Annotated in this window: 56 protein-coding genes (2 of these 56 running past the window's edge); 10 read left to right on the top strand and 46 right to left on the bottom strand. The window is 70.1% G+C overall.

Annotated features, from left to right (window positions below):
* The 4 genes from ctaD to AB0P25_RS00280 all read right to left on the bottom strand — a co-directional run.
* On the bottom strand, positions 1-1,004 hold the 5' portion of the coding sequence (gene ctaD, locus AB0P25_RS00265; protein WP_064109295.1) for a cytochrome c oxidase subunit I. The gene continues 745 nt to the left of window position 1, outside the view; the window shows 1,004 of its 1,749 coding nt (coding positions 1-1,004); its start codon is at positions 1,002-1,004; the stop codon falls past the left edge of the window.
* Between the two features lie 9 nt (positions 1,005-1,013).
* Positions 1,014-1,913, bottom strand: coding sequence for a cytochrome c oxidase subunit II (coxB, locus tag AB0P25_RS00270; protein ID WP_363804705.1), 900 nt, complete (start codon positions 1,911-1,913; stop codon positions 1,014-1,016).
* Between the two features lie 145 nt (positions 1,914-2,058).
* Complete coding sequence (gene erpA, locus AB0P25_RS00275; RefSeq protein ID WP_064109297.1) at positions 2,059-2,415, bottom strand: iron-sulfur cluster insertion protein ErpA; 357 nt, start codon at positions 2,413-2,415, stop codon at positions 2,059-2,061.
* 94 nt (positions 2,416-2,509) lie between these two features.
* Positions 2,510-3,949 carry a dipeptidase gene (locus AB0P25_RS00280; protein ID WP_363804706.1) on the bottom strand — a complete coding sequence of 480 codons (1,440 nt, stop codon included), beginning with the start codon at positions 3,947-3,949 and terminating at the stop codon, positions 2,510-2,512.
* Positions 3,950-3,990: 41 nt separating this feature from the next.
* Here AB0P25_RS00280 and AB0P25_RS00285 point away from each other — a divergent pair, with 41 nt between their 5' ends.
* Positions 3,991-4,584, top strand: coding sequence for a DUF3043 domain-containing protein (locus AB0P25_RS00285; RefSeq protein WP_363804707.1), 594 nt, complete (start codon positions 3,991-3,993; stop codon positions 4,582-4,584).
* Position 4,585: 1 nt separating this feature from the next.
* Positions 4,586-5,563: a ribonuclease HI family protein gene (locus AB0P25_RS00290; protein ID WP_363804708.1), complete on the top strand. Its 978-nt coding sequence runs from the start codon at positions 4,586-4,588 to the stop codon at positions 5,561-5,563.
* On the opposite strand, the gene AB0P25_RS00295 is transcribed toward AB0P25_RS00290, so the two are convergent.
* From AB0P25_RS00295 to hisD, 3 genes are read right to left on the bottom strand one after another with little or no spacing between them, the layout of a single operon-like run.
* Positions 5,531-6,574 (bottom strand): quinone-dependent dihydroorotate dehydrogenase, encoded by a 1,044-nt coding sequence (locus AB0P25_RS00295; RefSeq protein WP_363804710.1) that lies wholly within the window; start codon positions 6,572-6,574, stop codon positions 5,531-5,533. The genes AB0P25_RS00290 and AB0P25_RS00295 overlap by 33 nt on opposite strands.
* A gap of 26 nt (positions 6,575-6,600) precedes the next feature.
* Positions 6,601-7,068 (bottom strand): transcriptional regulator NrdR, encoded by a 468-nt coding sequence (gene nrdR / locus AB0P25_RS00300; protein ID WP_363804711.1) that lies wholly within the window; start codon positions 7,066-7,068, stop codon positions 6,601-6,603.
* Between the two features lie 16 nt (positions 7,069-7,084).
* Positions 7,085-8,395: a histidinol dehydrogenase gene (hisD, locus tag AB0P25_RS00305; protein ID WP_363804712.1), complete on the bottom strand. Its 1,311-nt coding sequence runs from the start codon at positions 8,393-8,395 to the stop codon at positions 7,085-7,087.
* 59 nt (positions 8,396-8,454) lie between these two features.
* Between hisD and AB0P25_RS00310 the strand changes: the two genes are divergently transcribed.
* Positions 8,455-8,985, top strand: a complete 531-nt coding sequence (locus tag AB0P25_RS00310) for a flavin reductase family protein (RefSeq protein WP_363804713.1) — start codon at positions 8,455-8,457, stop codon at positions 8,983-8,985.
* Positions 8,986-9,010: 25 nt separating this feature from the next.
* Here AB0P25_RS00310 and dnaE read toward each other — a convergent pair whose 3' ends face one another.
* From dnaE to AB0P25_RS00415, 21 genes are all read right to left on the bottom strand, one after another.
* Positions 9,011-12,526, bottom strand: coding sequence for a DNA polymerase III subunit alpha (gene dnaE, locus AB0P25_RS00315; RefSeq protein WP_363804714.1), 3,516 nt, complete (start codon positions 12,524-12,526; stop codon positions 9,011-9,013).
* A 24-nt stretch (positions 12,527-12,550) separates the two neighbouring features.
* The gene (locus AB0P25_RS00320) at positions 12,551-13,471 is read right to left on the bottom strand and encodes an RluA family pseudouridine synthase (RefSeq protein WP_363804715.1); all 921 of its coding nucleotides are present in this window, start codon (positions 13,469-13,471) and stop codon (positions 12,551-12,553) included.
* On the bottom strand, positions 13,472-14,035 hold the full coding sequence (gene lspA / locus AB0P25_RS00325) for a signal peptidase II (RefSeq protein WP_363804716.1): 564 nt from the start codon (positions 14,033-14,035) through the stop codon (positions 13,472-13,474). It lies immediately after the preceding gene.
* Positions 14,036-14,066: 31 nt separating this feature from the next.
* Positions 14,067-14,891, bottom strand: coding sequence for a DivIVA domain-containing protein (locus AB0P25_RS00330; RefSeq protein WP_363804717.1), 825 nt, complete (start codon positions 14,889-14,891; stop codon positions 14,067-14,069).
* A 145-nt stretch (positions 14,892-15,036) separates the two neighbouring features.
* Entirely contained in the window at positions 15,037-15,333 is a 297-nt protein-coding gene (locus AB0P25_RS00335; protein ID WP_064109309.1) for a YggT family protein, read from the bottom strand.
* A gap of 83 nt (positions 15,334-15,416) precedes the next feature.
* Entirely contained in the window at positions 15,417-15,944 is a 528-nt protein-coding gene (sepF, locus tag AB0P25_RS00340) for a cell division protein SepF (RefSeq protein ID WP_363806202.1), read from the bottom strand.
* A gap of 38 nt (positions 15,945-15,982) precedes the next feature.
* On the bottom strand, positions 15,983-16,684 hold the full coding sequence (locus AB0P25_RS00345) for a YggS family pyridoxal phosphate-dependent enzyme (protein ID WP_363804718.1): 702 nt from the start codon (positions 16,682-16,684) through the stop codon (positions 15,983-15,985).
* Positions 16,650-17,828, bottom strand: a complete 1,179-nt coding sequence (ftsZ, locus tag AB0P25_RS00350) for a cell division protein FtsZ (protein ID WP_363804719.1) — start codon at positions 17,826-17,828, stop codon at positions 16,650-16,652. Before ftsZ ends, AB0P25_RS00345 begins: the two co-directional genes overlap by 35 nt.
* A 145-nt stretch (positions 17,829-17,973) precedes the next feature.
* Positions 17,974-18,960: an FtsQ-type POTRA domain-containing protein gene (locus AB0P25_RS00355; protein ID WP_363804720.1), complete on the bottom strand. Its 987-nt coding sequence runs from the start codon at positions 18,958-18,960 to the stop codon at positions 17,974-17,976.
* A gap of 7 nt (positions 18,961-18,967) precedes the next feature.
* A complete protein-coding gene (murC, locus tag AB0P25_RS00360; protein ID WP_363804721.1) occupies positions 18,968-20,413 on the bottom strand; it encodes a UDP-N-acetylmuramate--L-alanine ligase in 1,446 nt (481 codons plus the stop codon).
* A 67-nt stretch (positions 20,414-20,480) separates the two neighbouring features.
* Positions 20,481-21,551: a UDP-N-acetylglucosamine--N-acetylmuramyl-(pentapeptide) pyrophosphoryl-undecaprenol N-acetylglucosamine transferase gene (locus AB0P25_RS00365; RefSeq protein WP_363804723.1), complete on the bottom strand. Its 1,071-nt coding sequence runs from the start codon at positions 21,549-21,551 to the stop codon at positions 20,481-20,483.
* The gene (ftsW, locus tag AB0P25_RS00370; protein ID WP_363804724.1) at positions 21,548-22,807 is read right to left on the bottom strand and encodes a putative lipid II flippase FtsW; all 1,260 of its coding nucleotides are present in this window, start codon (positions 22,805-22,807) and stop codon (positions 21,548-21,550) included. The genes AB0P25_RS00365 and ftsW overlap by 4 nt, the downstream gene beginning before the upstream one ends.
* Complete coding sequence (gene murD, locus AB0P25_RS00375) at positions 22,764-24,317, bottom strand: UDP-N-acetylmuramoyl-L-alanine--D-glutamate ligase (protein ID WP_363804725.1); 1,554 nt, start codon at positions 24,315-24,317, stop codon at positions 22,764-22,766. The genes ftsW and murD overlap by 44 nt, the downstream gene beginning before the upstream one ends.
* Complete coding sequence (mraY, locus tag AB0P25_RS00380) at positions 24,314-25,429, bottom strand: phospho-N-acetylmuramoyl-pentapeptide-transferase (RefSeq protein WP_363804727.1); 1,116 nt, start codon at positions 25,427-25,429, stop codon at positions 24,314-24,316. Before mraY ends, murD begins: the two co-directional genes overlap by 4 nt.
* A complete protein-coding gene (murF, locus tag AB0P25_RS00385) occupies positions 25,426-26,850 on the bottom strand; it encodes a UDP-N-acetylmuramoyl-tripeptide--D-alanyl-D-alanine ligase (RefSeq protein WP_363806203.1) in 1,425 nt (474 codons plus the stop codon). The genes mraY and murF overlap by 4 nt, the downstream gene beginning before the upstream one ends.
* Positions 26,850-28,394: a UDP-N-acetylmuramoyl-L-alanyl-D-glutamate--2,6-diaminopimelate ligase gene (locus tag AB0P25_RS00390; RefSeq protein ID WP_363804729.1), complete on the bottom strand. Its 1,545-nt coding sequence runs from the start codon at positions 28,392-28,394 to the stop codon at positions 26,850-26,852. The genes murF and AB0P25_RS00390 overlap by 1 nt, the downstream gene beginning before the upstream one ends.
* Positions 28,395-28,422: 28 nt before the next feature.
* Complete coding sequence (locus AB0P25_RS00395) at positions 28,423-30,165, bottom strand: penicillin-binding protein 2 (protein WP_363804730.1); 1,743 nt, start codon at positions 30,163-30,165, stop codon at positions 28,423-28,425.
* A 19-nt stretch (positions 30,166-30,184) separates the two neighbouring features.
* Positions 30,185-30,853 carry a hypothetical protein gene (locus tag AB0P25_RS00400; RefSeq protein WP_363804731.1) on the bottom strand — a complete coding sequence of 223 codons (669 nt, stop codon included), beginning with the start codon at positions 30,851-30,853 and terminating at the stop codon, positions 30,185-30,187.
* Complete coding sequence (rsmH, locus tag AB0P25_RS00405) at positions 30,850-31,839, bottom strand: 16S rRNA (cytosine(1402)-N(4))-methyltransferase RsmH (protein WP_363804733.1); 990 nt, start codon at positions 31,837-31,839, stop codon at positions 30,850-30,852. Before rsmH ends, AB0P25_RS00400 begins: the two co-directional genes overlap by 4 nt.
* Positions 31,840-31,955: 116 nt before the next feature.
* Positions 31,956-32,387: a division/cell wall cluster transcriptional repressor MraZ gene (mraZ, locus tag AB0P25_RS00410; RefSeq protein ID WP_064109324.1), complete on the bottom strand. Its 432-nt coding sequence runs from the start codon at positions 32,385-32,387 to the stop codon at positions 31,956-31,958.
* A 240-nt stretch (positions 32,388-32,627) separates the two neighbouring features.
* Positions 32,628-33,008, bottom strand: coding sequence for a DUF3040 domain-containing protein (locus AB0P25_RS00415; protein ID WP_363804735.1), 381 nt, complete (start codon positions 33,006-33,008; stop codon positions 32,628-32,630).
* A 78-nt stretch (positions 33,009-33,086) separates the two neighbouring features.
* Here AB0P25_RS00415 and AB0P25_RS00420 point away from each other — a divergent pair, with 78 nt between their 5' ends.
* Positions 33,087-34,217, top strand: a complete 1,131-nt coding sequence (locus tag AB0P25_RS00420) for a polyprenyl synthetase family protein (protein WP_363804737.1) — start codon at positions 33,087-33,089, stop codon at positions 34,215-34,217.
* Between the two features lie 15 nt (positions 34,218-34,232).
* Here AB0P25_RS00420 and AB0P25_RS00425 read toward each other — a convergent pair whose 3' ends face one another.
* Complete coding sequence (locus tag AB0P25_RS00425; RefSeq protein ID WP_363804738.1) at positions 34,233-34,574, bottom strand: Rv2175c family DNA-binding protein; 342 nt, start codon at positions 34,572-34,574, stop codon at positions 34,233-34,235.
* A 151-nt stretch (positions 34,575-34,725) separates the two neighbouring features.
* On the opposite strand from AB0P25_RS00425, the gene AB0P25_RS00430 reads away from it, so the two are divergent.
* Positions 34,726-35,835 carry a LysM peptidoglycan-binding domain-containing protein gene (locus tag AB0P25_RS00430; protein WP_363804740.1) on the top strand — a complete coding sequence of 370 codons (1,110 nt, stop codon included), beginning with the start codon at positions 34,726-34,728 and terminating at the stop codon, positions 35,833-35,835.
* 100 nt (positions 35,836-35,935) lie between these two features.
* A complete protein-coding gene (gene pknB, locus AB0P25_RS00435) occupies positions 35,936-37,837 on the top strand; it encodes a Stk1 family PASTA domain-containing Ser/Thr kinase (protein ID WP_363804741.1) in 1,902 nt (633 codons plus the stop codon).
* 293 nt (positions 37,838-38,130) lie between these two features.
* On the opposite strand, the gene AB0P25_RS00440 is transcribed toward pknB, so the two are convergent.
* The 3 genes from AB0P25_RS00440 to AB0P25_RS00450 form a co-directional block, all read right to left on the bottom strand.
* Entirely contained in the window at positions 38,131-39,459 is a 1,329-nt protein-coding gene (locus AB0P25_RS00440; RefSeq protein ID WP_363806205.1) for a class II 3-deoxy-7-phosphoheptulonate synthase, read from the bottom strand.
* A gap of 108 nt (positions 39,460-39,567) precedes the next feature.
* A complete protein-coding gene (locus AB0P25_RS00445; RefSeq protein WP_363804742.1) occupies positions 39,568-40,257 on the bottom strand; it encodes a lysophospholipid acyltransferase family protein in 690 nt (229 codons plus the stop codon).
* A gap of 28 nt (positions 40,258-40,285) precedes the next feature.
* Complete coding sequence (locus AB0P25_RS00450) at positions 40,286-41,236, bottom strand: ROK family glucokinase (RefSeq protein WP_363804743.1); 951 nt, start codon at positions 41,234-41,236, stop codon at positions 40,286-40,288.
* Positions 41,237-41,375: 139 nt separating this feature from the next.
* Here AB0P25_RS00450 and AB0P25_RS00455 point away from each other — a divergent pair, with 139 nt between their 5' ends.
* Complete coding sequence (locus AB0P25_RS00455; RefSeq protein WP_363804744.1) at positions 41,376-43,205, top strand: AMP-dependent synthetase/ligase; 1,830 nt, start codon at positions 41,376-41,378, stop codon at positions 43,203-43,205.
* A gap of 35 nt (positions 43,206-43,240) precedes the next feature.
* On the opposite strand, the gene AB0P25_RS00460 is transcribed toward AB0P25_RS00455, so the two are convergent.
* Positions 43,241-43,966 carry a hypothetical protein gene (locus AB0P25_RS00460; RefSeq protein ID WP_363804745.1) on the bottom strand — a complete coding sequence of 242 codons (726 nt, stop codon included), beginning with the start codon at positions 43,964-43,966 and terminating at the stop codon, positions 43,241-43,243.
* A 54-nt stretch (positions 43,967-44,020) separates the two neighbouring features.
* On the opposite strand from AB0P25_RS00460, the gene AB0P25_RS00465 reads away from it, so the two are divergent.
* Positions 44,021-44,146 carry a hypothetical protein gene (locus AB0P25_RS00465; RefSeq protein WP_363804746.1) on the top strand — a complete coding sequence of 42 codons (126 nt, stop codon included), beginning with the start codon at positions 44,021-44,023 and terminating at the stop codon, positions 44,144-44,146.
* Positions 44,147-44,305: 159 nt separating this feature from the next.
* On the opposite strand, the gene AB0P25_RS00470 is transcribed toward AB0P25_RS00465, so the two are convergent.
* The 6 genes from AB0P25_RS00470 to AB0P25_RS00495 form a co-directional block, all read right to left on the bottom strand.
* Positions 44,306-45,151 (bottom strand): NAD(P)-dependent oxidoreductase, encoded by an 846-nt coding sequence (locus tag AB0P25_RS00470; RefSeq protein WP_363804747.1) that lies wholly within the window; start codon positions 45,149-45,151, stop codon positions 44,306-44,308.
* A 9-nt stretch (positions 45,152-45,160) separates the two neighbouring features.
* Entirely contained in the window at positions 45,161-45,565 is a 405-nt protein-coding gene (locus tag AB0P25_RS00475) for a hypothetical protein (RefSeq protein WP_363804748.1), read from the bottom strand.
* Positions 45,562-45,771, bottom strand: coding sequence for a ribonuclease PH (locus AB0P25_RS00480; RefSeq protein ID WP_363804750.1), 210 nt, complete (start codon positions 45,769-45,771; stop codon positions 45,562-45,564). Before AB0P25_RS00480 ends, AB0P25_RS00475 begins: the two co-directional genes overlap by 4 nt.
* Before the next feature lie 50 nt (positions 45,772-45,821).
* Positions 45,822-46,313, bottom strand: a complete 492-nt coding sequence (gene def / locus AB0P25_RS00485) for a peptide deformylase (protein ID WP_363804751.1) — start codon at positions 46,311-46,313, stop codon at positions 45,822-45,824.
* A gap of 32 nt (positions 46,314-46,345) precedes the next feature.
* Complete coding sequence (locus AB0P25_RS00490; protein WP_363804753.1) at positions 46,346-47,677, bottom strand: MinD/ParA family protein; 1,332 nt, start codon at positions 47,675-47,677, stop codon at positions 46,346-46,348.
* Between the two features lie 65 nt (positions 47,678-47,742).
* The gene (locus tag AB0P25_RS00495; protein WP_363804754.1) at positions 47,743-51,147 is read right to left on the bottom strand and encodes a pyruvate carboxylase; all 3,405 of its coding nucleotides are present in this window, start codon (positions 51,145-51,147) and stop codon (positions 47,743-47,745) included.
* A gap of 79 nt (positions 51,148-51,226) precedes the next feature.
* Between AB0P25_RS00495 and AB0P25_RS00500 the strand changes: the two genes are divergently transcribed.
* Positions 51,227-52,036, top strand: a complete 810-nt coding sequence (locus AB0P25_RS00500) for a ParA family protein (protein WP_363804755.1) — start codon at positions 51,227-51,229, stop codon at positions 52,034-52,036.
* A 127-nt stretch (positions 52,037-52,163) separates the two neighbouring features.
* Here AB0P25_RS00500 and AB0P25_RS00505 read toward each other — a convergent pair whose 3' ends face one another.
* The 7 genes from AB0P25_RS00505 to AB0P25_RS00535 form a co-directional block, all read right to left on the bottom strand.
* Positions 52,164-52,715 carry a MerR family transcriptional regulator gene (locus AB0P25_RS00505; RefSeq protein ID WP_064109338.1) on the bottom strand — a complete coding sequence of 184 codons (552 nt, stop codon included), beginning with the start codon at positions 52,713-52,715 and terminating at the stop codon, positions 52,164-52,166.
* Positions 52,716-52,848: 133 nt separating this feature from the next.
* A complete protein-coding gene (locus tag AB0P25_RS00510) occupies positions 52,849-53,541 on the bottom strand; it encodes a MerR family transcriptional regulator (protein WP_363804759.1) in 693 nt (230 codons plus the stop codon).
* The gene (locus AB0P25_RS00515; protein ID WP_363804761.1) at positions 53,541-54,047 is read right to left on the bottom strand and encodes an FHA domain-containing protein; all 507 of its coding nucleotides are present in this window, start codon (positions 54,045-54,047) and stop codon (positions 53,541-53,543) included. The genes AB0P25_RS00510 and AB0P25_RS00515 overlap by 1 nt, the downstream gene beginning before the upstream one ends.
* On the bottom strand, positions 54,040-54,672 hold the full coding sequence (locus AB0P25_RS00520; protein WP_363804763.1) for a CDP-alcohol phosphatidyltransferase family protein: 633 nt from the start codon (positions 54,670-54,672) through the stop codon (positions 54,040-54,042). Before AB0P25_RS00520 ends, AB0P25_RS00515 begins: the two co-directional genes overlap by 8 nt.
* A 9-nt stretch (positions 54,673-54,681) precedes the next feature.
* On the bottom strand, positions 54,682-55,530 hold the full coding sequence (locus AB0P25_RS00525) for a DUF72 domain-containing protein (protein ID WP_363804765.1): 849 nt from the start codon (positions 55,528-55,530) through the stop codon (positions 54,682-54,684).
* Positions 55,530-55,901 (bottom strand): S4 domain-containing protein, encoded by a 372-nt coding sequence (locus AB0P25_RS00530; protein ID WP_363804767.1) that lies wholly within the window; start codon positions 55,899-55,901, stop codon positions 55,530-55,532. The genes AB0P25_RS00525 and AB0P25_RS00530 overlap by 1 nt, the downstream gene beginning before the upstream one ends.
* Positions 55,901-56,368 carry a hypothetical protein gene (locus AB0P25_RS00535; protein ID WP_363804769.1) on the bottom strand — a complete coding sequence of 156 codons (468 nt, stop codon included), beginning with the start codon at positions 56,366-56,368 and terminating at the stop codon, positions 55,901-55,903. The genes AB0P25_RS00530 and AB0P25_RS00535 overlap by 1 nt, the downstream gene beginning before the upstream one ends.
* 32 nt (positions 56,369-56,400) lie before the next feature.
* Between AB0P25_RS00535 and AB0P25_RS00540 the strand changes: the two genes are divergently transcribed.
* Positions 56,401-56,524: the 5' portion of a hypothetical protein gene (locus AB0P25_RS00540; RefSeq protein ID WP_363804772.1), read on the top strand. The gene runs 383 nt beyond the window's last position; 124 of the gene's 507 nt are visible here — the first part of the coding sequence; the start codon lies at positions 56,401-56,403; its stop codon lies off the right edge, out of view.

Consider the following 56,524-nt stretch of genomic DNA (forward strand, 5'->3'; position numbering starts at 1 on the left):
ATCAGCGAGAACCACGGCAGCAGCACCGAACCGGTCACGTACATGTGGTGCGCCCACACGGTGACGGACAGGGCCGCGATCGCGATCGTCGCGTAGATCAGGGTCTTGTATCCGAAGATCGGCTTGCGGCTGAACACCGGGAAGATCTCGGAAACGATGCCGAAGAACGGCAGCGCGATGATGTACACCTCGGGATGGCCGAAGAACCAGAACAGGTGCTGCCAGAGCAGAGCTCCGCCGTTGGCCGCGTCGTAGATGTGCGCGTCGAACACGCGGTCGGCGGCCAGGGCGAACAGCGCCGCGGCGAGGACCGGGAAGGCCATCAGCACGAGGATCGAGGTCACCAGGGTGTTCCAGGTGAAGATCGGCATGCGGAACATGGTCATGCCCGGGGCGCGCATCGTGATGATCGTCGTGATGAAGTTCACGGCGCCGAGGATGGTGCCGAAGCCGGAGAGGCCGAGGCCCAGGACCCAGAGGTTTCCACCTATGCCCGGTGAGAACGTCGTACTCGAGAGCGGCGCGTAGGCGAACCATCCGAACGAAGCCGCGCCCTGCGGGGTGAGGAAGCCGGCGACCGCGATCAGCGAGCCGAACGAGTAGAACCAGTACGCCAGCGCGTTCAGTCGCGGGAAGGCGACGTCGGGCGCACCGATCTGCAGCGGCATGAGCACGTTCGCGAAGCCCGCGAACAGCGGGGTCGCGAACATGAGCAGCATGATCGTGCCGTGCATTGTGAAGAGCTGGTTGTACTGCTCCTTGGTCTGCACGACCTGCAGGCCCGGCTCGAACAGCTGAGCGCGGATGATCAGCGCCATCACGCCGCCGATGAGGAAGTACACGAACGACGAGATCAGGTACATGTACCCGATCGTCTTGTGGTCGGTCGACGTGATGTAGTTCACGAGGATGTTGCCCTTGCGCGCCACGCCGTTGGCGGACACGAACGAGGGCGTGGGCTTCGGGGCGGTGGTCGCCCCCGGTGCCGGTGCTGTCGTCGTCATCAGTGCGTCCTACTCGTTGCCGCCCTGGGGACCCGAAGGGGTGCCCCTGCCCGGCAGGTTCTGGTTGCGGTCGTACTCCGGGCCCAGCTGGCCCGTGTAGCCCTGGTCCTTCAGCTTCTGGATGTGCGCGTCGTAGTCGGACTGCGACACGATCTTGACGTTGAAGAGCATCGCGGAGTGGTACTCGCCGCAGAGCTCGGCGCACTTGCCGACGAAGGTCCCGGTGCGGTCCGTCGTCTCGAAGTACATGTAGTTGGTCTTGCCCGGGATGACGTCCTTCTTGTAGAGCATCGCCGGCACCCAGAACGAGTGGATCACATCGCGCGAATCGAGCTGGATAGTGATCTTCTTGTTCTCGGGCAGGTACAGCGTCGGAACCTCGCCCTCCTGGACGGATCCGGGGGTGGCGCTGTTGTCGTCCGGCTGGACCTGGATGCCGGGGTCGTAGACGTTATCGGTGACGTAGTTGAAGTCCCACGCCCACTGCTTGGCGTAGACCTGGATCTTGACGTCCGGGTTCGCGTAGGGCTGCTCGATGGCGGCCTGGTCGCGCGCGGTGAAGGCGAAAAAGCCGAGCACCAGGATGAGCGGCACGATCGTGTAGAAGATCTCGATCGGCATGTTGTAGCGCAGCTGCACCGGGAGGCCGGTCTGGCCCTTGCGGCGGCGGTAGACGATGACCGCCCAAAGGATCAGGCCCCACACGACGATGCCGACGATGAGGAGGACGATCCAGCTGGTCACCCACAGGCCGCTGATGCGCTCGGTGTGGTTCGTGACGGGCGGCTCACCCTCGACGAAGCCCGGGAGGAATCCGTGCAGCTGGGCCTGAGTGCAGCCCGCGAGCGCTACGACGAGAGTCGCGGCGATCGGGATGGCAGCCCATCGGAGACGGCGATTGTGACGCACCGGTGACCTTTCGAGTGACTACTGGGACAGTTCACATGCAACTGTATGTGGCTGTGTCTACCCTACTCCGACTGACACCCTGATCCGAACAAAAGGGCCGCCCCGAGAGGGGCGGCCCGATGTCTTTTCCTGTGCTATGGAGCGCTCAGTGGAAGGAGTCTCCGCACGCGCAGGAGCCGGTGGCGTTGGGGTTGTCGATGGTGAAACCCTGCTTCTGGATGGTGTCCTCGAAGTCGATCGTCGCACCGTCGAGGTACGGGACGCTCATCTTGTCGACGATGACCTCCACACCGTCGAAGTCGACGGTCGCGTCCCCGTCGAGCATGCGCTCGTCGAAGTACAGCTGGTAGATCAGACCCGAGCATCCACCGGGCTGGACGGCGACGCGCAGACGCAGGTCGTCGCGGCCCTCCTGCTCGAGCAGGCTCTTGACCTTGGAGGCCGCGGTGTCGGTCAGGCCGACGCCGTGGGCCTTGGTCGCGGTCAGCGTTGTGTCGGTCATGGGGCTCCTTCGGAAGGATGTTTCTGACTCCGGAACGAAATCTGGGTCGATTGTACGACTTCCCGGTGCCAATTCGCTTGGAGTCACAGTTCGTTCAGGATGCCTCGCGACCGTTCAGCCGCGCAAGCAGGAGCGCTTCGGTGAGGATCGCCCGCTTGAACACGCCGAGGTGCAGCGACTCGTTCGGGCTGTGCGCCCGCGTGTCGGGGTCCTCCACTCCGGTGACCAGGATCTGCGCCTCCGGGAACTCGCGGACGAGGTCGGCGATGAACGGGATGGACCCGCCGATGCCCGTCTCGACCGCCTCCTTCCCCCACGCGTCCGTCATTGCGCGCTTCGCCTCGGTCGCCGCCCAGCCGTCCGTGTCCACGAGGAACGGGTCGCCCAGGTCGACGTCCTCGATCGTGATGTGCGCGCCGAACGGCGCGTGCGCCCGCAGGTGCCGCTCCAGCGCCTCGTACGCCTCGCTGGCCGGCTGCCCGGGCGCGACGCGCGAGCTGACACGCACCGCGACGCTCGGCAGCAGCGTGTTGGACGCGTTCGCGACCGACGGCGCGTCGATGCCGGTGATCGTGATGGTGGGCTGCGACCACATCCGGGACAGGACGGGCCCGGTGCCGATGCTGGTCACGCCGTCGAGCAGGGCGGCGTCCTTCGCCAGTTCCTCCTCGCTGAACGCGGGCGGCTCGGCGGCGTCGGTGTACGAGGTGAGGCCTTCGACGGCCACCGAGCCCTTCTCGTCGTGCAGGGTCGCGAGCAGCTTCACCATGGCGAGCATCGCGTCGGGGGCGGCGCCGCCGTACATGCCGGAGTGTGAGGCGTGCTCCAGCGTCGCGACCGTGAGCTTGAAGGTGACGTTGCCGCGCAGCGAGACGGTGAGCGCCGGGGTGTTCACGTCGACGTTGTCCGAGTCGGCGACGACGATCACGTCGGCGGCCAGCGCCTCCTTGTTCTGCTCCAGGAAGTGCGCGAACGAGCGGGAGCCGAACTCCTCCTCCCCCTCGATGAACACGGCGAGCCCGAGCTCGAGGTCGTCGCCGAAGGCGTCGCGCAGCGCGCGGACGGACGCGACGTGGGTCAGCACGCCCGCCTTGTCGTCGGCGGCGCCCCGGGCGTAGAGGCGGTCTCCGCGCACGGTCGGCTCGAACGGCGGCGTCTCCCAGAGCGCTTCGTCGCCCTCCGGCTGCACGTCGTGGTGCGCATACAGCAGCACGGTCGGCCGACCGTTGCGCGCGGCTCGGGTGGCGAGAACGGCGGGCTGCCCGAGCGTTCCGCCGTCCGCGGTCGGCGCCTGCTTGATCTCGACCGCATCGAACATCCCGGTGTCGCTCAGGAGGGCGGCCACCGCCTCGGCGCTGCGGCGGACGTTGGCGGGGTCGAAGGCCGACCACGACACCGACGGGATGCGCACGAGCTGCGAGAGGTCGGCGACGGCGGAGGGCATGCCGCGGTCGACCGCGGTGCGCACCGTCTGCTCGGCGGGGTCGGACGAGCCGGAGGTTGCCGGATCGGGGGTCTGCTGGCTGTCTGTCATGCGGATAATGTTAAGCGGACCCCAGAATCGAAGGCGCGAAGTTGGCAAAGCGACAGAACCCGGCCGAGGCGGAGACGCCCGCGGTCGAGACCCCCGAAGAGACGGCCGCCCGGCTGAAGCAGGGCAAGGGCGCTCCCACGCCCTCCCGCCGCGAGCAGGAGGCCGCCCGCAAGCGCCCGCTCGTGCCGACCGACCGCAAGGAGGCGGCCCGTCAGGCCCGCGCCAAGCAGGCGGAGGCTCGTGAGCGGGCCCGCGTCGGCATGGCCGCAGGCGACGACCGCTACCTGACCGCCCGCGACCGTGGCCCGCAGCGGCGCTACGTGCGCGACTACGTGGACGCGCGGTTCTCGATCGGCGAATTCCTCATCCCGGTCATGCTCATCGTCATCGTGCTGACGTTCCTGCCGTCGCCGGTCCTGCAGGTCTACGGCCTGTTCGCGCTGTGGGGCTTCTTCCTCATCGCGGTGATCGACTGCTTCGTGCTCGGGTTCCTGATCCAGCGGCGCGTCGGCGACAAGTTCGGCAAGACGAAGGTGGAGCGCGGCCTGCGCTGGTACGGCGCCATGCGCGCCCTGCAGCTGCGGATCATGCGTCTGCCCAAGCCGCAGGTCAAGCGCGGCCAGTACCCGAGCTGACGTGACGATCGTCGCAGCGGCCGACGGCTCCGCCCTCGGCAATCCCGGTCCTGCCGGGTGGGCCTGGTACGTCGACGACGACCACTGGTCGGCGGGCGGCTGGCCGCACGGAACGAACAACCAGGGCGAGCTCATGGCCGTCATCGACCTCCTGGAGTCGACGGCGCACCTGGAGGGCAACGATCTCCACATCTTCTGCGACAGCCAGTACGTCATCAACGCGGTGACGAAGTGGATGCCGGGCTGGAAGCGGAAGGGCTGGCGCAAGGCCGACGGCGCTCCTGTGCTCAACCGCGAGCTTCTGGAGCGCCTGGACCGCGGACTCCAGGGGCGTCAGTACCGTTTCGAGTGGGTCAAGGGGCACGCCGGGCACGATCTGAACGAGGCGGCGGACCAACGCGCTCGCGCGGTCGCGACGGCGTACCAGAAGGGCGACCCGATCCCGATCGGCCCGGGATGGGCGGGGACCGCGCCGGCGGTCGAGCCGGAGGCGGTCGAGCCGGAGGCGGTCGAGCCGGACGCGGTGGAGGTGGCACCGCTGGAGTCTGTTTCCGCCGCTCCCGCCGCTCCCGCATCCGCCGCTCCTGCCGCCGACGCCGCGCTCGAGTTCGACCTGTTCGACGGGCTCGACGCCGCGGAGACGGACGAGCAGGTCGTCGCCCGGCTGGAGCGCGAGCTGCTGGAGCCGGCGGTGCGGACCGACGCGTCCCGCCTGGCCGAGCTGCTGCATCCGTCGTTCGAGGAGATCGGCCGCTCCGGCCGTCTCTGGGGTCGCGACGCGATCGTCTCGGAGCTCGCCGACGAGGACGCGCCGGCAGCGGACCTCGAAGTGCTCGGCGTCGACCGGGTCTCCGGCGACGCGCTGCTGCTCACCGCCCGGACGACGGATGCGCGCGGGGCGACCCTGCGCAGCTCGCTCTGGGTGCGGAGCTCGGGGCGCTGGCGCCTACGCTTCCACCAGGGCACGCCGGAGGCGTAGCAGCCCGCGGTTGATCTCGCGCGCCCAGAGCGGGCCGCGGTAGAGGAACGCCGTGTAGCCCTGCACCAGCGTGGCGCCGGCATCCAGCCGCTCCTGCACGTCCTCCGCGGTCTCGACACCGCCCACCGAGATGACGCACAGCTGGGCGGGGACGACCGCACGGATGAGGCGCAGCACCTCCAGGGAGCGGGCGGCGAGCGGTGCACCGCTCAAGCCCCCCGCGCCGGCCGCCTCGACGACCGCCGGATCGGTGGCGAGGCCGTCGCGCGAGATCGTGGTGTTGGTCGCGATGATGCCGGCGAGGCCCAGCTCGACGGCGAGGCGCGCGATGCGCTCCACCTGCTCGTCGGTGAGGTCCGGCGCGATTTTGACCAGCAGCGGGGTCTCCCCCGCGACCTCCTTGACCGCGGTGAGCAGCGGCGACAGGAGTTCGAGCTCCTGCAGGCCGCGGAGCCCCGGGGTGTTCGGCGAGCTGACGTTGACGACGAGGTAGTCGGCGACGGGCGCGAGCGCGCGAGCGCTGGTCAGATAGTCGGCGGTGGCGTCCTCGACCGCGACGACGCGCGACTTGCCGATGTTGACCCCGAGCACCGGGCGGGTGCGGGCACGTCGGACACCCAGCAGCCTGTTGGCGGCCGCGCCGGCGCCATGGTTGTTGAAGCCCATCCGGTTGATGACCGCGCGGTCCGGGATGAGGCGGAACAGCCGCGGCTTGTCGTTGCCGGGCTGCGGGCGCGCGGTGATCGTGCCGACCTCCACGTGGCCGAAGCCGAGCACGCCGAGACCCAGCACGCCCTCGCCGTCCTTGTCGAAGCCGGCGGCGACGCCGAACGGCGAGTCGAACCGCTGGCCCAGGGCCTCCACGGCGAGGGACGGGTCCGGGGCGGTGAAGCGCCGGGCCAGTCCGCCGAGACCGACGGCCGGGAGGGCGCGGATCACCACGAACGCGAGGTGATGGGCCCGCTCGGGGTCGAGGCGGGAGAGGACGAGGTCGAAGAGTGCGCGATACATGCCGATAGCAGAATATCGCCTGGAGCTCACTCGGCGCCGACAGGCTCCTGGTGCGCCACGCGCAGCGAGCGGATGGCCTCCTCGAAGTCGTCGAGGGAGTCGAAGGCCTGGTAGACGCTCGCGAAGCGCAGGTATGCGACCTCGTCGAGCTCGCGGAGCTCCGGCAGGATGGCGAGCCCGATGTCGTTGGCCTCGATCTGCGAGGCTCCCGTCGACCGGATGGTCTCCTCGACCTTGCCCGCCAGCACGGCGAGGTCGGAGTCGGTGACCGGACGCCCCTGGCACGCCTTGCGCACGCCCAGCACGATCTTCTCGCGGCTGAACGGCTCCGCCACGCCGCTGCGCTTGATCACGCTGAGACTCGCGGTCTCGGTGGTCGAGAAGCGACGGCCGCACTCCGGGCACTGCCGGCGACGGCGGATGGAGAGCCCGTCGTCACTCGTCCGCGAGTCGATGACACGGGAGTCCGGGTGGCGGCAGAAGGGGCAGAACATGGAGGAATTCTATCGCTCACCGGGTGCGGAACCGCTGAGTGACCGCTTCGCCGTGGGCAGGAAGGTCCTCCGCGGTCGAGAGCGCCACGATGCGGTCGGCGACCTCGTGCAGCGCCTCGCGGTCGTAGCGGACCACCTGCTGCGGCCGCAGGAACGAGTACGCGCCCAGGCCCGGCGAGAACCGCGCCTGACCGCCGGTCGGCAGCACGTGGTTCGAGCCGGCCAGGTAGTCGCCGAGGCTGACCGGCGAGGTGGGGCCGAGGAAGATCGCGCCGGCGTTGCGGATGGACGCGAGCAGCGCATCCGGGTCGGTCGTCTGGAGCTCCAGGTGCTCGGGACCGTACGCGTTGCTGAACGCGGCGGCCGCGGCGAGGTCGTCGACGAGGACGATCGCGGACTGCGGGCCGCCGAGCGCCGTCCGGACGCGCTCGGCGTGCTTGGTCGCGTCGGCCAGTCGCCCGAGTTCGGCGACGACGCGGTCCGCGAACGCGGGGCTGTCCGTGACGAGGAGGGACGCGGCGGCCTCGTCGTGCTCGGCCTGGCTGACCAGGTCGGCGGCGACATAGGACGCGTCCGCCGTGTCGTCGGCGATCACCAGGATCTCGGTCGTGCCGGCCTCGGAGTCGATGCCGGTCTGACCGCGGACCACGCGCTTGGCGGCCGCGACGTAGATGTTGCCGGGGCCGGTGATGACCTGCACGGGGTCGAGGCCCAGCTCTTCGACGCCGTACGCCAGCGCGCCGATCGCGCCGGCGCCTCCCATCGCGTAGACCTCGTCGATGCCCAGCAGGCCCGCGGCCCCCAGGATGACCGGGTGGACCGCTCCCCCGAACTCCCGCTGCGGCGGGCTGACCAGGGCGACGGAGGCCACGCCGGCGACCTGCGCGGGCACGGCGTTCATCACGACGCTCGACGGGTAGACGGCCTTTCCGCCCGGCACATACAGCCCGGCACGCTCGACCGGCTCCCAGCGCTGCACGATGCTCGCGCCCGGGCGGATGACCGTCTCGGCGGGCGGCGGGACCTGGGCGGCGGTCGCCTCGCGGACGCGCGCGATCGCCTCCTCCAGGGCCTCGCGCACGTCGGCGGGCAGCGCCGCCACGGCGGCGTCGATCTCCGCCTGCGGGACACGGAGGGACGCCGGAGCGCCGCCGTCGAACCGCTCGGCCTGCTCGCGCAGGGCGGCGACACCGCGCTCGCGCACGTCGGCGATCAGGTCGGCCGCGACGGTCATCGCGACCTGCACGTCCACGACGGGACGGGGCACGAGGCGCTGGAACGCGGCACGAGTAGGCTGGACACCGCGGAGATCGATGGTCTGGATCATGGCCCATCAAGCCTACCCGCCCGGAATCTTCCAGCCCGACTGGAGCTTGTACCCACAGTATGAACAGCGCATCCCCCGACCCGACCGACGGCACGGTCACCGACGCCACCCCCGACCTCGCGGCCTTCCGTCAGACCTTCCGTCGGCACGCGGCCGGCGTCGCCATCGTCACCGCCCAGCGCGAGGACGGCACGCCCGTCGGGTTCACGGCCACCTCGCTGGCGTCGCTCGCGGCGGTCCCGCCGCTGGCGACCTTCAACATGGCGCTCTCGGCGTCGAGCTGGCCCGCCATCGCCGAGACGGACCGCGTGGTCATCCACACCCTCGGCGTGCGCAACCGGGAGGTCGCCCAGATCCTGTCCGGCGACAACCAGACCCGGTTCGTCGGCGACCACTGGTACCGCGGCCCGCACGGCCTCCCCGTGATCAAGGACACGACCGCGTGGATGGTTGGACGCATCCTGGAGCGCGTGCAAGTGCACAACAGCGCGGTCGTGGTGGTGCAGATCGAGCAGGGCGCCCTCGGAGAGGACGACGCCCCGCTCGTCTACCACGAGCGCACCTACTGGCGGCCCGGCACCCCGGTCTGAGCCGCGCCCGGGCCGGCGGACACGCTCAGACCAGGCAGTTCGGCCCGAGCAGCCCCTTCAGCTCGCCGTACAGGTCGGCGCTCACCTTCACCGGCTTCGGCACCTCGAAGACGCGCGCAACCTGACCCTTCACGAGCCGGAGGCGCACCTCGCTCTCGCCGGGATGCCGCGCCAGCACCTCGCTGAGCGACATCACGGTGTCGGTCGTCGCCCGCTGGTCCGGCATGGTGATCATCAGGGTCGCAGTGTCGTCGACCTGACCGAGATCGGGCGTCATCAGCGAGAACGCGTGGAGGTTCATCCCGTCGTCGCGCAGGCTCACCCGGCCGCGGACGACGACGATCGCGTCGCCCTGCAGGGCGTGCGAGTACTCCTGGTACGCCTTGCCCATGAACATCACGGTCAGCTCGCCGCCGAAGTCCTCGACCTGGATCATGCCGTACTGATTGCCCGACGCCTTCGCCACGCGGTGCTGCACGCTCGTCACGAGGCCCGCGATGGTGACCGTCTCGCCGTCCTGGATGTTCTCCGATCCGACGAGCTCGGCGATTCCGGTGCTCGCCAACTTCGCCAGCTGCAGCTCGAGTCCGGCGAGCGGATGGTCGGACACGTACAGGCCCAGCATCTCGCGCTCGAACGCCAGTTTGTCGCGCTTGGCCCACTCCGGCCGGCTCGGGATGTGGTGCTGGGTCTGCGCCACCTCGTCCTCGCCCCACAGGCTGTCGAAGTCGAACCCGACGTCGCCGTTCGCCTCGTTGCGCTTGATCTTGACGGCCGATTCCACGGCGTCCTCGTGCACCTCGACGAGAGCCCGCCGGGTGTGCCCGAGCGAGTCGAACGCGCCCGCCTTGATCAGCGATTCGACCGTCCGCTTGTTGGCGGCGTGGATGGGCACCTTGTTCAGGAAATCGTGGAACGACTCGAAACGGCCCTTGCTCTCGCGCGCCTCGCGCACACCCTCGACGACGTTGGCGCCGACGTTGCGCACGGCGCCCATGCCGAAGCGGATGTCCTCGCCGACCGCGGCGAAGTAGAGGTTCGACTCGTTGACGTCCGGCGGGAGCACCTTGATGCCCATGCGGCGGCACTCGTTGAGGTAGAGCGCCATCTTGTCCTTGGAGTCGCCGACGCTCGTGAGGAGCGCCGCCATGTACTCGGCCGGGTAGTGCGCCTTGAGGTACGCGGTCCAGTAGGAGATGACGCCGTAGGCCGCCGAGTGCGCTTTGTTGAACGCGTAGTCGGAGAACGGGAGCAGGATCTCCCACAGCTTGTTGACCGCGTCCATCGAGTAGCCGTTGGCCTGCATGCCCTGCGAGAAGCCCTCGAACTGCTTGTCCAGCTCGGACTTCTTCTTCTTGCCCATGGCGCGGCGCAGGATGTCTGCTTGGCCGAGCGAGAAGCCGGCGACCTTCTGGGCGATCGCCATCACCTGCTCCTGGTAGATGATGAGGCCGTAGCTGGTCGAGAGGATGTCCGCCAGCGGCTCTGCGAGCTCCGGATGGATGGGCGTGATCGCCTGCTGGCCGTTCTTGCGCAGCGCGTAGTTGGTGTGCGAGTTCGCGCCCATCGGACCCGGGCGGTACAGCGCGATCAGTGCGGAGATGTCCTCGAAGTTGTCCGGCTTCATGAGCCGCAGCAGGGAGCGCATCGGGCCGCCGTCGAGCTGGAACACGCCGAGGGTGTCGCCGCGCGACAGGAGTTCGTACGCGGGCCGGTCGTCGAGCTCGAGATCTTCGAGCACGAGCTCTTCACCGCGGTTGTCGCGGATGTTGTCGAGGGCGTCGTTGATGATGGTGAGGTTGCGGAGCCCCAGGAAGTCCATCTTGATCAGGCCCAGCGACTCGCACGCCGGATAGTCGAACTGCGTGACGATCTGGCCGTCCTGCTCCCGCTTCATGATCGGGATGACGTCGATCAGCGGGTCGGACGACATGATGACGCCGGCCGCGTGCACGCCCCACTGGCGCTTCAGGTTCTCGAGGCCGAGCGCCGTGTCGAACACGGTCTTGGCCTCGGGGTCGCTCTCGACGACCGCGCGGATGTCGACGGCCTCCTTGTAGCGCGGGTGCTCCTTGTCGAAGATGCCCGTCAGCGGGATGTCCTTGCCCATGACGGGCGGCGGCATCGCCTTGGTCAGCTTCTCGCCCATGGAGAAGGGGAAGCCGAGCACCCGGCCCGAGTCCTTCAGCGCCTGCTTGGCCTTGATGGTGCCGTAGGTGACGATCTGGGCGACGCGCTCCGAGCCGTACTTCTCGGTCACGTACTTGATGACCTCGCCACGGCGGCGGTCGTCGAAGTCGACGTCGAAGTCGGGCATGGAGACGCGGTCGGGGTTGAGGAAGCGCTCGAAGATGAGGCCGTGCTGCAGCGGGTCGAGGTCGGTGATCCGCATCGCGTACGCGGCCATCGAGCCGGCGCCGGAACCACGTCCGGGGCCGACGCGGATCCCGTTGCGCTTCGACCAGTTGATGAAGTCGGCGACGACGAGGAAGTAGCCCGGGAAGCCCATCTGCGAGATGACGCCGATCTCGTAGTCGGCCTGCTTGCGCACCTCGGGCGTGATGCCATTCGGGTAGCGGTGCTCGAGGCCCTTCTCGACCTCCTTGACGAACCAGGTCTGCTCGGTCTCGCCCTCGGGCACCGGGAACCGCGGCATGTAGTTCGCGGCGGTGTCGAACTGCACGTCGCAGCGCTCGGCGATGGCGAGCGTGTTGTCGCACGCCTCCGGGTAGTCGCGGAACAGCTGCCGCATCTGCTCGGGCGTCTTGAGGTAGAACTCGTCGGCGTCGAACTTGAACCGGTTGGGGTCGTCGAGGGTGGAGCCGGACTGGACGCACAGCAGCGCGGCGTGGCTCTTGGCGTCCTCCGCGTGCGTGTAGTGGAGGTCGTTGGTCGCGACGAGCGGCAGGCCGAGGTCTTTGGCGAGCCGGATGAGGTCGGACATGATGCGGCGCTCGATGCCGAGCCCGTGGTCCATGATCTCGGCGAAGAAGTTCTCCTTGCCGAAGATGTCCCTGAACTCCGCCGCGGCCTCGCGCGCCAGCTCGTACTGACCGAGGCGGAGGCGCGTCTGCACCTCGCCCGACGGGCATCCGGTGGTCGCGATGATGCCCTTGGAGTATTTGCTCAGCAGCTCGCGGTCCATGCGCGGCTTGAAGTAGTAGCCCTCCATCGACGCGTACGACGACAGTCGGAAGAGGTTGTGCATGCCCTCGGTGGTCGCCGCGAGCATGGTCATGTGCGTGTACGCGCCGGAACCCGAGACGTCGTCGCCGCCGCCGTCGCCCCAGCGGATGCGGGTCTTGTCGGTGCGGTGCGTTCCCGGCGTGAGGTAGGCCTCGGTGCCGATGATCGGCTTGATGCCGGCGTCGGTCGCGGTGCGCCAGAAGTCGAAGGCGCCGAACATGTTGCCGTGGTCAGTGACCGCGACGCCCGGCATCCCCTGCGCGACCGCCGACTCGATCAGCGGTTTGACGCGCGCCGCGCCGTCGAGCATGGAGTACTCGGAGTGGACGTGGAGGTGGACGAAGGAGTCGCTCATAGGTGAGTACAGCCTACGTCGGACCTACGACGCTCGGAGCACGTCCAGGGCGTGTTGCAGGTCGTCCGGATAGGTCGTCGTGAAGGTGACCCACTCCCCCGTCGCCGGGTGCTCGAACGCGAGCTGGACGGCGTGCAGCCACTGCCGGGTAAGACCCAGTCTCTCGCTGAGAACCGGGTCCGCCCCGTACATCGCGTCGCCGACGCAGGGGTGCCGCTGCGCCGCCATGTGGACGCGGATCTGGTGCGTGCGTCCCGTCTCCAGGTGGATCTCGAGCAGGCTCGCGGACGGGAACGCCTCGATGGTCTCGTAGTGCGTCACCGACGGCTTGCCGCCGGCCACGACGGCGAACTTCCAGTCCGACCTGGGATGCCGCCCGATCGGCGCGTCGATGGTGCCGGTCAGCGGGTCCGGGTGCCCCTGGACGACCGCGTGGTAGATCTTCTCGACCGTGCGGTCGTGGAAGGCGCGCTTCAGCGCGGTGTAGGCGCGCTCCGACTTCGCGACGACCATGAGGCCGCTGGTGCCCGCGTCCAGCCGGTGCACGATGCCCGCGCGCTCGGCGGCGCCCGAGGTCGAGATGCGGAAGCCGGCCGCCGCCAGCGCCCCGAGAACGGTCGGGCCCTCCCAGCCGACCGACGGATGCGCGGCGACCCCGACGGGCTTGTCGATCACCACGATGTCGTCGTCGTCGTGGACGATCGTCAGCTCCGGGACGGCGATCGGCACGATCTCGACGTCGGACTTCGGCTGCCACGACACCTCGAGCCAGGAGCCCGCGGTCAGACGGTCGGACTTGCCCGCCTCGCGGCCGTCGACGGTGACCCCGCCCGCCTCGGCGATCTCGGCGGCGAAACTCCGCGAGAAGCCGAGGAGCTTGGCCAGGCCCGCGTCGACGCGTGAGCCCTCCAGCCCGTCCGGGATGGGGAAGCTGCGCGATTCCATCTAGCCCTGCGGCTTGTCGTTCGGTGTGTCCGTCGTCGACGCCTCCCCGGCGTCCACGTCGTCGGCCTCGGCGGCCGCCTCGTCGTCCTCGTCGCGCGTGCGCCGGCCGTCCAGCCCGATCCCGCGGAGGGTCAGGATGAGGAACAGCACCATGCTCGACACGATCGCGACGTCGGCGAGGTTGAAGATCGCCGGCAGGAGCGGGATCTGCAGGAAGTCGACAACATGGCCGACGCCGAAGCCCGGCTCACGGAACAGCCGGTCGGTCAGATTGCCGAGCAGGCCGCCGAGCAGGAGCCCGAACAGGACAGCCCAGGCCGTCGACCGGATCCGCGGCGCGTACCAGATGACGAAGCCGAGCACACCGACCCCGACGATGGAGAAGATCCACGTGGACCCGCTGCCGATCGAGAAGGCCGCTCCCGCGTTCTTGACGAAGTGGAACTGGAGGAGCTGACCCAGGACCTCGACCTGCTGGCCCTCGAAGAGGTTCGACACGACCAGGACCTTGGCGATCTGGTCGATGAGGTACACGCAGAGCGCGACCACCGCCAGGACCGCCAAGGCCCTGATGCTGACCTTGGGCCGGGAGGGACTAGCCTCCAAAGCCGGGGAAGGTCGAGGTCTGGCCCGAGTTGCCGGAGTCGTCCGAGCCGCTGGCCGAGACCGGGGCCGGCACGCCGCCGCCGGCGCTCACGGGAGCAGCGGAGCGCGCGCCCGCGTTCTGGCCGCTGCCCTGGACGGGCGCGTCGAGGTCGCGGAGCTGGCTCTCGATGTACGACTTCAGGCCCTTGCGATAGTCGCGCTCGAACGAGCGGAGCTCGTCGATGCGGCGCTCGAGGCCGGTGCGCTCCTGGTCGAGTGCGCTGATCTGAGCGCGCTGCTTCGACTCCGCCTCGGCGACGATGCGGGCGGCGGTGGCGTGACCCTCGGCGATGAGCTGGTCGCGCTTCTCGACGCCCTCGCGCACGTGCTCCTCGTGCAGGCGGCGGGCCAGCTGGAGGAGGTTGTTGGTGGCGTTGGGGTCGTTCGCGTCGTCGGCCGGAGCCTGGTAGGCAGGGGCGGCCTGCTGCGACTGCTCCGCCTGCTGCTTGGCCTGTGCGGCCTCCTGCTGGGCCTGGGCGAGGCGCTGCTTCAGCTCCTCGTTCTCGCGCTGGAGGCGCTCGGCCTCGGCGTTGTCGGCCGGTGCGGACGCCGCGGCCGGGGCTGCGCCGCCCTGGCCCGCGCTGCGCTGCAGCTCGGCGATGCGCGAGTCGGCGGCGACGAGGCGCTGCTTCAGCTCCTCGTTCTCCTGGTTCAGGCGACGCAGCTCGACGACGACCTCGTCGAGGAAGTCGTCGACCTCGTCCTGGTCGTAGCCCTCGCGGAACTTCGTCGGCTGGAACCGCTTGTTGACTACATCTTCCGGAGTCAGCGCCATGGCAAGCCACCTTCGATCGTGAATTGGTACGGGATCGCGTTACCCAACGCTAGCAAAACGGGCGTCGGTCGCGCACTTCACCGCACGGTCTCAGCGCGGCTCGTCCACGATACAACGGGGCTCGCCGCGGAAACGGGAACGACGCTCAGCGGAATCCCAGCGTGACGTACAAGCCGATGATGACGACCAGCATGGTGAGGCTCCAGCCGAAGTCGATCGCGATCGGGCCCATGGACAGGCGCGGGATGATGCGCCGGAAGAAGCGGATGGGCGGGTCGGTCACCACGTACGTCGACTCGGCGAGCACCAGGCCGAAGCCGCGTGGACGCCACTGCCGGGCGAACACGCGCACGAGGTCCAGGACGAAGCGCGCCCACAGGACGAAGAAGTAGATGAGCAGCGCGTAATAGAGGACAGTCGCGATGAGCGAGACGACGAACACCCTCCCAGTATGGACGAAAGCGCACCGGCTCCCCTGGGAGGTAGCCGGTGCGCTTTCGAGCGTCGTGCGTGCCGCGTCGACCGTCAGGCCTGGGCGAAGAAGGAGGCGTCGACCTCGGCGTCCTGCCCGCCGTGCTCGCCGGAGACGACGACGTGGCTGGGCGAGAGGAGGAAGACCTTGGGGGTGACCCGCTCGATCTTGCCGTAGAGGCCCTGCGAGAGGCCGCTGGCGAAGTCGATGAGGCGGCGGGCGTCGCCCTCGCTCATCTGCGAGAGGTTGATGATGACCGGGATCCCCTCCCGGAACGACTCGGCGATCGCCTGGGCGTCGCGGTACTGGCGGGGGTGGACCGTGAGGATCTCGTTCATTTCCTGTACCGATGCATTCCGTGCGGTTTTCGACGTGCGCAGCGGCGTGACCGGAGCGCGGCCGGCCGCGGGAGCGACCGGAGCGGGGTGTGGGACGGCCTGGACCGGCGACGCGGCCGGCGTGCGCTCGGGGGCTTCGCGGCGGGGCTGGTGCTGAGCCTGCTCCTGCGGCTGGTCCTCGAACTCCAGCTCCTCGTCGGCGAGGCCCAGGTAGACCATCGTCTTCTTCAGCGGGTTGGCCATGGCTTCCTCCGTAGGCACGTCGAACTCTTGCTTCGAGATTAACGAAGCTGCGGACGATTCCCGGTAATGGCGGTCCCGATGCGAAGGTGTGTCGCGCCTGCGGCGATCGCCTCGCGGTAGTCCTGCGACATCCCGGCGGAGATCGCGGAGGCGTCCGGGGCGAGCGCGCGGACGCGCTCGGAGGCTGCGCGCACCCGTTCGAAGGCGCGGGCGGGCTCCTCGCCGAGCGGGGCGACGGCCATCACGCCGAGGAGCCGCAGCCCGGGGGTGGCGAGCACGTGCTCGACCAGCGGCTCGAGGTCGCGGTCGGCGACGCCTCCGCGTGCCGGATCGTCGGTCAGGTTGAGCTGCACGAACGCGTCGACGGTCGACTCGTCGGAGGCCAGCGCGTCCACCAGGGACACGCGGTCGACCGAGTGGATGACCGAGGCGTACCGCCGCGCCTGACGCGCCTTCTTGCTCTGCAGCTGACCCACGAAGTGCCAGGTCAGGTCGAGGTCGGCGAGCTCCGCCGCCTTCTCCTGCGCCTCCTGGTGGCGGTTCTCCCCCACGTCATGCACGCCCAGCGCATGCAGGTCGCGCACGAGCGACGCCGGGTGGAACTTGGTCACGACGATCGTCGTCAGCTCCTCGGGCGAACGGCCCGCGGCCCGGGCGGCGTCGGAGACGCCCTCCCGGACCGCGGCGAGCCGGTCGGCCAGCCCGTTACTTGAGGAAGTCGGGGATGTCGAGGTCGTCATTCTCGTCGTCGAACGCCGGGTCCTTCTGCGGGGCGGCCTCGGCGACCGGCTGCTCGCCGGTCTGCCAGGCCGAGGTCTCGGGAGCCGGGATCTCGCCCGCCTCCACCTCGGCGGAGGACTGCACCTGGGACTGCTCGGAGCCGGCCTCCACGAAGCTGGCGCGGCGTGCGTCCACCGCGGCCGGGCGCGCGTTCGGCTCGCCGCCGTCGAAGCCCGCCGCGATGACGGTCACGCGCACCTCGTCGCCGAGGGTGTCGTCGATGACCGCACCGAAGATGATGTTCGCCTCCGGGTGCACCGCCTCCTGGACCAGCCGCGCGGCGTCGTTGATCTCGAAGATGCCGAGGTTCGATCCACCCTGGATGGAGAGCAGCACGCCGTGGGCGCCGTCGATGGAGGCCTCCAGCAGCGGCGACGCGACCGCGAGCTCCGCGGCCTTGATCGCCCGGTCGGCGCCGCGCGAGGACCCGATGCCCATGAGCGCGGAGCCAGCGCCCTGCATGACCGACTTGACGTCGGCGAAGTCGAGGTTGATGAGGCCCGGTGTGGTGATGAGGTCGGTGATGCCCTGGACACCGGCGAGGAGCACCTGGTCGGCGGTGGAGAACGCCTCGAGCATGCTGATGCCGCGGTCGCTGATCTCCAACAGCCGGTCGTTCGGCACGACGATGAGGGTGTCGACCTCTTCCTTCAGGCGCTGGACGCCCGCCTCGGCCTGCTGCTGGCGGCGCTTGCCCTCGAAGGAGAACGGCTTGGTGACGACACCGATGGTCAGCGCGCCGATCGACTTCGCGATGCGCGCGACGACCGGGGCGCCGCCGGTGCCGGTGCCGCCGCCCTCGCCCGCTGTGACGAAGACCATGTCGGCGCCGGCCAGCGCCTCCTCGATCTCCTCCGCGTGGTCCTCGGCGGCGCGGCGGCCGACCTCGGGGTCGGCGCCGGCGCCGAGACCGCGGGTGATCTCACGGCCGACATCGAGCTTGACGTCGGCGTCGCTCATGAGCAGCGCCTGCGCGTCGGTGTTGATGGCGATGAACTCGACGCCGCGGAGGCCGAGCTCGATCATGCGGTTGACGGCGTTGACGCCGCCTCCGCCGATGCCGACGACCTTGATCACGGCGAGGTAGTTCTGGTTTGCTGTCACGTCCGGCCTCCACGGGAACGTTCAACTTCAAGTTGAAGCTTAAAGTCTTGCTGAGTATGCAATTCTTGATCCGACGTTAGGTGCGCCGGGCCCCCGCCCGCGGAACCCCGCGCGCGTGTCGGGAAAAGTCGCCGTCATCGCGCGGTCAACCCGTCGTGACGCTGTGGGGGGACGACACGTCGTAGCGGCCGGCGTCGGGGGCGCTCTTCAGCAGCGCGGCGAGGTCCGCCGCCTTCAGCGACGAGTCCTCCGCGCTCCCCCAGACCACTGTCGCACCGCCGCCGCGCAGGGTGAAGCTCACGTCGTCCTTCGTCTTCGCCGCGATGGTGTCGACCTGGGCGAGGACGTCGGCGGGCAGCGCGCTGAGCACGCCTGCGGCGGCCGCGAAGCCCGAGTCCGCATCCACGTCGGCCGCTCCCCCGCTGGCCGCGATGAGCGGGTAGCCGTCCGGGCGCTTCTCGCTGCTCGCGATGGGCACCTTGGCCGCGTCCACCAGGGTGAACGCGGTACCGCGCTGGATGACGCCGACCGGCTGGCGCTCGACCACCCGCACCACGATCGAGTCCGGCGGATGGCTCTCGACCGTGTAGCTGCGGATGAGCGGGAACGCGGCGAGGTCCGCCGAGATGGACGCCTGGTCGAGCAGCGGCAACGGCGTGCCGAGCTGATCCGAGAGCTTCTTCTCGACGGTCGCCGCGTCCAGCCGCGAGGTCCCGCTGACCTGGATGTGCTTGAGCGCGAGCAGCGGCGAGTACGCGACGATCGTCACGGCGAGCACCAGCGCGACGACGACGCCGGCCGCCGCCAGCCAGGCGTAGCGGCGGCGGCGCGAGCGCTTGGTGAACCGGCGCACCTCTCCGCGCTCCAGCCGCTTGCGCTCGCGGCGCGCGGCGCGGAGGGCCTTGTCGATCTCGCGGTTGCTGGGCAGACGCGAGTACGGCGACGCTTCGGTCTCCCGCGGTGGAGTCGGCCGCTCGGCGGTGTGGTCGGCGGTCAGGATGGGGACCGGCTCGGTCACCGTGCCGACGGATCCGCGCGTCTCTGCGCGGCTCGACTCGGCGTCGGCGTCCTGCGGGCGCGCCGGAGCAGCCGCCGGGGCGGCCGACCGATCGAAACCCTGGGGACGCTTCACGCGGTGGTCACTCCGCGGTCGCCGCGGCGGCCGCGGCCGTCTCCGGGTGCTCGCGCTTCAGCGCATCCAGCAGCTGCGGCACGATCCGGTACACGTCGCCGCAGCCGAGGGTGATCACGTAGTCGCCCTCGCGCGCGATCCGCGCCGTGTGGTCCGCGGCCTGCTGCCAGTCGGCGATGAAGGCGACGTGCTCGGGATGCTCGAAGCGGTCGGCCACCAGTGCGCCGGTGACACCGGGCTCCGGGTCCTCCCGCGCACCGTAGACGTCGAGCACGACGGTCTCGTCGGCGTACTGCTCGAGCGTTTCGGCGAACTCCTTCGCGAACAGGCGCGTGCGGCTGTACAGGTGCGGCTGGTGGACGGCGATGATCCGGCCGTCGCCGACGACCGTGCGCGCCGCGGAGAGGGCCGCAGCGACCTCGGTCGGGTGGTGCGCGTAGTCGTCGTAGACGCTGACGCCCCCGACTGTGCCGTGCAGCTCGAAGCGGCGCTCGGTGCCGCCGAACTCCGCGATCGCCGCGAGCGACGCCGCCGGGTCGAAGCCGAGCCCGGTCAGCACCGCGAAGGCGCCGCCGGCGTTGATGGCGTTGTGGCGACCGGGGACGCGCAGCTGCGCACTGTAGTCGACGCCCTGGTAGCGCAGCGTGAACGCGACGGGCCCATCCGTGACGATCGAGTGGACGCGGACCTCCGCGTCCTCGGCCTCGCCGAACGTGACGATCCGCTTGTCCGGAGCCTGCTCGCGGAGGCGGTCGGTGACGTGCACCGCGCCGGGGTCGTCCGAGGACACGACGACGAACTCGTCGGACTCGCGGGCGAAGGTCACGAAGGCGTCCTCGAACGCCTCCAGCGACCCGTAGTGATCGAGGTGGTCGGGGTCGACGTTGGTGATGAGGGCGACCGCGGTGTCGTACAGCAGGAATGAGCCGTCGGACTCGTCCGCCTCGACGACGAACAGCTCTCCGGTGCCGGTCTGCGAGCTCTTGCCGAGGGACGCGATCACGCCGCCGTTGACGAAGCTCGGGTCCTCGCCGAGTCCGAGCAGGCCGGTGATGATCATGCCGGTCGAGGTGGTCTTGCCGTGCGCGCCGGCGACGGCGACCAGGCGGGACCGGTTGATCAGCCAGGCGAGCGCCTGCGACCGGTGCAGCACCGGCAGGCCCTTCGAGAGCGCGAGCTGGTACTCGGGGTTGTCCTGCCACAGCGCGCCCGTGACGACGAGCGTGTCGGCGTCGCCGACGTTCGCGGCGTCGTGGCCGACCGCGATGGTGGCGCCCAGGCCCCGCAGGGTGTCGATGTTCGCCGAGTGCCGGACGTCGGATCCGGTGACGGTGTAGCCGGCCTCGAGGAACAGGCGGGCGATGCCGCTCATCCCCGAACCGCCGATGCCGACGAAGTGGAGCTTTCCGAGCTCCTCGGGGAGGGCGAGGGTCAGGTCGGGCTTGATCGTCACGGGTGCAGCTTTCGGTTACGCGAGAAGGTCTCCATTACCTCTCTAGGCTACGCGGAGAAGGTGCGGATCAGCCGAGGGCGCTCCGGATGAGGGCCACCATGCGGTCGGACCCGTCGCGCACGCCGGCGGAGGCGGCACGCCGTCCCATCTCGGACGCGCGGTCCCGGTCCGCCAGCAGGGGCAGCAGCTGCGCGTCCACCCAGGGCGGCTGGAACTCCGCGTCGTCGACGAGCAGGCCGCCGCCCTCCCGGATCACGCCGGCCGCGTTGTAGCGCTGCTCGCCGTTGCCGATCGGGAACGGCACGTACACCGCGGGGATGCCGAGCGCGGCGAACTCGCTGACCGTCGCCGCGCCCGCACGGGCCACCGCGAAGTCGGCGATCGCCAGGGCGAGGTCCATCCGGTCGCAGTACTCGAGCAGGCGGTAGCCGTCCACACCCGGGTCGGTCAGCTCGCCGCGGCCGCCCTGGATGTGGAGCACCTGCCATCCGGCCGCGGTCAGCTCGGTCGCGCGCGCGACGATCGTCTGGTTGATCCGGCGGGCGCCGAGGGATCCGCCGGTCACCAGCAGGGTGGGGCGGTCGGGCGACAGCCCGAACTCGGCGGCCGCCTCGGGGCGCGCGGCCGCGCGGTCCAGTTGCTCGATCTCGACGCGCAGCGGCATCCCGACGAAGGTCGCATGCGGCAGCGGTGTGCCCTCGAAGGCGACGCCCACCCACGGCGTGTAGCGGGCGCCGAGGCGGTTCGCCAGGCCGGGTCGTGCGTTGGCCTCGTGCAGCACGAGCGGCACGCCTGCCTTGCGCGCGGCGGAGTACGCGGGGGCGGCGGCGTACCCGCCGAAGCCCACGACCGCGTCGATCCCCCGGGCGGCGATCAGGTCGCGCACGGTTCGGATGCTGCGCCGGTACTCCCCCGGGAACCGCAGAGCGGCCGCGTTCGGGCGCCGCGGGAACGGCAGCTTCGGGATGGTGGCCAGCTCGTAGCCGCGCTGCGGGACGAGCCGTGCCTCCAGCCCCTCCGCGGTGCCGAGCACCAGGACCTCGGCATCGGGTTCGTCACGGCGCAGGCGGTCGGCGACGGCGAGCAGCGGGTTGACGTGGCCGGCGGTGCCACCGCCGGCGAGGAGATAGCGGGTCACCGGCGCGCGCCCGACCGGTCTGCGATCGAGTCGCGGTGCGACTCCCGGGCGAACGACAGCACGATTCCGATGGCGATCATGGAACTGATCATCGCAGTCCCTCCCGCAGAGATCAGTGGGAGGGGGACGCCGAGCACCGGGATCACGCCCAGCACGACCGCGATGTTGACGAACGCCTGACCGATGAGCCAGACCATGATCGCCGCCGTCGTGACGCGAGCGAACGGGTCCGTGGACGCGTGGATGATGCGCAGGAACACGACCGCCAGCATCACGAACAGCAGGAGGACGACGACCGCGCCGATGAGGCCCAGCTCCTCGCCGATGATCGCGAAGATGAAGTCGGTGTCGGCGGCCGGCAGCCACGACCACTTGGAGTGGGAGTTGCCGAGCCCGACGCCGAAGACGCCGCCGGAGGCGAGGGCGTAGAAGCCGTTCTTGATCTGCCAGTCGACGTCGGGGTTCGCGACGCTGGTGCCGCCGAAGTAGGCGGAGATGCGGCCGATGCGGCTCGCGCTGCTGAGCGCGACGCAGATCGCGACCACGGAGACCGCGAGCACCCCGGTCACCAGGTAGCGGACGCGGACGCCGGCGAAGAAGAGCGCGCCGAGGATGAGCGCCGCGAGGATCATGGTCGTGCCGAGGTCCCCGCCGAGCGTGACGAGGGCGACCGCGCCGCCGGCCACCGGCACGATCGGGATGGCCACGTGCTTCCACTCGCTGAGCATGTCCCGTTTGCGAGCGAGGACCACGCCGAGCCAGACGACGAGCGCGAGCTTGATCGCCTCGGACGGCTGCGCGGTGAAGGAGCCGATCTTGATCCAGTTGCGGTTGCCGCCGATCTCCATGCCGAGCGGCGTCAGCAGCACCAGCACCTGCAGGAAGCAGGCGGCGGCCAGGAAGAACCAGATCGTCTTGCGCCAGAACGCGCGCGGGATTCGGGACACGACGAACATCAGCGGCAGGCCCACCAGGGTGAAGGCGCCCTGCGACCAGAACCGGGAGAAGAAGTTGTCGCTGTCGTTGTGCGACTCCACCGCCGACGACGACAGCACCATGACCAGGCCGAAGACGACCATGAACAGGGTGACGCCGAGGAGGAGGAAGTAGTTGGCCGACTCCGAGGTCATCGAACGCCCCAGCCCGATGCGGGTGGTGAGGGCGCTCAGCCGCCCGGCGGACTCGTGCTCCGCCGTCTCCTCGACGGGCCGCTCAGTCCTGCTGCGGGTCGGGACGCGAGGCGGGCTCGTCGTCATCCGCCTCACCTCCCAAGTACTCGTGCACGGCCGCCTGGAAGCGGCGACCGCGTTCTGCGTAGTCGGCGAACTGGTCCATCGACGCCGCCGCCGGAGCCAGCAGCACGGTGTCGCCCTCGCGGGCGAGACCGCCGGCCAGCCGCACCGCCGTCGGCATGACCTCACCAGTCTCGTCGGCCTCGACCTCGACCACCGGAAGCTCCGGCGCGTGTCGCTGGAATGCCGCACGCAGCGCGTCCCGGTCGACGCCGATCAGCACGGCGCCACGGAGTCGCCCGATGTGCTTCCCGACAAGGTCGTCCACATCCACGCCTTTGAGCAGGCCCCCGACGAGCCAGACCACCGACGGGTAGGCGCGCAGCGACGCGTCGGCCGCGTGCGGGTTCGTCGCCTTGGAGTCGTCGACCCAGTTCACGCCGTCCTGCGTCCGCACCAGCTCGATGCGGTGCGAGTCGAGGCGGAAGGCGGTCAGCACATCCCGGATCACCTGCGGGGAGACGCCGTAGGACCGGGCGAGGGCGCTGGCGGCCAGGATGTTCGCCACCACGTGCGGCGCGGCGAGGCCGGCCTCGGCCAGCTCGTCGAGCGTTGTCAGCTCCAGGGCCGCGTTCGCCCGGTCGTCCAGGAACGCACGATCGCAGAGGATGCCGTCGACGATGCCGAAGTCGCTGGGGCCGGGCACGCCGAGGCCGAAGCCGATGGCGCGGGCACCCTCGGTGACCTCCGCCTCCTCGACCATCCGGAGCGTGTTCTCGTCGGCCTTGTTGTACACGCAGGCGACCTGCGTGTTGTCGTAGACCTTCGCCTTCGCGGCGATGTACGCCTCCATCGAGCCGTGCCAGTCCAGGTGGTCGTCGGCGATGTTGAGGCACGCGGCCGAGAAGGGCGAGAGCTCGCCGCCGGGGTTCCGGTTGATCCAGTGCAGCTGGTAGCTGGAGAGCTCTACCACGAGCACGTCGAAGCCCTCGGGGTCGCGGATGGCGTCGAGCACCGGCACGCCGATGTTGCCGCACGGCGCCACGCGGTTGTCGCCGGCGAGGATCATCGTTGCGGTGAGCTGCACCGTGGTCGTCTTGCCGTTGGTGCCGGTCACGCAGATCCAGTCGGCAGGGCCGTCGGCGCCGTCCGGGCGGGCGACCTTGTCGCGGAGCCGCCAGGCGAGCTCGATGTCGCCCCAGACGGGGATACCGCGGGCCTCGGCCCACAGCAGCAGCGGGTGGTCCCAGTGGAAGCCGGGCGACACCACGACGAGCTCGGGGTCGAACTCCGCCAGACGCTCCGGCGGGGTCGACAGATCCTCCTGCTCGACCAGCTCGGCGCCGATGACCTCGAGCAGCATCCGTCGCTCGTCGTCGGCCTTCGCGGCGACGACGAGCACCTGCGCGCCCAGCTCGGCGAGCGTGTCCGCCACCGAGAACCCGGTGACGCCGAGGCCGTAGACGGCCACGCGCAGCCCGGACCAGTCGGCGTACCAGCTGGTCAGCTCCTCCAGGCGCCGTGCGTCGCTCATGTGGCCAGCCACTCCAGGTAGAACGAGCCGACGCCCGCCGCGACCAGCAGGCCGCCGATGATCCAGAACCGGACGACGACCGTCACCTCGGCCCACCCCTTCAGCTCGAAGTGGTGATGGATGGGGCTCATCAGGAAGATGCGTCTGCCATGGCTGAGCTTGAAGTAGGCCCGCTGCACGATCACCGACCCGGCCTCGATGACGAACAGGCCGCCGATGAGGATGAGCAGCAGCTCGGTGCGGCTCAGGATGGCGAGCGCGGCGACCGCGCCGCCGAGCGCCAGGGAGCCGGTGTCGCCGAGGAAGATCTGCGCGGGCGAGGTGTTCCACCACAGGAAGCCGACGACCGCGCCGACGATCGCGGTGGCCACGATCGCGAGGTCGAACGGGTCGCGCACGTCGTAGCACTTGGCGACGTTCTCGACGCTCAGCTTGACGTTCGCGCACGACTGGATCGACTGCCAGAAGCCGATGATGATGTACGCGCCGATGGCGAGGATGGACGCGCCGGAGGCGAGCCCGTCGAGGCCGTCCGTCACGTTCACGCCGTTCGAAGTGGCGGCGACCAGGAAGTTGATCCAGATCAGGTAGAGGCCGTATCCCACCAGGACGCCGATGACCCCGAACTTGGTGATCGCGCCGAAGTCGATGGCCGGCAGGTCGCGGATGAACGACACGCTCATCGTCGCCGGGGTGTAGTCGTTGCCGTTGGGGAACCGGATGGCCAGGAAAGCCCAGACGGTGGCCACGACCACCTGGCCAGCGACCTTGGCCCAGCCGGTCAGCCCGAGACTGCGCTCGCGCCGGGTCTTGAGGAAGTCGTCGATGAAGCCGACGATCCCGAGGCCCACCATGAGGAACAGCACGAGCAGCGCTGAGACGCTGGTCTCGTCGCCGGTGAGCAGCAGCGCGGTGAAGTAGCCGAACAGCGTGCCCAGGATGACGACGATGCCGCCCATCGTGGCGGTGCCGCGCTTGGCGTGGTGGCTCTGCGGACCGTCGTCGCGGATGAACTGCCCCCACTGGAGGCGGCGGAAGAGCCGGATGAACAGCGGCGTCAGGAACAGCGTGAACGCCATCGACAGCGCACCGGAGGTCAGCAGGGCTCTCACGCGAACGCCCCTCCCAGCCGGTCGCCGAGGAAGCGCAGGCCGGCCGAGTTGGAGGACTTCACCAGCACGGTGTCCCCGGGCCGCAGGGAGCCCTGCAGGTGCTCGAACGCCTCGTCCTGCGTCTCGAAGTAGACGGACTCCCCGTCCCACGAGCCCTCGTTGATCGCCGTGATGTGCATCCGGCGGGCCTCCGGCCCGACCACGACCAGCTGGTCGATGCCGAGACGGACGACGAGCAGGCCGATGCGGTCGTGCTCCTCCCCCGAGAACTCGCCCAGCTCGCTCATCTCGCCGAGCACGGCGATCGTGCGCCCGTCCGGCTCCGCGATCTGCGCGAGCGTCTTGATCGCCGCCGCCATGGAGTCCGGGCTCGCGTTGTAGGCGTCGTTGATCACGGTGACCTCGTCGTTGCCGAGCACCTCCATGCGTCCCCGCTCCGCGGTCTTCACCGACTGCAGGGCCGTCACGATGGTGTCGATGTCGACGTCGAGGACGTACGCGGACGCCGCCGCGGCCAGCGCGTTCATGACGTGGTGCTCGCCGAGCACCTGGAAGCGCACCGGGCGCGACTCGCCCTCGCCGCCGTCCCGCGACGGCAGGTGCAGCGTGAAGGAGGTGCCGCGACGGTCGGAGACGATGTCCGTCGCTCGGACGGCGGCCTGCTCGTCGAGCCCGAACCACAGCACACGGGCGATGGTCTTGTCGGCCATCGTGCGCACGCGCGCGTCGTCGATGTTCAGGATGGCGACATCCGAGTCGAGCAGGTCGGTGACCATCTCGGTCTTCGCCTGGAGCGTCTTCTCGATGCCGCCGAACTCGCCGGCGTGCGCCAGGCCCACCTTGAGGACGACGCCGACGTCCGGACGCGCCATGCGCACGAGCCGGGCGATCTCGCCGATGCCGCTCGCACCCATCTCGGCGACGAGGAACTGCGTCTCCTCGGTGACCTGCAGCATCGTCACCGGCGCGCCGACCTCGTTGTTGAAGGAGGCGCGGGGCGCGATGGTCGGGCCGACCTGCTCCAGGACGGCGCGCAGGAGGTTCTTCGTCGTGGTCTTGCCGTTCGAGCCCGTGATGCCGACGATCTTCAGCAGGCCGAGGGCGCGGACGCGCGCGATGACCTCGGTCGCCAAGTCGCCGAGCGCGACCACCGTGTCGTCGACGAGCAGCTGCGGCACCGGGAGGTCGAGCGCATGGTCGACCACGAGCAGGGCGGCGCCGGCCTCGACGGCCTGCGGGGCGAACAGGTGACCGTCGGTGACCTCTCCGGGCTTGGCGAAGAAGATCGTGCCGGGCACGACCTCGCGGGAGTCGGTGGTGGACAGGCCGTCCACCGTCGTGTCGGGCGTGGCGTCCGTGCCGTCGAGCAGCAGGGTGCCTCGGGTGGCCTCGGCGATCTCGGCCAGGGTCATCGCGATCATCAGAGCCACCCGGCCTCTCGGAGCGCGAGACGGACGTCCTCGCGGGCGGAGTACGGCAGGCGCTGGCCGGCCACCTCCTGGTAGTCCTCGTGCCCAGGTCCGGCGTAGAGGACGACGTCGCCCTCCCCGGCCAGGGACAGCGCGGTCCGGAAAGCCGCCCGCGGGTCCGGGACCTCGTACAGCTCGAGGTCGGGGACGGCCGTGCGGGCGCCCTCGAGCAGGGCGGCGCGGATGGTCGCCGGGTCCTCCCAGCGCGGGTGGAAGTCGGTGATCACCACGGCGTCGGAGCCGCGCGCGGCGATGGCGCCCATGTCGGTGCGCTTGGTGGTGTCGCGGTCGCCGTCGGCGCCGAACACCATGACGATGCGGCCGTCGGTCACCTTGCGCAGCGCGCTCAGGGTCGACAGGAACGCGTCGGGGCTGTGGCCGTAGTCGATGAAGACGACGGGGCCCCGGTCGCCCGACAGGCGCTCGGCGCGGCCCGGGATGTAGGCATCGATGCCGCCGTCGCGCTCGAGCGCGGCGCCGATGGCGTCGAGATCGTAGCCGGACTCGACGAGCATGACGATCGCGAGGGCGGCGTTGGCCGCGTTGTAGGCGCCGAGGAGCGGGATGCTCGTCTCGAGCCGGCGGCCGTCCGGACCCTCGAGTGCGAAGGCGGTGCGCTCCAGCGTCTCGTCCAGCACGGTCAGCGTCCACTCGGCGTCCGAGCCGGGCGAGCTCGACAGCGTCGCGACGGGGATGCGGGACTGCTCCACCAGCTGCCGGCCCCAGTCGGAGTCGACGGTGACGACACCACGGCGGGCGCGGTCCGGCTGGAACAGCTCCAGCTTGGCGGCGAAGTAGTCGTCCATCGCGGCGTAGTCGTCGAGGTGGTCGTGGCTGAGGTTCGTGAAGCCGACGACGTCGAACACGATCCCGTCGACGCGATGACGGCTGAGCGCCTGCGCCGACACCTCGATCGCGGCGGCGCGCACGCCCTCCTCGCGCATCCGCGCCAGCAGGGCGTGCAGCTCGCTCGCCTCGGGAGTGGTGAGCTTGCTCGTGTTGACCGTGTCGCCGATGCGGCGCTCGGCGGTCGAGCTGAGCCCGGCGACGACGCCGAGCTGGCCCAGGATGGCGTTGAGCAGGTAGACGACGCTGGTCTTGCCGTTGGTGCCCGTCACTCCGAACAGCGTCGCCGAGTTCTCGTCGGTGCGGTAGATCCAGGCCGAGACGGCGCCGAGCGCGGCGCGCGGGTCGGGCGTGACGATGACCGGGAGGCCGGAGTCGGCGGCGAGGGCCGCACCCTCCTCGTCGGTCAGCACGGCGACAGCGCCCGCCTCGGCGGCGGCGGCGGCGTACGTGGCTCCGTGGGAGTTGCGCCCGGGCACGCCCACGTAGAGGTCGCCCGGCTCGACGGCCGAGCTCGCGAGGGCCGCGCCGGTCACCTCGACCCCGTCGAGGTCGCCGCGGCAGTCAAGGCCGAACTCCGCGACCAGCTGGGCGAGCGGGCGGGCGACGGGATGCTCGGGGCGCAGAGAGGATGGCGCCGGTCCTGTCACGGGGCTCACTTTCGGTAGACGGTGTTCATCAGTAGTAGGGCGGATAGCCCGCCGGGCTCGACGTCGACGGCTTCACCCGGTAGGTCTTCAGCACTTGACTCATGATCGTGTGGAACAGCGGAGCGGCCGCTGCCGACGAAGTAATGGTAGTCGGGAATCCGAGGTTGACCGAAACGACGTACTGCGGATCGTCCACCGGCGCGACGCCCATGACGGACACGTAGTACGACGGCAGATAGCCGCCTTTGCCGTCCGGTTGCTGGGCCGTTCCGGTCTTCGCGGCGATGCGGTAGCCCGGGATCTGGAGCTGCTTCTTGAGCTCGCCGTCGGTCACCACCGACTCCATCATCCCGAGCGTGGTGGACGCCGCCTGGGCCGAGACCACCTGCGTCGCCTTGGCGTTCGGGATGTCGGTCACGGTGCCGTCCGGGTGCTCGCACCCTTCCACGAACGACAGCGGGATGCGCGTGCCGCCGTTGGCGAGCGCCTGGTACGCGCCGACCATCTGGATCTGGGTGGCGGAGACGCCCTGGCCGAACATGGTCGCGTACTTGGTCTGGTCGTCCCACTCGCTCACCGGGTGCAGGACGCCGTCGGACTGGTCGGGATACGGCAGGCCGCTCGACTCGCCGATGCCGAACTTCTTGAGGTAGTCGTAGCGCGTCTGGTCGCTGAGCGCCTTGCCGAGCTGCGACATGCCCGTGTTCGACGACATCATCAGCACGCCGGTGAGGGTGAGCCGCAGGGGGGCGTGGTAGCCCGAGTCGTGCAGATCGGCGCCGTTGCCCGACTTCCACGAGTAGGGGGCGAGCACCGGGCTCGTCGGCGTCGCCTTGCCCTGGTCGATCAGCATCGCGGCGGTCAGCGCCTTGAACGTCGATCCCGGCTCGCGCGGGTCGGTGAGCGGCTGGAGCCGCCAATAGGAGGGATCGGTCGCGTCGATGTTGTTCGGGTCGAGCGCCGGCCACTGCGCGATCGCCTTGACCTTGCCGGTCTTGGCCTCCGCGACGGTGACGAACCCGAACTTCGAGCCGGTCGCCGCCACCTGCTGGGCCAGCGTCTGCTCGGCGAACCACTGCAGGTCGCCGTCGATCGTGAGCTTGAGCGTGCCGCCGTCCTTCGCCTGCTTCTGCACGACGGTGCTCCCGGGGATGGCGACACCATCGGCTCCGCGCTGGTAGGTCTCCTCGCCGTTCTGACCGGCGAGGCACGTGTTCTCGCTCTTCTCGAGCCCCGAGTCGCCGCCGTCGGAGAGGAAGCCGAGCAGGTTTCCCGCGACCGCACCGTTCGGGTAGCTGCGCGCCTGCTTCTTGGTGAAGGTGAGCCACGGATACGGGAGCTTGTCGAGCTTGTCGAACGTGCCGACGTCCATCCCGGACTTGATCAGCACGTACTGCGACTTGGGGTCCGCTTTGAGCGCCGCGTCGATCAGCGCGACGACCGCGTCGCCGCCCTTGCCGGTGATGGCGCCGATCTTCGCCGCCGCCTCGACCATCTTGTCGCGGCCGCCCGCGATCGCGTCCTTCGGCGACGCGGCGGCGGTGTAGGTGTAGACCGTCGTCGCGAGCACCGTGCCGTCGGCGTCGACGATGTCGCCGCGGTTGCCCAGCAGCGGCGTCGAGACCTCTTTGGCGGTGACGGACTGTCGCTGCAAGGCGTCCGCCCGAACGACCTGGATGTCGACGAGCTTGGCGCCCAGGATGCCGACGGTCGCCGCGACGGCGAGCACCGTCACGGCGGTCCGCCGCCGCAGCATCTTCTTGCTGACCATGCTCCAGCCCGTTCCGTCGTCAGTGCGTCACCGGAGTCGGCAACGCTCCCTGCAACGGTACGGTCGGAGCGGTCGGGGACGCGGTCGCCGCACCCTGACCTGTGGAATTCCCAGCCTGGGTTCCGGTTGTGGACGCTTTCGCGCCGGCGACGGCCTTCTGCTGCGCCGCCGTCACCAGCGGAACGCCGGCGAGCTGCGCGTTCGGCACCAGGTTCCCCTGCGCGCCGGTCACCGTCCCGGCCGCGCCGTTGGCGGGCGCCGGCGCCCCCAGCACCGCGCCGTCGGACAGCCGCAGGTAGGCCGGGCTGCTGTTGCTCACCATCCCGAGCGCGTTGGCGTTCGCCGCGAGATTCTGCGGGGACGAGACGCGGTTGAGGTCTTCGGAGGCGGCCTGGTACGACCGCTGCAATTGCGTCTGCTTCTCCTGCAGGCTGTTCAGCTGATAGGCGCCCTGCGAGATCCCGATGCTCAGCAGCAGCTGGGACACGACGATCGCCAGCAGCGTGCCGACCGCGATCACCGCGTACAGCGCACGCGGACGCGCCCGCCGCTGCGAGCGCGTTGGGACGACCTCGAGATGGGTGCGCTTCGGCTCCTCCGCCGGGGCGGGGAGGGCTCCGCCCGTCCACAGAGCGGCGGGCCGCCTGCGGGTGGGCGCCGGGACGGCCTCTGCCAGGGTGGTGCTCACGGGCGCCTCCTCGTCTGTTCGGTGGTGGATGCCGCAGGGCGCACCCGCTCGGCCGCGCGCAGTCGCACCGGCGTGGCCCGCGGGTTCGCGGCCTTCTCGTCGTCGTCCGCGAGCTCGGCGCCGCGGATCAGCAGTTTCAGTTCGGGCCGGTGCTCCGGGAGCTCGACCGGGAGCCCGGCGGGGGCGCTGGAGGTGGACCGGGTCTGCAGCTCGCGCTTCACGATGCGGTCCTCGAGGGACTGGTACGCCTCGACCACGATCCGACCCCCGACGTTCAGCGCGTCGATGGCTGCGGGGATCGCGCGCTCGAGCACCGCGAGCTCCTGGTTGACCTCGATCCGCAGCGCCTGGAAGACCCGCTTGGCCGGGTGCCCCTGTCGTTGCTGAGCGACCGGGGTCGCCTTGGTGATCAGGTCGACCAGCTGGCCGCTGCGCTCGATGGGCTGCCGCTCCCGCTCCTCGACGATGCGCCGCGCGTAGCGGCCCGCCAGCTTCTCCTCGCCGTAGTCACGGAAGATGCGGCGCAGGTCCACCTCGGAGTACTCGGCGACGACGGTCGCCGCCGTCAGCTCGCTCGTGCCGTCCATCCGCATGTCGAGCGGGGCGTCCTTCGAGTACGAGAAGCCGCGCTCCACCCGGTCGAGCTGGAGGGACGAGACGCCGAGGTCGAACAGCACGCCGTCGATGTGCTCGAAGCCTTCGCCCTCCACGGCCTCGCGGATGCCGTCGTAGACGGTGTGGACGAGGTGGACGCGGTCGCCGAAGCGCTCGAGCCGCTGCCCTGCGATGGCCAGCGCCTCGGGGTCGCGGTCGAGTCCGACGAGGGTGACGTCGGGGAAGCGCTCCAGGATGCCGGCCGAGTGGCCACCCATCCCGAGCGTCGCGTCGACGAACACCGCGCCGGGCCGCGTCAGCGCGGGCGCCAGCAGCTCGATGCAGCGCTCGAGGAGCACCGGGGTGTGGATTCTGTCGTTGGAGTCGGTCATGGCCGTCCGGGACGGTCCGCGTGCCCCTGGTTCCGGATCCCCATCCATCCCGACCTGACACCGGGGAAGTGGTGTCAGGGCGTATGGCTGGGAGTCCGGCGTCAGGGACACAGCGGTCAGAAGAGTCCCGGGATCACCTCCTCCTCCGTGCTCGCGAACGCCGCCTCCTGCTCGGTGAGGTAGGTCTCCCAGGCGGTGGCGTCCCAGATCTCCGCGCGGCTGCCCGCGCCGATCACGACCAGGTCGCGATCCAGTCCCGCGTACGAGCGGAGCGCGGCCGGGATGGTCACGCGGTTCTGCTTGTCCGGGACCTCGGCGCTCGCCCCCGAGAGGAACACGCGCAGGTAGTCGCGGGCCTGCTTGCTCGTCACCGGCGCCTGACGGATCTTCTCGTGCAGCGATTCGAACTCCCGCTGCGAGAAGACGTAGACGCAGTGCTCCTGGCCTCGGGTGAGGACGAGGCCGGACGCGAGCTCATCCCGGAATTTCGCCGGCAGGATGATGCGCCCCTTCTCGTCCAGCTTGGGGGCATGCGTACCGAGGAACATCGGCTGCCACCCCCACTCTCCCGGCCCAGGTTGCGGTGTGCCTCCACTTTACTCCACTCTCATCCACAAATCGATGCACATTGGCCTGAATGCCCCGAATTGGGTACGCGGACCCGCGAAATCACGGGGCAGAACGGGGTGGAGGGAAATGGAGCGGCAGGGATGCCCGGCGGGCACGAAAAAAGGGCCGATCTCTCGATCGGCCCTTCCCGGGGTGAGTCTGTGGAGCGGAGTGGAGGGCTAGCCCTCGCCACCGTCGTTGCGCTTGTCCCAGCGGTCGTTCATGCGGTCCATGAACCCGGTCTGGCCGCCGCGGGCCTTGGCCTTCTTCGGCTCGGGCGCTCCCGGCTCGACCGCGACGCGCTTGCCCGGGGCGATGGCCACCAGGACGCCGGCGAACATCACGACGAAACCGAGGATGCCCACCAGGGGCTGCTGGAACCAGACGCCCAGCACCAGGACGATGACGCCGACGACGGCGAGCAGGATGCCCAGGACGATCGACCGGTACGCGGGTCTCGCCCGCTTGCCGCCGACCTTGGCGACGAAGTCCGCGTCGTTCTGGTAGAGACTGCGTTCCATCTCTTCGAGGAGGCGCTGCTCGTGTTCCGAAAGCGGCATCCGGATCCCCCTCTTTCTCGTGGGTTCGAGGCTAGGTCAGCCTGATTCTAACCTCGCGGGTCTGGCTAGGCTAGGCGTGTGTCTGAAAGCATCCGATTCACCGACCTCATCCAGTCGAGAATCGATGGATTCTTCGAATCACGCGCCTCCATTCTCGTCTCCATCGCCGATGAGCTCTCTCCGGTAGCAGGGTTCTCAAGGGATTTTCTCAGCGGCGGCAAGCGGTTCCGCGCGCTGTTCTGCTTCTGGGGCTGGCAGGCCGTGCGCACCGCGGGCGATGTGGTCGACGACGGCAGCGACGCGGGGTCCGTCCCAGCCTCCGGAGCGCTCGACGCGGTGGTCTCGGTGGCGAGCGCGCTCGAGCTGTTCCACGCCGCGGCTCTGGTGCACGACGACATCATCGACAACTCGGACACGCGCCGCGGCGCCCCGGCCGCGCACAAGCGGTTCGAGCGCCTTCACGACCAGGAGGGCTGGGGCGGTTCCGGCGCGGCGTTCGGCACCGGGGCCGCGACGCTCCTCGGCGACCTGCTCCTCATCCTGAGCGACGAGCTCTTCGACGAAGGGCTGACCCAGCTCGTCAGCGCGCCCGCCCGCCGCGCCGCGCGCGCGGAGTTCAACCGGATGCGGCTCGATGTGACCGCCGGCCAGTACCTCGACATCTTCGAGGAGATCGGCTGGCAGGGCCGCCCGGACTCCGACCAGCTGGCGCGCGCCGAGCGGGTCATCGTCTTCAAGTCGGCGAAGTACTCGATCGAGTCGCCGCTGCTCATCGGCGGCGCTCTCGCCGGCGCGAACGTCGGCCAGCTGGAGGCGCTGCGCGACTTCGGGCTCCCCCTCGGCATCGCCTACCAGCTGCGGGACGACCTGCTCGGCGTCTTCGGCGATGCGGACGTCACAGGGAAGCCCAGTGGCGACGACCTCCGCGAGGGAAAGCGCACGGTGCTCATCGCGCTCACCCGGGATGCCATCCCGTCCGGAGCCCGGGCTGCTCTCGACGAACTGCTCGGCGACCCCGACCTCACGCCGGAGCAGATCCGGACGATGCAGCTCACCATCCGCGAGTCCGGCGCGGTGGAGAAGGTGGAGCGGATGATCGCGGACAACGTGTCTCGGGCGATCGCCGCGCTCGATGCGGCGCCGCTCGGAGCCGCGGCCAAGGCGCACCTCCGGGACCTCGCCACGACGGTCACCCGCCGGACGGCGTGACGCGCAGGCTGTTCGCTACGCGAGCGCCTGAGCGACCCGGCGGACCTCGGCCTTTCGGCCGGCGCGAAGCGCCTCGATCGGCGACGTTCCCAGGCTCTCCTCCTCCTCGAGCAGCCAGTCGACCGCCTCGTCGTCGCTGAAGCCGTCGTCGGCCAGCACGATGAGGGTGCCGTGCAGCTCGCTGAGGGGCTGACCGTCCTTCAGGAAGGCGGCGGGAACCTTGAGCACGCCGTCGACGCGCTTGGCGCCGAGATGGCGGTCTTCGATGAGGCGACGGACCCGGCTCACGCTCAGGCCCAGCAGCTCGACGAGGTCGGGGACGGTCAACCACTCCGTGGTCTGGACGGGCTCGCTCACCCTCCCAGCGTGCCACGAGTGGACCGGCCGCGCACGTTTCCCTGATTGTTACGATCAGGTAAACTCCTGTCACATGCGTCACTTGCGTTGACTTGCATATCCAACCGTGCCAGCGTGGTATGTCGACGTGTCACTCGAACAGGGGGTCCCCATGGCTCAGGCAGACACCGGCAGGATCCGCGGCATGCTGGGCACGGTGCCGATCGCCGTGGCGAGCTCGCTCGCGGTGACGATGGGGCTGGTCACACCGGCGCAAGCGGCTCCCGCGGAGCACCGGGCCACCGACCGAGCCGGAGACACCGGCGAGGTCGGGGCCTTCGGCCGATCGACCGTCGTCAGCACGATCGAGCGCACGCCCGACGCGTCTGCAGCGCAGACGAGCGTGGCCGCCGCCCCGGCGAGCTACCGCGTGCAGTCGGGCGACACCGTGTCGGGCATCGCCGCTCGCTTCGGCCTCTCGACGGCCGCCGTGCTCGCCATGAACGGGCTGAGCTGGAAGAGCCTGATCTTCCCCGGTCAGGTGCTGGCGCTCGCGGGCCCGGCCGCCGCGCCGGCAGCGCCCGCGGCACCCGCCCCGGCACCGGCGGCACCGGCGGCCCCGGCTGCCCCCGCCACCACGACGTACACGGTCGCCCGCGGCGACACCGTCAGCGGCATCGCCGGACGTTTCGGTGTGACCACGAAGGCCGTCCTCGCGGCGAACGGCCTCAGCGCGTCGAGCCTCATCTTCCCCGGGCAGAAGGTCCGCATCCCGGGCATCACCACCGCGGCGGTCAACACGCCGACGCCCGTGGTCGCCGCACCCGTCGCGGCGCCCGCGCCGCTGCCGGTCGCCGCTCCGGGCCGCGTCGTCGCCCTCACCGACGAGATGCGGGGCAACGCCGCGCTCATCGTCCGCCTCGGGCGTCAGCTCGGCGTGCCCGATCAGGGCATCGTGATCGCGCTGTCCGCCGCCGCCCAGGAGTCCGGCCTCCGCAATGTCCGCTACGGTGACCGCGACTCGCTCGGCCTGTTCCAGCAGCGCCCGAGCACCGGTTGGGGAACGCCCGACCAGGTACTCGATCCCACGCGCGCCACGCTCGCCTTCTACGGAGGCGCGTCGAACCCCAACAAGGGACGCACCCGCGGCCTGCTCGACATCCCCGGGTGGAGCGGGATGACCGTCACGCAGGCCGCGCAGTCCGTGCAGCTCTCGGCCTTCCCCGATGCCTACGCCAAGTGGGAGGCCTCCGCCCGCGCGTGGCTCGCCCAGCTCGGCTGACGGCCGTGCACGCTGCGGAAGGTCACAGCCCGGTCACAGCCCTCGCCCTCACCGGTGTTTTGAGTCGGTTCCGGCATACGTCGTTCCTTAGACTCGATTCGTGACCACGAGCCAGACCGACCCGATGATCGGCCGTCTCATCGACGGCCGGTATCAGGTGCGCTCGCGGATCGCTCGCGGAGGCATGGCGACCGTCTACCTGGCCACCGACCTCCGCCTCGAGCGCCGGGTCGCGATCAAGATCATGCACGGCCACCTCGCCGACGACTCGACCTTCAAGAGCCGCTTCGTGCAGGAGGCGCGCTCGGCCGCCCGGCTCGCGCATCCCAACGTGGTCAACGTGTTCGACCAGGGCCAGGACAGCGACATGGCGTACCTGGTCATGGAGTACCTGCCGGGCATCACGCTGCGCGACCTGCTCAAGGACTACGGCAAGCTCACGCCCGAGCAGACCATCGACATCATGGAGGCCGTGCTCTCGGGCCTGGCCGCCGCGCACAAGGCGGGCATCGTCCACCGCGACCTCAAGCCCGAGAACGTGCTGCTGGCCGACGACGGGCGCATCAAGATCGGCGACTTCGGTCTCGCGCGCGCCGCCTCCGCCAACACGGCGACCGGGCAGGCGCTGCTCGGCACCATCGCCTACCTCTCCCCCGAGCTCGTCACCCGCGGCGTCGCCGACGCCCGCAGCGACATCTACGCGCTCGGCATCATGATGTACGAGATGCTGACCGGCCAGCAGCCCTTCCAGGGCGAGCAGCCGATGCAGATCGCCTACCAGCACGCCAACGACGCCGTCCCGGCGCCGAGCGCCAAGAACCCGGCGGTGCCAGCCGAGCTCGACGAGCTCGTTCTGTGGGCGACAGAGAAGGACCCGGACCGGCGCCCGCGCGACGCCCGCGAAATGCTCGACCGCCTGCTCGAAGCGGAGAAGTCGATCCGCGGGGAAGCCGTGCTCCAGCCGACCATGGTGCTGCCTCCGGCCTTCGACATCGAGGCGGGCGACACGCAGATCATCAACCCCGCCATCCGGCAGCAGGTCGCGTCGAGCACGCCGGCCGCGACCGACACCCTGACGAAGGCCGCCGCCAAGCGCCGCTCGAAGGGCTGGTGGCTGTTCGCGCTGGTCATCGTCCTCGCGGGCGTGGCCGCCGGCACCGGCTGGTACTTCGGCGCCGGCCCCGGATCGCTGGTCGCCGTCCCGAACGTCGTCAACAGCGCACCGGATGCGGCGACCGCGCAGCTGACGAAGCTCGGCTTCAAGGCCGCCCAGGCCCCGGAGTACAGCGTGACCGTCGCAAAGGGCCTGGTCTCGAGCACCGACCCGAAGGCGGGCGTGCCCGCCGGTCGCGGAAGCACGGTCACGCTGCGCATCTCGCAGGGCCCGAAGCCGGTCGACATCCCACCGCTCGCCGGCCTCACAACGGACGCGGCCAAGAGCGCGATCACAGCTGTCGGCGCGAAGGTCGGCGACGTCACGCCGCAGTTCGACGCCAAGGTTCCCGCCGACACCGTCATCTCGGCGACGCGCGCCGACAACGGCGCCGACATCTCGGGCGGCGGCTCCTACTTCGAGGCCGCGGCGGTCAACCTCGTCGTCTCGGCGGGCGCCATCCCGGATGTGGCGGGCAAGTCGGTCGACGACGCCAACACCATCCTGAGCAAGGTCGGCCTCCACACGGCCGCCGGCCCCGAGAGCTACAGCGACACGGTCGACAAGGGCGACGTCATCTCGGCCAAGCCGCAGAACGACCCGGTGCGCCCCGGCGACACCCTGCTGTTGGAGACGTCGAAGGGCCCCGAGCCCGTGACGGTGCCGGATGTCGTGGGGAAGAACTGGGCGGACGCCAAGAAGGCACTGACGGACGCCGGCTTCAAACTCAAGTACAGCGCCATCGCCGACGTCGCGCCGTCCGCGTTCGTCGTGTCCAAGATCTCGCCGGAAGCGGGTACGCAGCAGCCCAAGGGCTCCACGATCTCGGTCAACTTCGCAGGCTTCTAGACCCGGCGACCTCGATCACAGCTCCTCGGGCGGCGTCTCTCCTCGCGTCCTTCCTGCAAGCCCCCAGCCCTCCCCTGCCGCGCGAAACGGAGGAGTCTCGGGCATGCCCACGCCGCGACGCCTCCGTTACACGGCGGACTCCGGCGTGTTGTCGGCGATCTCCTCCGTTCTGCTCGCGCCTTACGGGAGGCGCGAAACGGAGGACGACCGGCCGCTCCGAGCCCCGTCAACCCGAAACGGAGGAGTCCCGCGGCAACTCGCCGCGGGACTCCTCCGTTTCGTGTGCGCGCGACTCAGGCGCGGGACAGCTCCTCCGCGACCAGGAACGCCAGCTCCAGCGACTGCTGGTGGTTGAGGCGCGGGTCGCACAGCGACTCGTAGCGGGTGGCCAGGGTCTCCTCGTCGATGTGCTCGGAGCCGCCCAGGCACTCGGTCACGTCGTCGCCGGTCAGTTCGACGTGGATGCCGCCCGGGTTCGTGCCCGCGGCGCGGTGCGCCTCGAAGAATCCCTTCACCTCGTCGACGATGTCGTCGAAGCGGCGGGTCTTGTAGCCGTTCGGCGTCGTCAGGCCGTTGCCGTGCATCGGGTCGGTGACCCACAGCGGCTTCGCGTCCGAGCGCTTGATCGCCTCGAGCAGCGGAGGAAGCGCATCCCGGATCTTGCCCGCGCCCATGCGCGTGATGAACGTCAGACGGCCGGGCTCGCGCTCGGGGTCGAGCTTGTCGATCAGACGCAGCATGTCGTCGCGCGAGGTGGTCGGGCCGAGCTTCACGCCGATCGGATTGCGCACCCGCGACAGGAAGTCGACATGCGCGCCGTCGAGCTCGCGCGTCCGCTCGCCGATCCAGACGAAGTGCGCCGACGTGTTGTACGGCGTGCCCGTGCGGGAGTCGATGCGGGTCATCGGGCGCTCGTAGTCCATGAGCAGCGCCTCGTGGCTGGAGTAGAACTCCACCCGGGTGAGCTCGTCGAAGTCGGCGCCCGCCGCCTCCATGAACTTGATGGCGCGGTCGATCTCGCGGGCCAGGCCCTCGTAGCGCTGATTGGCGGGGTTCGCGGCGAAGCCCTTGTTCCAGCTGTGCACCTGGCGCAGGTCGGCGAAGCCACCCTGGGTGAAGGCGCGGATGAGGTTCAGCGTGGATGCGGCGGTGTGGTACCCCTGCACCAGACGGCGCGGGTCGGCCTGGCGCGACTCCGGCGTGAAGTCGTAGCCGTTGACGATGTCGCCGCGGTACGCGGGCAGGGTGACGCCGTTGCGGGTCTCGGTGTCGCTGGACCGCGGCTTGGCGAACTGCCCGGCCATGCGCCCCATCTTGATGACCGGCACCGAGGCGCCGTAGGTCAGCACGACCGCCATCTGCAGCACCGTCTTGACGCGGTTGCGGATCTGGTCGGCGGTCGCCCCGGCGAAGGTCTCGGCGCAGTCGCCGCCCTGCAGCAGGAACGCCTCGCCGGACGCGGCGCGCGCGAGCCGGGTGCGCAGCTGGTCCACCTCGCCGGCGAACACGAGCGGCGGGAGGGTCGCGATCTCCGCAGACGCCGCGGCGGCGGCCTCACGGTCCGGCCACTCCGGCTGCTGCTTGATCGGGAGGGTGCGCCAATAGTCCAGGCCCTCGATCACGGACTCGTCTGGTCGCACGACGGGCTCTGTGGTCTGTAGCACTGGTCTTCCGCTCACTCGGTGTGGATGGGGATATCCGAGCCTATCGCGAATGGCGGGGCGCCCGTCCTACTGTGACAGCGTCGCCCGCTTCTCCTTGACCGTGGTGGCGTAGACGTCGACGTATTCCTGCGCGCCGAGACGCTGCAGCTCGTACATGATCTCGTCGGTGACCGAGCGCAGGATGAAGCGGTCGCCCTCCATCCCGTCGAACCGCGAGAAGTCCAGCGGCTTCCCGACGATGATGCCGATGCGGCCGATCTTCGGAAGGCGGGTTCCGATCGGCATGATCTTGGCGGTGTCCACCATCGCCACCGGGACGACGGGGACGCCGGCCTCCAGGATCATGCGGGCGACGCCCGTCCGGCCGCGGTACAGCTTGCCGTCGGGGCTGCGCGTGCCCTCCGGGTAGATGCCCAGGATCTCGCCGCGGGCGAGCACCGCGAGTCCGGTGTTGAGGGACGCCTCCGACGCCTTGCCGCCCGAGCGGTCGATGGGCAGCTGGCCGGTGGCGTTCATGAAGGCCTTGGTCGCCCATCCCTTGATCCCGCGGCGCGTGAAGTAGTCGCTCTTCGCGAGGAAGGACACGTGCCGGTCCACCTCGAGCGGCAGGAAGATCGAGTCGATGAACGACAGGTGGTTGCTCGCCAGGATGACGGCGCCCTCGGCGGGGATGTTCTCGAGGCCGACGACCCACGGCCGGAAGATGCCGCGCAGCAGCGGGCCCACGACCACGTACTTCATCAGCCAGTAGAACATCGAACCGAAGCCTATCCCCCGCGTCGGCTCAGAGCGAGGATGCGTGCAGCCGCGCCAGGTCCGCGGCGCCGACGACACCGGCGTCGTTCACCAGCTCGGCGATCACGAACTCCGGCTCGGGGTGGAACCCGCGGGCGGGCAGGTTCTCGAGATAGGCCTGGCGGATCGGCTCGAGCAGCAGCTCGCCGGCCTGGGCGACGCCGCCGCCGAAGACGAACAGCTGCGGGTCGAGGACGGCGCCGAGGCTCGCGCAGGCCTGGCCGAGCCAGTCGCCCAGCTGGCGCAGCGCGGCGAGCGCGCCGGGGTCCCGCGCGGTGATGAGGGCGCTGATGTCGTGGCCGGTCAGGGCGCCGGTCCGGGCGCGGACGTCCGCGAGGCCCTGGCCGATGCCGCCCGCGTCGGCGAGCTCGTTGGCCATGCGCTGCAGCGCGCGTCCCGATCCGTACTGCTCGATGCAGCCGTGCGCGCCGCAGCCGCAGGGCAGGCCGCCGGGGACGACGCGCATGTGACCGATCTCGGCGCCCGCGCCGAAGCCGCCGCGGAACAGGCGGTCGTTGCTGACGATGGCGCCGCCGACGCCGGTGCCGATGGTGAGGATGACCATGTCGGAGACCAGGCGCCCAGCGCCGTAGCGGAACTCGGCCCAGCCGGCGGCGTTCGCGTCGTTCTCGATGAGCACCGGAAGCTCGATCCGCCTCTCGAGCTTCTCGCGGAACGGCTCGTGCCGCCAGTTGATGTTCGGCGCGTAGTAGACGGTGGACTGCGCGGCGTCGATGAAGCCCGCGGCCGCGACGCCGGCGCCGGCGATCTCCTCCGGACCGTCGGACAGGCGCTCGATCATCTCGACGACGGCGTTCTCGATCTGCTCCGGACGGCTCGCGTCGGTGGGCACCCGGTCCTCGCGCACGATCACGCCGAGCTCGTCGACGACGGCTCCCGCGATCTTGGTCCCGCCGATGTCGATGCCGATGGCGTGCACGTGTGGCCTTCCTGAGTGCGGGGGTGGGGGTGGCACCGGGGCGCAGAAGGCTCCCGGCCAAACCATCTAGAGTGTAATCAACCCATCCGGCCGAAGCCATTCGGCCGGAAGCCCGCCGCCCGGTATCGAGGGAGCTACCGTGAATCTGTTCGAAACCCCCGCAGTCGTCCCCGCCGACCCGGAGGCCAACGCCACCGACCTGCTCGTGCAGCGCGTGGCCGAGACCCCGGACCAGCCGCTGTTCAGCCTGCCCGACGGCGCAGGATGGAAGGACGTGACGGCCGCGGAGTTCCACCGGCAGGTGATCGCGCTGGCGAAGGGCCTCGTCGCGGCGGGCATCCAGCCGGGCGACAAGATCGGGCTGATGTCGAAGACCCGGTACGAGTGGACGCTGATCGACTTCGCGACCTGGTTCGCCGGTGCCGTGCTGGTCCCCATCTACGAGACCTCCTCCCCCACCCAGATCCAGTGGAACATGTCCGACTCGGGCGCCATCGCGGTGTTCCTCGAGACGGCCGAGATGCACGCCCGCTTCGACGAGGTCCACCCCGAGCTCCCGCTCATCGGGACCGTCTGGCAGCTCCACCTGGGCGACCTCGACAAGCTCGCCGCCGCCGGCCGCGACGTCCCGGACGAGGAGATCGAGCGCCGCCGCAACCTGGCGAAGGGCTCGGACATCGGCACGCTCATCTACACGTCGGGTTCGACCGGACGGCCGAAGGGATGCGTCCTCACCCACTCCAACTTCGTCGAGCTGTCGCGCAACTCGGCCGAGGCGCTGAAGGAGGTCGTGCAGCAGCCGGGCGGAGCATCCACCCTCCTGTTCATCACGACCGCGCACGTCTTCGCGCGCTTCATCGCCGTGCTGTGCGTGACGGGCGGCGTGAAGGTCGGCCACCAGGCGGACACCAAGCAGCTGCTGCCCGCGCTCGCGAGCTTCAAGCCGACGTTCCTCCTGGCCGTTCCGCGGGTGTTCGAGAAGGTCTACAACTCGGCGGAGCAGAAGGCCGAGAGCGGTGGACGCGGCAAGATCTTCCGCGCGGCGGCAGAGGTCGCCGTCGAGCACTCGAAGGCCGTCGAGGCCGGGTCGGTGCCGTTCGCGCTCAAGCTGAAGTTCGCGCTCTACGACCGGCTGGTGTTCTCGAAGCTGCGCGCGGCGATGGGCGGCCGGGTGAAGTTCGCGGTGTCGGGATCCGCCCCGCTGGGCTCGCACCTCGGCCACTTCTACCACAGCCTCGGCATCAAGATCCTCGAGGGCTACGGCCTCACCGAGACGACCGCTCCCGCGACCGTGAACCGGCCCGACATGTTCAAGATCGGGACCGTCGGCCCGGCGTTGCCGGGTGTCGACCTGCGTCTCGCCGAGGACGGGGAGATCCAGGTCCGTGGCATCAACGTCTTCAAGGAGTACTGGAAGAACCCGGAGGCGACGGCCGCGGCGTTCGACGACGGCTGGTTCAAGACCGGTGATCTCGGGTCCTTCGACTCGGACGGGTACCTGACGATCACGGGCCGCAAGAAGGAGATCATCGTCACCGCCGGCGGGAAGAACGTGTCGCCGGCGGCGCTGGAGGACCCCATCCGCTCCAACCCGCTGGTCAGCCAGGTGATCGTGGTCGGCGACCAGAAGCCGTTCATCTCGGCGCTCATCACGCTCGACACCGAGATGCTGCCGACCTGGCTCGCGAACAACGGCGAGGACAAGGACATGACCCTCGCCGAGGCGTCCGTGAATCCGGCCGTGCACGCCGAGATCCAGCGGGCGATCGACCACGCGAACGCGGGCGTCTCGCGCGCCGAGAGCATCCGCAAGTTCGTCGTGCTCGCCACGGAACTGACCGAGGCGAGCGGCCACCTGACGCCCAAGCTCAGCATCAAGCGCAACGTCATCCTGGCCGACTTCGCGGACGTCGTCGACGGGATCTACAGCGACAACCCCAGCACGCAGGGCTTCTCGCTCGCCCACTGACGCCTCCTCCCTCACGATTCGTGCCGAATGTGCGTTCAGGGCCGCCCTAAACGCACATTCGGCAGGAATTCTCGGACGCGGCTGTAGAAGGCCGGTCGATTGCTGAAGAGGTCGGCGGCGGTGACGCGCATCACACGCCAGCCCTCGGCCTCGAGCATCTCTTGGCGCACGATGTCGTCGTGCCACTGTCGACGGTCGACGCGATGGCCGTCGCCCTCGTACTCGAAGGCGACCCGGTGCACGGTGTGGCTGAGATCGGGATGAAGCGTCAGCCGCCCACCCGCGACCACTATGGGACGATTCACGTCGAGACCGTCGAGCCCCCACTTTTCGAGGACGAGCCGAAGAAGCGTCTCCGGACGTGAATCCACACCCCAGCGGATGCGCGACAACGCCCAGGAGCGCTTGGAGGCTCCCTTGGTGCGCCGTCGGTGGGCGCTGATGTCGACGAGCTCTCCCAGGTCGACGAGCCGTTCACGTTTGCGCGCGCCGACCAGGTGATCCCCCGCCGCCACGAGATCCTCACGGCTCAGCAGACCGGACAATTGGCACCACACATGGGCCGGAGCGGCTACGGGCATCCCGTCGAGGACGATCCCGGTCATCCCGCCGAGGCTGTGGCCGACGACGCCTCGACCCGCCGGCGGTGTGCGCGGGAAGGCGACGGAGACGTGGATCGGATCGTGTACGGACACGGCGGGAAGCGGTATTCCGAGTAGAACCGCCCCAGTCTGGTGGCTGAACCAGGCGTCCTCGGGCATGACCGGCAGGTAAGCGCGGCAGAGTTCACGGACGGTCGACGGCGGCGAGGCGACATGCACGCCGTGGAACGGGTGACGCAGGTCTCGCGCTCGGAGCCGTCGCGCGGCGACTCCGACGCTGCGCGCGTCGCCGGTCGTGAACGGCTCGTCGCCGAGCTGTGGAGGCAAGGGGTGCGGTGAGCGCATCCCTCAGGGTCTCGCGCTCCGCAAGTCTGGAGGAGGCGTCCCCCGCTTCTGTGGACAACTCGCCCTCTCCACAGCAGAGCGCGGAGGCGGATTCGTGCCGAATGTGCGTCATGGGGCGCCCATAACGCACATTCGGCACGAATCTCGAAGTGGCTAGACCTCGTTGCGCCAGGAGTGGGTGGGGGCGTACCCGAGGATGCGACGGGCCTTGTCGATGGAGAGCAGGGTGTCGTTGACGCCGAGTTCTCGCTTCAGCGGGACGCCGGGGAAGACCTCTGCGACCAGCTCCGCGTTCGGGCGGCTCATGACGGTGTCGGCGGCGGCGACGATGAAGCGGTCGAAGCCGGTCGTGTCCCACTCGAGGGCGCGGCGGATCGCCTGGGCGCCGTCGCGCGCGTCGATGTAGCCCCACAGGTTCCACTTGCGGGCCCACGGGTCGTCGTCGAACGCGGGGAAGGCCGCGTAGTCTTCGGGGTCCATGACGTTGGAGAAGCGGAGGGCCACGATCTTGAGCGCCGGATCCCAGCGGACCAGCTCGATCGCCATCTGCTCCTCGAGGTGCTTCACCAGCGAGTACGTGCTCTCCGGGCGCGCCGGGTAGTCCTCGTCCACCGGGATGTACGGCGGCGGCACGTCGAACGGCAGGCCCAGGACCGTCTCGCTCGACGCGTACACGACGTTGCGGATGCCCGCGCGCCGCGCCGCCTGGAAGACGTTGTAGGTGACCCGGATGTTGTTGTGGAAGGTCGCCACGTCGCTCAGGATGCCCGGGGCAGGGATGGCCGCCAGGTGCACGATCGCGTCGAAGCCGTCGTGCTGATCGTTCACGCCCAGGATGGCGTCGAGCGTCTGGCCGTAGTCGGTCAGGTCGACGCGGACGAAGCCGGGACCGCGCTCCCCCGTCGCGTCCAGGGAGACGACGTGGTCCCCGTTCTTCCGCAGCTCGCGCACCACGGTGCGTCCGAGCTTGCCCGATCCTCCGGTGACCGCAATGCGCATACGGCCATCCTAGGCGCGGCGAAGGCGACCGGCGGGCTCGTCGTGGATCAGCTGCTGCGCTCGCTGGTGGGAGACACCGAGCACGACGCCGATCTCGCGGACCGTATAGCCCTGAGCCTTGAGGCTTCGTGCGATCTCCCGACTCATCCCCATCGCGCGAGCTTCCTGGTCTTCCAGTGCGGCTCTCAAATGGCGCAGTTCGTCGATCTCCCGATCCACCTCGGGCGTGATGGAGGCCACGACGTGCACATCGACCGAAGATTCGGGAACTCCCGAGACCCAGGCGATGGCCTCCCGCTGGGCGGCCTCCACCTCGTTCAAGCGCTTCACCTGAGAGATGGCTCCCGGCACCTCGTCGCATTGCGCGACCCACCAGGAGCCGGCGCGCTCAGCATGAGACGTGTACATCGTCATCGCCACCACCCTTTTCCCAACTCGCTCGCGAACTGATCCCAGAACTTCTTGGCGGCCTGATCGGGCATCTCGGAATGCCGGCCGATGGTGCTTCGTGTAGCGCCGACTATCACGCCTGTATGGTTCGTGAGCTCGACCTCCCGGTACTCCAAGCCCGCTTGCCGCGCCGCCGTCTTCAGTCGCTTGAGGACGGCGGCTTTCTTCATCGATCCAGTCTAGTCCGACTAGACACAAGGCGTCTAGAGCTCTAGACGCGTCAGAACCAGTCGGACTCGCGCACCTGCTTCATCGCCTCGCGACGACTCTCCTTGTCGAGCCGGTCGAGGTAGAGCGTGCCGTCGAGGTGGTCGGTCTCGTGCTGGAGCGCCTGCGCGAGCACGCCGGTGCCGGCGACCTCGATCGGGTTGCCCTCGAGGTCGACGCCCGTCACCCGCGCGTACGGGTAGCGCAAAGTCTTGAACCAGAGGCCCGGGACGGAGAGGCAGCCCTCGTCCATCAGCTCCGGCTCCCCCGACACCTCGGCGAGGACCGGGTTGATCACGTAGCCGACCTGACCGTCGACGTTGTAGCTGAAGGCGCGCTCGTTCACGCCGATCTGCGGCGCGGCGACGCCGGCGCGGCCGGGCGGCAGAACGCTGTCCACCAGGTCCTCGACGAGGCCGCGGACGCCGTCGTCGATGTCGCCGATCGGCTCCGACGGGGTCTTCAGCACGGGGTCGCCGAACAGGCGGATCTGGCGTTCGGTCACAGGTACTCCTCGAAACGGCGGGGTGGACGGGGTCAGTCGCGCTCGGCCGGCAGGCCCTCGACCACGAGCGCGGCGAGGGTGCGGGCGGAGAGGCGCGTCAGCGGCTTGAGGTCCTTCCACGACACCACGGAGCCGGCGGCCAACTGGGGGTCGTACGGGATGCGCACGATCTCGCGGACGCGCGACCGGAAGTGCGCCTCGATCTCCTCCAGCTTGACCAGGTTGGTGGCGTGCGTGGCGGTGTTCAGCGCGACGACGGCGTTGCGGACGAGGTCGCCGTAGCCGTTCGCCTCCAGCCAGGTCAGCGTCTCGGAGGCGAGGCGTGCCTCGTCCACGCTGCCGCCGGAGACGATGACGAGCGAGTCGGCGCGCTGCAGGGTGGCCCGCATCACCGAGTGGACGATGCCGGTGCCGCAGTCGGTCAGCACGATCGAGTAGAACCGGGCCGAGAGGTCGGCGACGACGTTGTAGTCGTTCTCGTCGAAGGCCTCGGAGAGCATCGGATCGGTGTCCGACGCGAGGATGTCGAGCCGCGTCTCGTCGCGCGAGACGAGCGTCGAGAAGTCGGTGAACCCGCCGATGCTCGCGGCCTTGTGTACCACGTCCCGGACCGTCGAGCGCGTCTGCCGCGGAACGCGCTCGGACAGCGTCCCGCGGTCGGGGTTCGCGTCGATCGCGATGATGCGGTCCTCACGGGCCGAGGCCAGCGCCATCCCGAGCAGGGTGGTCACGGTGGTCTTGCCGACGCCGCCCTTGCGTGTGAGCACAGGCACGAAGCGCGCACCGCCCTCCAACTGCTTCTGGATGCGGTGGTCGAGCTCCTTGCGGGCGCGCACCTTGGCGGAGTCGCCGAGATTCACCGTGCGGAACGTGACGTTGTAGACGAACCGCTGCCACGGCCCCTCAGGGCCGGGGCGCGTCTTGCGGTTCACCTCGAGGAGGCGATCGGCGGTCAGCATGGCGGCCGGCTCCGGCTGGACGGAGTGCTCGCCGCGCAGGCGGTCGCGGCGGGAGCCGGCGAACGGCTCAGAGGCAGGGAGCGGCGTGACGGGGTCGCCGTCGGCGGCCTCCGGCGCGGTCGCGAGCCGCGATGCGACGATCGCGACCGACATGGTCGTCGGCTCGCTCGGCGACGCGACGAACCCCGGGTCGACCGGGACGTCGTCGATCGCGACGGCCGCCTCGTCCTCCGGCACCTCGTGCGGCTGCACCGGGGGCAGGTCGACGGCGATGCTGAGGTTCGCGTCGACATCGAGCGACGGCAGCGGCTCGAACGCGGGAGCAGGCGTCAGCTCGTCGTCGGCCGGCACCAGATCGCGCGCGGGGCGCTCCTCCGGCTGACCGGCATCATGACTCTCGGCCACGTCGTCGCATTCTCCTTCTGCCGCGGGTGGGTCCCGCGACTCGTCATTGTAGGCCGTCGACCCGCTCAGGCGGGCTGGATGACCACGATGAGGTCACCCGCATCCACCTGCTGGGTCTTCGGGATGGCGAGCCGTTCGACCGTGCCGGCGATGGGAGTCGTGATCGCGGCCTCCATCTTCATCGCCTCGATGGAGGCGACGGCCTGGCCCGCCGACACCTGGTCGCCGACCGCGACCTGCAGGGTGACGACGCCCGAGAACGGCGCGGCGATGTGGCCGGGCTTGGCCGAATCCGCCTTCTCCGCCGCCTTCGACTCGACCGTGATGCTGCGGTCGCGCACGAACACCGGCCGCAATTGGCCGTTGAGCGTGGTCATGACCGTGCGCATGCCCTTCTCGTCGGCCTCGCCGATCGCCTCGAGACCGAGGTAGAGGCGGACGCCGCGGCTGAACTCGATGACGTGCTCGCTGCCCTGCTTGAGGCCGTACAGATAGTCGAGGGAGTCGACCACCGAGAGGTCGCCGAACAGCTCCCGCATCTGCTCGTAGATGCGGGTGGGCGCGGGGAACAGCAGGCGGTTGAGGGTCGCCCGGCGCTCCTCGCTCGATCCCTCGAGGGCGGAGGCGTCGTCGGCGGACAGGTCCTCCACGCCGACCTTGACCGTCTTGCCCGCCAGCACCTTGGTGCGGAAGGGCTCGGGCCAGCCGCCGGGCAGTTCGCCCAGCTCGCCCGCCATGAACCCGACCACCGAGTCCGGGATGTCGTAGTTCTGCGGGTTCTCGGCGAAGTCGTCGGGGTCGGCCTTCACCGCGGCGAGGTGCAGCGCGAGGTCGCCGACGACCTTGGACGACGGCGTCACCTTCGGGATGCGTCCCAGGATGCGGTTCGCGGCCGCGTACATGTCCTCGACGAGCTCGAAGTCCTCGGCGAGCCCCAGAGCCTTCGCCTGCTGGCGCAGGTTGGAGAGCTGGCCGCCGGGGATCTCGTGCTTGTACACGCGGCCCGTGGGGCCGGGCAGGCCCGACTCGAACGGGCGGTAGACCTGGCGCACGGCCTCCCAGTACGGCTCGAGGTCTTCGACCGCGGAGAGCGAGATGCCGGTGTCGCGTTCGGTGTGCGCGAGGGCCGCGACGAGGGCGGAGGCACTGGGCTGGCTGGTGGTGCCGGCCATGGGGGCGCTCGCCACATCCACCGCGTCCGCTCCGGCCCGCGAGGCGGCGAGCAGGGTGCCCAGCTGGCCGCCCGGGGTGTCGTGCGTGTGCACGTGCACCGGGAGGTCGAACCGCTCGCGGAAAGCGGCGACCAGCTTCTCGGCGGCCGCCGGGCGCAGCAGGCCCGCCATGTCCTTGATGGCCAGGATGTGCGCGCCCGACTCGACGATCTGCTCCGCCAGGCGGAGGTAGTAGTCGAGCGTGTAGAGGTCTTCGGCCGGGTCGAGCAGGTCGCCCGTGTAGCAGACGGCCACCTCGGCGATCGAGGAGCCGGTGGCGAGCACCGACTCGATCGCGGGGCGCATCTGCGACACGTCGTTGAGCGCGTCGAAGATGCGGAAGATGTCCACACCGGTGGCCGCGGCCTCACGAACGAAGGCGTCGGTCACCTGCGTCGGGTACGGCGTGTACCCGACGGTGTTGCGGCCGCGGAGCAGCATCTGGATGTTGATGTTCGGCAGCGCCTCGCGCAGCGTGGCCAGACGCTCCCACGGGTCCTCGCCGAGGAAGCGGAGTGCGACGTCGTAGGTCGCGCCTCCCCAGGCCTCGACGGACAGCAGCTCCGGAGTCATGCGCGCCACGTAGGGCGCGACCGCGACGAGGTCGCGGGTGCGGACGCGGGTCGCGAGCAGCGACTGGTGCGCGTCGCGGAACGTGGTCTCGGTGACCGCGAGCGCCTTCTGGGCGCGCAACGCCTCGGCGAAGCCCTTCGGCCCCAGCTCGAGCAGGCGCTGGCGCGAGCCCGCGGGTGCCGGGGCGCTGAGGTCGATCTGCGGCAGCTTCTCGGCCGGGTCCGCAGTCTGCGGGCGCGGGCCGTTCGGCTGGTTGACGGTCACATCGGCGAGCCAGTTGAGCACCTTGGTGCCGCGGTCCTTCGAGGTGCGGCCGCGGAACAGCTCCGGACGCTCCTCGATGAACGAGGTGGAGACGTTACCGGCGATGAAGTCCGGGTCCTCCATCACGGCCTGCAGGAACGGGATGTTCGTGGCGACGCCGCGGACGCGGAACTCGGCCAGCGCACGGCGGGCGCGCAGCACGGCAGCCGGGAAGTCACGGCCGCGGGTGATGAGCTTCGCGAGCATGGAGTCGAAGTGCGGGCTGATCTGGGCACCCGGGTTGATCGTGCCGCCGTCGAGGCGGATGCCGGCGCCGCCCGGCGAGCGGTAGGTCGTGATCTTGCCGGTGTCGGGGCGGAAGCCCGCGGTCGGGTCCTCGGTCGTGATGCGGCACTGCAGGGCGGCGCCGCGCATCTGGACGCTGTCCTGGCTGAGACCGAGGTCGGCCAGGGTCTCCCCCGCCGCGATGCGGATCTGCGACTGCACGAGGTCGACGTCGGTGATCTCCTCCGTGACCGTGTGCTCGACCTGGATGCGCGGGTTCATCTCGATGAACACGTGCTGGCCGGCGCGCTCGCCCGCGGTGTCGAGCAGGAACTCCACGGTCCCGGCGTTCTCGTAGTTGATCGACTTCGCGAACGCGATGGCGTCGCGGTAGAGCGCCTGGCGGATGTCGTCGGAGAGGTTCGGGGCCGGAGCGATCTCGACCACCTTCTGGTGGCGGCGCTGCACCGAGCAGTCGCGCTCGAACAGGTGGATGGTGTCGCCCGCGCCGTCCGCGAGGATCTGCACCTCGATGTGACGCGGACGCAGCACCGCCTGCTCCAGGAACATGGTGGGGTCGCCGAAGGCGCTGTCGGCCTCGCGCATGGCCTCTTCGAGGGCCGGACGCAGGTCCTCCTTGGTCGCGACGCGGCGCATGCCGCGGCCGCCGCCGCCGGCGACCGCCTTGGCGAAGATCGGGAAGCCGATCGCGTCGGCGCCTGCCAGCAGCTCGTCGATGTCGCGCGACGGCGGGGTCGACTTGAGCACGGGGACGCCCGCGGCGATGGCGTGCTCCTTGGCGGTCACCTTGTTGCCGGCCATCTCCAGCACCTCGGCGCGCGGGCCGATGAAGGCGATGCCGGCCGCGCGGGCCGCGTCGGCCAGCTCGGGGTTCTCGGAGAGGAAGCCGTAGCCCGGGTAGATGGCGTCGGCGCCCGACTCCTTCGCGACGCGGATGATCTCCGCGACATCGAGGTAGGCGCGGACCGGGTGGCCGGGCTCGCCGATCTGGTACGCCTCGTCCGCCTTCAGCCGGTGCATGGAGTTGCGATCCTCGTACGGGAACACGGCGACGGTCTGGGCGCCCAGCTCGTATGCGGCCCGGAAGGCCCGGATGGCGATTTCACCGCGGTTGGCAACGAGGATCTTTCGGAACATGGGGACCTTTCGAGCAGGGGTGATCACCACACAGCAAACGGTTAGGTTCTCTAAGACTAGTGAAGGTAACGTGGCTCTCGTGCACGTACTCAGCGTTAGCTCCCTCAAGGGCGGTGTCGGTAAGACCACTGTGACGCTCGGTCTGGCGTCCGCGGCGTTCGCCAAAGGGCTGCGTACGCTGGTCGTCGACCTCGATCCGCAGTCGGACGTCTCGACCGGCATGGACATCCAGGTCGCCGGTCACCTCAACGTCGCCGACGTGCTCGCCTCCCCCAAGGAGAAGATCGTGCGCGCCGCGATCGCGCCGTCCGGCTGGACGAAGGGCCGCTCCGGCACGATCGACGTGATGATCGGCAGCCCGTCCGCGATCAACTTCGACGGCCCGCACCCGAGCATCCGCGACATCTGGAAGCTCGAGGAGGCGCTGGCTAACGTCGAGCACGACTACGAGCTCGTGCTGATCGACTGCGCGCCGTCGCTCAACGCGCTGACCCGCACGGCCTGGGCCGCGAGCGACCGCGTCGCCGTGGTGACCGAGCCGGGCCTGTTCTCCGTCGCGGCCGCCGACCGTGCGCTGCGCGCGATCGAGGAGATTCGGCGCGGTCTGTCTCCGCGCCTCCAGCCGCTCGGCATCATCGTCAACCGCGCGCGCGTTCAGTCGCTGGAGCACCAGTTCCGCATCAAGGAGCTGCGCGACATGTTCGGCCCGCTCGTGCTCTCCCCCCAGCTGCCGGAGCGCACGTCGCTGCAGCAGGCGCAGGGTGCGGCGAAGCCGCTGCACGTCTGGCCGGGCGAGAGCGCGCAGGAGATGGCGCACAACTTCGACCTGCTGCTGGAGCGTGTGCTCCGCACCGCGCGCCTCGGCGAGTACGCGACCGCTCAGTCCTGAGGCCCACCTCCGGGCGCCTCACCACATCGGTGAAGTGCAGGTCGTTGCGCACCCGCACGGCGTGTCGAGCGCAACGAGCTGCACTTCGAGCGCGGTGGGAGGGGATGCGCGGCGGGCGCGCGGCGCGTCAGGAGGCGCGGGTGCGCGCGGCGCGGCGAGCGGCGAGCTCGTCCATCGCGTCGGGCTGGGTGTCCAGCTCGACCAGGCTGGTCTCCACCTCGCGGAGGACCTTGCCGACCGCGATGCCGAAGACGCCCTGACCGCGGCTTACGAGGTCGATGACCTCGTCGTTGGAGGTGCAGAGGTAGACGCTCGCACCGTCGCTCATCAGCGTGGTCTGGGCGAGGTCGTTCACGCCGGACTCGCGGAGCTGGTTGACGGCGGTGCGGATCTGCTGCAGCGAGATGCCGGTGTCGAGGAGGCGCTTCACGAGCTTGAGCACGAGGATGTCGCGGAAGCCGTACAGGCGCTGCGAGCCGGAGCCGGCGGCGCCGCGAACGGTCGGCTCGACCAGGCCGGTCCGGGCCCAGTAGTCGAGCTGGCGGTAGGAGATGCCGGCCGCGCGGGCGGCGACCGCACCGCGGTAGCCGTTCACGTCGTCCATCTCGGGCAGGCCGTCGGTGAAGAGCAGGCCCAGGTCGTAGCGTGAGGCGCCGTCGTCACGACTCAGTTCGCTCATGAAGATCGCCTCTCACCCGGGTAGTGGATCGCGCGCCGCAACCGCGTCGCTTCATCCACGGTACCCATGCGGGCGTCGCCGGGCAACGACATCCGTGGTTTCTGCGTCGGCGTGTCGGTCCCGGCGGCCCCGGTCACGGACGCAGCCGGGCGATAGACGAGCGGATGATGCTGCCGCGCACAACGTCGAGCTGGGCCGCGATCTCGCGGGCGAGCTCCGCCGTCCGGGCTTTCGCGGTCGCGTCGTTCCGCCGCGCGATCGGCACCAGGGCCGTCTCGATCAGGCCGATCTCGCGCTCCGCGGCCGCCCGGAAACCGCGCAGGTGCCGGGGCTCGATGCCGTTCCGGCGCAGCTCGACCAGGGCGCGGAGCACCGTCAGCGCCTCGTCGCCGTAGGAGTCGGAGGCGGGGATCAGCGACGCGCTCACCGCGTCCTGCAGCAGCTCGGCGTCGGCTCCGGCCTCGCGGAGGAGGTCGTCACGCCGGTAGCGCCGCGATCCGCCGAGGATGGAGCCGGCGGGCGCGGTGCCCGGGAACGCCGGGTCGAGTCCCGCGTCGAGGTCGGCGAAGTACTTCTTGATGACCTTGAGCGGGAGGTAGTGGTCGCGCTGCATGGCGAGCACGGCACGCAGCCGCTCCACATCGAGGGTGGAGAACTTCCGGTACCCGGAGGCGGTGCGGGCGGGCGACACCAGCCCGCGCTCCTCCAGGAAGCGCAGCTTCGACGACGACAGGTCCGGGAACTCGGGGCTGAGGCGAGCGAGGACCTGGCCGATGCTGAGCAGGGCCGGTGCGTCTCCGGCGGCCCGCTGGGCCGGCCGGGCCACTAGCCGTTCGCCGCTGCGGCGAGGTCGTGGCGCGACGCGTAGAACGTGAGGCGGAACTTGCCGATCTGGACCTCGGCCGAGTCGGCGAGCAGCGCGCTCTCGATGCGGACGCCGTCGTAGTAGGTGCCGTTGAGCGAGCCCAGGTCGCGGACCTCGAACGAGGTGCCGCGGCGGGTGAACTCCGCGTGGCGGCGCGACACGGTCACGTCGTCGAGGAAGATGTCGGCGTTCGGGTGGCGGCCCGCGGTGGTCACGTCGGCGTCGAGGAGGAAGCGCGCCCCGGCGTTCGGACCGCGGCGGACGATGAGCAGCGCCGAGCCGGACGGCAGGGCGGCGATGGCCTCCTGCTCCTCCGGCGACACCTCGCCCGAGGGGTACATCTTCGAGATGAACTCCTCGCCGAAGCGCGCGGTCGTGTCCTCGTTGCCCGCGGGGTCGCGCAGGGGGGCCCGGGCGGCGTCGTCGTCTCCGCCGGCCGCAGCGTTCGGGTCAATGTTGTCAGGCACCGTCAACCTCCTTGCGGTCCAGCGTATCGGATCGAGAGCGGGTGTCATCGGCCGGAAGGCGGATCACGCGGGCGGTTTCGCGGATGTAGACCACTCCGGCCCACCAGTAGAGGAACGCGCCCCACAGCGCGAAAGCCCAGCCGAGGGGCAGCGAGAAGGGCGCGAGGGGCGCGTACGCCTCCCCCAGCATGAGCAGCGGGAGCGCCCAGAACAGGCAGAAAGTGGCCACCTTGCCCAGGTGGTGCACGGGGAGCGGACCGTAGCCGTGGTTCGCGAGGATGACGCCGAGGACGGCGAGCATCACATCCCGCGCCACGATCACCAGGAACAGCCACCAGGGGATGACCTCGCGCCAGCACAGGCCGATGAGCGCGGCGAAGATGTAGAGCCGGTCGGCGGCCGGATCGAGGAGCTGGCCGAGCCGCGACACCTGGTTCAGCCGCCGCGCCAGCCAGCCGTCGAGGAAGTCGGTGACGCTCGAGACGACCAGTACGAGGAGCGCGAGTCCGTCCTCTCCGATGACGATCAGCCAGAGGAACACGGGCACGAGGGCGAGCCGGAAGAAGCTGAGCACGTTGGGGATCGTCCAGACCCGCGAGCTCACCACGACGCGTGCACCCTCCACAGATCGAGTCTAGTGAGCGTCCGATCGGTGCGGGCGCGGCGTCCAGGCGGCGAGCCGATCCCGCAGTCCCATCGCGTCGTAGGGCGCGCGCACCTTCACGTCGTTGTCGAAGTAGGCGTAGACGTCGCGACCGCCGGCGAGCCAGCCGCCGAGCTCGGCCGCCCAGCGGTCGAGGGAGGCGTCGTCGTACCCGCTGGTGTAGAGCTCTTGGTCGCCGTGGAGGCGGACGTACGCGAAGTCGGGCGCCGTCAGCTCCCGGATGACCGGGTAGCGCCCGGCGGTGTCGGCCAGCACGATCGCGACCCCGTGCTCTCGTGCGATCGCGGTGAACTCGGGGACGTCGAAGGACGCGTGGCGCACTTCGACCGCGTGCCGCAGCGGCCGGTCGGCGTCCACCGCGGTGTGGGTCCGATCCTCGTCGAGGGTCGCCTCCCCCGCCAGCACGCCGGCCTCGGCGGTGGTGCGCGGCAGCATCCGGAAGAAGTCGTCCACCTGCTCGGCGTCGAACTGCAGGGTCGGCGGCAGCTGCCACAGCAGCGGGCCGAGCTTGGGCCCGAGGGCCAGCACGCCGGAGGCGAAGAAGTTCGCGACGGCGCCGCGCGCGTTCCTCAGGCGCAGGATGTGCGTGATGTAGCGGCCGCCCTTGACGCTGAACACGAACTCCTCCGGCGTGTTCTCGGCCCAGGTGCGGTAGCTGGTCGGGCGCTGCAGCGAGTAGAAGCTGCCGTTGATCTCGATCGAGTCCAGTCGCTCGGACGCGTACTCGAGCTCCCGTCGGTGCTGCAGCTTCGGCGGATAGAACACGCCGCGCCACGGCGCGTACGTCCAGCCGGAGATGCCGATGCGCGCGAGCGCCATCAGCGGCCCCGGAGCTGGTCCAGCATGCGGCGCTCCCGCTTGGTCGGGCGCCCGGCGCCGCGTTCGCGCGTGACGGTCGCGGGGACCTCGGTGCGCGGCGGGGGCGGCGGTGTGCGGTCCTCGAAGCACTCGGCCGCCACGGCGGCGCTGACGCGCTTCACGATCAGCCGGCGGGCGATGTAGATGCGCTCCGCGGTGCCCGTCCAGGCGCGCACCTCGTCGCCGACCTTCACCGGCTGCGCCGGCTTCGCCCGCTCGCCGTTCACCTTCAGGTGGCCGGCCTTGCAGGCGTCCGAGGCCGCGGAGCGCGTCTTGTACAACCGCACGGCCCACGCCCAGGAGTCGACGCGGACGCTCGACGGGTCGGGCATCAGACCACCGCGGGCTGGGGCGACGTCTCGACGGCGAGCGACGCCTTCCACTTCACCAGGCTGCGCACGGTGCGGCTGCGATCGTTCGCCAGCTTGTCCATCACATCCGCGGGGACGAAGTAGTTGACGGCCACCCAGCCGCGCACGGTCTCCGACCGGTCGTCGGCCAGCTCGCGCAGGATGTCGCACGGCGTCGCCTCGTTCTTGGCCACGCAGCCGCGGACGCCCTCGTCGGCGTCGCGGGCGAGCGTCCAGAACAGGTCCTCCGGCGTGTTGTAGCTGCTGGCCACCGCCTCCCGGATCTTCGGGTTGGCGTCCGTCGCGAGCAGCCGCAACCGCCGGACCTTGCTCTCGGTCACCTCGGGCGCGGGATGCAGCGCGGCCGCCTCCTCGGGCGTGAGCATCGCCGGCCGGCTGTTCCGCATGGCCTGACGCTGGGCGGGGGTGTTGAACCGGATGCACGACATATCCCCACCGTAGCCCGGGTTACCGTGGATGCGTGGAAACTCTGCTCGCGCGGCTCGACCGCATCGCCGGCGGCCGTCACGCCACCTACACGGTGCCCGAGGAGGGCCGGACGCACCCGCGCACCCGTCGCGCGTTCGTGGTGATCGGCTGGCTGC

This window comes from Leifsonia sp. NPDC077715 (genome assembly GCF_040686855.1).
Classification (GTDB): Bacteria; Actinomycetota; Actinomycetes; order Actinomycetales; family Microbacteriaceae; genus Leifsonia.

What these genes read in the sequence shown, in the direction of transcription:
- ftsW (WP_363804724.1), bottom strand. Translation starts at nt 22,807, where the DNA reads ATGACGACGAGCCCGCCTCGCGTCCCGACCCGCAGCAGGACTGAGCGG.
- AB0P25_RS00320 (WP_363804715.1), bottom strand. Translation starts at nt 13,471, where the DNA reads ATGGAATCGCGCAGCTTCCCCATCCCGGACGGGCTGGAGGGCTCACGC.
- AB0P25_RS00505 (WP_064109338.1), bottom strand. Translation starts at nt 52,715, where the DNA reads ATGAGCGAACTGAGTCGTGACGACGGCGCCTCACGCTACGACCTGGGC.
- AB0P25_RS00530 (WP_363804767.1), bottom strand. Translation starts at nt 55,901, where the DNA reads ATGCCCGACCCGTCGAGCGTCCGCGTCGACTCCTGGGCGTGGGCCGTG.
- AB0P25_RS00495 (WP_363804754.1), bottom strand. Translation starts at nt 51,147, where the DNA reads ATGTTCCGAAAGATCCTCGTTGCCAACCGCGGTGAAATCGCCATCCGG.
- AB0P25_RS00395 (WP_363804730.1), bottom strand. Translation starts at nt 30,165, where the DNA reads ATGGTCAGCAAGAAGATGCTGCGGCGGCGGACCGCCGTGACGGTGCTC.
- AB0P25_RS00525 (WP_363804765.1), bottom strand. Translation starts at nt 55,530, where the DNA reads ATGGCGCTCGCGCGCATCGGCATCTCCGGCTGGACGTACGCGCCGTGG.
- AB0P25_RS00445 (WP_363804742.1), bottom strand. Translation starts at nt 40,257, where the DNA reads ATGTTCTACTGGCTGATGAAGTACGTGGTCGTGGGCCCGCTGCTGCGC.
- AB0P25_RS00470 (WP_363804747.1), bottom strand. Translation starts at nt 45,151, where the DNA reads ATGCGCATTGCGGTCACCGGAGGATCGGGCAAGCTCGGACGCACCGTG.
- AB0P25_RS00330 (WP_363804717.1), bottom strand. Translation starts at nt 14,891, where the DNA reads ATGGCGCTGACTCCGGAAGATGTAGTCAACAAGCGGTTCCAGCCGACG.
- AB0P25_RS00480 (WP_363804750.1), bottom strand. Translation starts at nt 45,771, where the DNA reads ATGAAGAAAGCCGCCGTCCTCAAGCGACTGAAGACGGCGGCGCGGCAA.
- rsmH (WP_363804733.1), bottom strand. Translation starts at nt 31,839, where the DNA reads ATGACCGACTCCAACGACAGAATCCACACCCCGGTGCTCCTCGAGCGC.
- murD (WP_363804725.1), bottom strand. Translation starts at nt 24,317, where the DNA reads ATGAGCGACGCACGGCGCCTGGAGGAGCTGACCAGCTGGTACGCCGAC.
- AB0P25_RS00535 (WP_363804769.1), bottom strand. Translation starts at nt 56,368, where the DNA reads ATGTCGTGCATCCGGTTCAACACCCCCGCCCAGCGTCAGGCCATGCGG.
- AB0P25_RS00345 (WP_363804718.1), bottom strand. Translation starts at nt 16,684, where the DNA reads ATGACGACCTCGACATCCCCGACTTCCTCAAGTAACGGGCTGGCCGAC.
- AB0P25_RS00460 (WP_363804745.1), bottom strand. Translation starts at nt 43,966, where the DNA reads ATGCCCGAGGACGCCTGGTTCAGCCACCAGACTGGGGCGGTTCTACTC.
- nrdR (WP_363804711.1), bottom strand. Translation starts at nt 7,068, where the DNA reads ATGTTCTGCCCCTTCTGCCGCCACCCGGACTCCCGTGTCATCGACTCG.
- sepF (WP_363806202.1), bottom strand. Translation starts at nt 15,944, where the DNA reads ATGGCCAACCCGCTGAAGAAGACGATGGTCTACCTGGGCCTCGCCGAC.
- AB0P25_RS00430 (WP_363804740.1), top strand. Translation starts at nt 34,726, where the DNA reads ATGGCTCAGGCAGACACCGGCAGGATCCGCGGCATGCTGGGCACGGTG.
- AB0P25_RS00280 (WP_363804706.1), bottom strand. Translation starts at nt 3,949, where the DNA reads ATGACAGACAGCCAGCAGACCCCCGATCCGGCAACCTCCGGCTCGTCC.
- hisD (WP_363804712.1), bottom strand. Translation starts at nt 8,395, where the DNA reads ATGATCCAGACCATCGATCTCCGCGGTGTCCAGCCTACTCGTGCCGCG.
- erpA (WP_064109297.1), bottom strand. Translation starts at nt 2,415, where the DNA reads ATGACCGACACAACGCTGACCGCGACCAAGGCCCACGGCGTCGGCCTG.
- dnaE (WP_363804714.1), bottom strand. Translation starts at nt 12,526, where the DNA reads ATGAGCGACTCCTTCGTCCACCTCCACGTCCACTCCGAGTACTCCATG.
- mraZ (WP_064109324.1), bottom strand. Translation starts at nt 32,387, where the DNA reads ATGTTCCTCGGTACGCATGCCCCCAAGCTGGACGAGAAGGGGCGCATC.
- AB0P25_RS00475 (WP_363804748.1), bottom strand. Translation starts at nt 45,565, where the DNA reads ATGACGATGTACACGTCTCATGCTGAGCGCGCCGGCTCCTGGTGGGTC.
- AB0P25_RS00465 (WP_363804746.1), top strand. Translation starts at nt 44,021, where the DNA reads ATGCACGCCGTGGAACGGGTGACGCAGGTCTCGCGCTCGGAGCCGTCG.
- AB0P25_RS00310 (WP_363804713.1), top strand. Translation starts at nt 8,455, where the DNA reads ATGAACAGCGCATCCCCCGACCCGACCGACGGCACGGTCACCGACGCC.
- murF (WP_363806203.1), bottom strand. Translation starts at nt 26,850, where the DNA reads ATGATCGCGATGACCCTGGCCGAGATCGCCGAGGCCACCCGAGGCACC.
- AB0P25_RS00295 (WP_363804710.1), bottom strand. Translation starts at nt 6,574, where the DNA reads ATGTATCGCGCACTCTTCGACCTCGTCCTCTCCCGCCTCGACCCCGAG.
- AB0P25_RS00415 (WP_363804735.1), bottom strand. Translation starts at nt 33,008, where the DNA reads ATGCCGCTTTCGGAACACGAGCAGCGCCTCCTCGAAGAGATGGAACGC.